The 55,437-nt window shown below is 47.0% G+C and carries 71 protein-coding genes, 1 rRNA gene and 1 other annotated feature (1 of these 73 only partly in view); of the genes, 2 read left to right on the forward strand and 70 right to left on the reverse strand.

Annotated elements, in window-relative coordinates; translation table 11 throughout:
• The 3 genes from MRBLPE1_RS09855 to MRBLPE1_RS09865 all read right to left on the reverse strand — a co-directional run.
• Positions 1 to 80, reverse strand: a 16S ribosomal RNA gene (locus MRBLPE1_RS09855); the annotation flags it as partial.
• A 208-nt stretch (positions 81 to 288) separates the two neighbouring features.
• Entirely contained in the window at positions 289 to 510 is a 222-nt protein-coding gene (locus tag MRBLPE1_RS09860; RefSeq protein ID WP_364144819.1) for a hypothetical protein, read from the reverse strand.
• 127 nt (positions 511 to 637) lie between these two features.
• Positions 638 to 1,264, reverse strand: a complete 627-nt coding sequence (locus tag MRBLPE1_RS09865) for a stage II sporulation protein M (protein WP_364144822.1) — start codon at positions 1,262 to 1,264, stop codon at positions 638 to 640.
• A gap of 205 nt (positions 1,265 to 1,469) precedes the next feature.
• Between MRBLPE1_RS09865 and pdaB the strand changes: the two genes are divergently transcribed.
• On the forward strand, positions 1,470 to 2,279 hold the full coding sequence (pdaB, locus tag MRBLPE1_RS09870; protein ID WP_364144825.1) for a polysaccharide deacetylase family sporulation protein PdaB: 810 nt from the start codon (positions 1,470 to 1,472) through the stop codon (positions 2,277 to 2,279).
• A 1-nt stretch (position 2,280) separates the two neighbouring features.
• Here pdaB and MRBLPE1_RS09875 read toward each other — a convergent pair whose 3' ends face one another.
• Entirely contained in the window at positions 2,281 to 2,904 is a 624-nt protein-coding gene (locus MRBLPE1_RS09875) for a KinB-signaling pathway activation protein (protein WP_364144827.1), read from the reverse strand.
• A gap of 281 nt (positions 2,905 to 3,185) precedes the next feature.
• On the opposite strand from MRBLPE1_RS09875, the gene gerD reads away from it, so the two are divergent.
• Positions 3,186 to 3,890, forward strand: coding sequence for a spore germination lipoprotein GerD (gene gerD, locus MRBLPE1_RS09880; protein ID WP_364144830.1), 705 nt, complete (start codon positions 3,186 to 3,188; stop codon positions 3,888 to 3,890).
• A gap of 115 nt (positions 3,891 to 4,005) precedes the next feature.
• Here the strand turns inward: gerD and MRBLPE1_RS09885 are convergent, their stop codons facing one another.
• The 66 genes from MRBLPE1_RS09885 to MRBLPE1_RS10210 all read right to left on the reverse strand — a co-directional run.
• Complete coding sequence (locus MRBLPE1_RS09885) at positions 4,006 to 5,133, reverse strand: Mrp/NBP35 family ATP-binding protein (protein ID WP_364144833.1); 1,128 nt, start codon at positions 5,131 to 5,133, stop codon at positions 4,006 to 4,008.
• A gap of 116 nt (positions 5,134 to 5,249) precedes the next feature.
• Entirely contained in the window at positions 5,250 to 6,038 is a 789-nt protein-coding gene (gene cwlD, locus MRBLPE1_RS09890; protein ID WP_364144835.1) for an N-acetylmuramoyl-L-alanine amidase CwlD, read from the reverse strand.
• A gap of 136 nt (positions 6,039 to 6,174) precedes the next feature.
• Positions 6,175 to 7,341: a sulfate adenylyltransferase gene (gene sat, locus MRBLPE1_RS09895; protein ID WP_364144838.1), complete on the reverse strand. Its 1,167-nt coding sequence runs from the start codon at positions 7,339 to 7,341 to the stop codon at positions 6,175 to 6,177.
• Between the two features lie 25 nt (positions 7,342 to 7,366).
• Complete coding sequence (locus MRBLPE1_RS09900; protein WP_364144841.1) at positions 7,367 to 8,062, reverse strand: phosphoadenylyl-sulfate reductase; 696 nt, start codon at positions 8,060 to 8,062, stop codon at positions 7,367 to 7,369.
• 178 nt (positions 8,063 to 8,240) lie between these two features.
• On the reverse strand, positions 8,241 to 8,633 hold the full coding sequence (rpsI, locus tag MRBLPE1_RS09905) for a 30S ribosomal protein S9 (RefSeq protein WP_056635921.1): 393 nt from the start codon (positions 8,631 to 8,633) through the stop codon (positions 8,241 to 8,243).
• A gap of 20 nt (positions 8,634 to 8,653) precedes the next feature.
• Positions 8,654 to 9,091, reverse strand: coding sequence for a 50S ribosomal protein L13 (rplM, locus tag MRBLPE1_RS09910; RefSeq protein ID WP_053373925.1), 438 nt, complete (start codon positions 9,089 to 9,091; stop codon positions 8,654 to 8,656).
• 182 nt (positions 9,092 to 9,273) lie between these two features.
• Positions 9,274 to 10,026, reverse strand: coding sequence for a tRNA pseudouridine(38-40) synthase TruA (truA, locus tag MRBLPE1_RS09915; protein ID WP_364144845.1), 753 nt, complete (start codon positions 10,024 to 10,026; stop codon positions 9,274 to 9,276).
• Positions 10,027 to 10,384: 358 nt separating this feature from the next.
• Positions 10,385 to 10,750 (reverse strand): 50S ribosomal protein L17, encoded by a 366-nt coding sequence (gene rplQ / locus MRBLPE1_RS09920; protein WP_169090744.1) that lies wholly within the window; start codon positions 10,748 to 10,750, stop codon positions 10,385 to 10,387.
• Positions 10,751 to 10,794: 44 nt separating this feature from the next.
• On the reverse strand, positions 10,795 to 11,739 hold the full coding sequence (locus MRBLPE1_RS09925; RefSeq protein ID WP_053373922.1) for a DNA-directed RNA polymerase subunit alpha: 945 nt from the start codon (positions 11,737 to 11,739) through the stop codon (positions 10,795 to 10,797).
• Positions 11,740 to 11,866: 127 nt separating this feature from the next.
• Complete coding sequence (gene rpsK / locus MRBLPE1_RS09930; protein WP_053373921.1) at positions 11,867 to 12,262, reverse strand: 30S ribosomal protein S11; 396 nt, start codon at positions 12,260 to 12,262, stop codon at positions 11,867 to 11,869.
• Between the two features lie 19 nt (positions 12,263 to 12,281).
• Positions 12,282 to 12,650, reverse strand: coding sequence for a 30S ribosomal protein S13 (gene rpsM / locus MRBLPE1_RS09935; protein ID WP_054025308.1), 369 nt, complete (start codon positions 12,648 to 12,650; stop codon positions 12,282 to 12,284).
• Positions 12,651 to 12,669: 19 nt separating this feature from the next.
• Positions 12,670 to 12,783, reverse strand: coding sequence for a 50S ribosomal protein L36 (gene rpmJ, locus MRBLPE1_RS09940; RefSeq protein WP_003333770.1), 114 nt, complete (start codon positions 12,781 to 12,783; stop codon positions 12,670 to 12,672).
• 45 nt (positions 12,784 to 12,828) lie between these two features.
• Entirely contained in the window at positions 12,829 to 13,044 is a 216-nt protein-coding gene (gene infA / locus MRBLPE1_RS09945) for a translation initiation factor IF-1 (protein WP_053373919.1), read from the reverse strand.
• 3 nt (positions 13,045 to 13,047) lie between these two features.
• Positions 13,048 to 13,329 carry a KOW domain-containing RNA-binding protein gene (locus MRBLPE1_RS09950; RefSeq protein WP_364144947.1) on the reverse strand — a complete coding sequence of 94 codons (282 nt, stop codon included), beginning with the start codon at positions 13,327 to 13,329 and terminating at the stop codon, positions 13,048 to 13,050.
• A gap of 8 nt (positions 13,330 to 13,337) precedes the next feature.
• Positions 13,338 to 14,096, reverse strand: a complete 759-nt coding sequence (map, locus tag MRBLPE1_RS09955) for a type I methionyl aminopeptidase (RefSeq protein WP_364144849.1) — start codon at positions 14,094 to 14,096, stop codon at positions 13,338 to 13,340.
• Positions 14,096 to 14,746 (reverse strand): adenylate kinase, encoded by a 651-nt coding sequence (locus MRBLPE1_RS09960; protein ID WP_364144851.1) that lies wholly within the window; start codon positions 14,744 to 14,746, stop codon positions 14,096 to 14,098. The genes map and MRBLPE1_RS09960 overlap by 1 nt, the downstream gene beginning before the upstream one ends.
• Positions 14,747 to 14,836: 90 nt before the next feature.
• Positions 14,837 to 16,138, reverse strand: coding sequence for a preprotein translocase subunit SecY (gene secY / locus MRBLPE1_RS09965; RefSeq protein ID WP_364144854.1), 1,302 nt, complete (start codon positions 16,136 to 16,138; stop codon positions 14,837 to 14,839).
• Entirely contained in the window at positions 16,139 to 16,579 is a 441-nt protein-coding gene (gene rplO / locus MRBLPE1_RS09970) for a 50S ribosomal protein L15 (RefSeq protein ID WP_053373914.1), read from the reverse strand. It lies immediately after the preceding gene.
• A gap of 39 nt (positions 16,580 to 16,618) precedes the next feature.
• On the reverse strand, positions 16,619 to 16,804 hold the full coding sequence (gene rpmD / locus MRBLPE1_RS09975) for a 50S ribosomal protein L30 (protein ID WP_076271422.1): 186 nt from the start codon (positions 16,802 to 16,804) through the stop codon (positions 16,619 to 16,621).
• Positions 16,805 to 16,817: 13 nt separating this feature from the next.
• Complete coding sequence (rpsE, locus tag MRBLPE1_RS09980) at positions 16,818 to 17,315, reverse strand: 30S ribosomal protein S5 (RefSeq protein WP_054025314.1); 498 nt, start codon at positions 17,313 to 17,315, stop codon at positions 16,818 to 16,820.
• A gap of 30 nt (positions 17,316 to 17,345) precedes the next feature.
• Positions 17,346 to 17,714: a 50S ribosomal protein L18 gene (gene rplR / locus MRBLPE1_RS09985; RefSeq protein WP_364144857.1), complete on the reverse strand. Its 369-nt coding sequence runs from the start codon at positions 17,712 to 17,714 to the stop codon at positions 17,346 to 17,348.
• A gap of 60 nt (positions 17,715 to 17,774) precedes the next feature.
• Entirely contained in the window at positions 17,775 to 18,317 is a 543-nt protein-coding gene (rplF, locus tag MRBLPE1_RS09990; protein ID WP_364144860.1) for a 50S ribosomal protein L6, read from the reverse strand.
• A gap of 31 nt (positions 18,318 to 18,348) precedes the next feature.
• Positions 18,349 to 18,747, reverse strand: a complete 399-nt coding sequence (gene rpsH / locus MRBLPE1_RS09995) for a 30S ribosomal protein S8 (protein WP_053373909.1) — start codon at positions 18,745 to 18,747, stop codon at positions 18,349 to 18,351.
• A 30-nt stretch (positions 18,748 to 18,777) separates the two neighbouring features.
• Positions 18,778 to 18,963: a type Z 30S ribosomal protein S14 gene (locus MRBLPE1_RS10000; protein ID WP_056635963.1), complete on the reverse strand. Its 186-nt coding sequence runs from the start codon at positions 18,961 to 18,963 to the stop codon at positions 18,778 to 18,780.
• Positions 18,964 to 18,989: 26 nt separating this feature from the next.
• Positions 18,990 to 19,532, reverse strand: coding sequence for a 50S ribosomal protein L5 (rplE, locus tag MRBLPE1_RS10005; RefSeq protein WP_053373908.1), 543 nt, complete (start codon positions 19,530 to 19,532; stop codon positions 18,990 to 18,992).
• Positions 19,533 to 19,563: 31 nt separating this feature from the next.
• Positions 19,564 to 19,917 (reverse strand): 50S ribosomal protein L24, encoded by a 354-nt coding sequence (gene rplX, locus MRBLPE1_RS10010; protein ID WP_076271424.1) that lies wholly within the window; start codon positions 19,915 to 19,917, stop codon positions 19,564 to 19,566.
• A gap of 45 nt (positions 19,918 to 19,962) precedes the next feature.
• Positions 19,963 to 20,331 carry a 50S ribosomal protein L14 gene (rplN, locus tag MRBLPE1_RS10015; RefSeq protein WP_054025318.1) on the reverse strand — a complete coding sequence of 123 codons (369 nt, stop codon included), beginning with the start codon at positions 20,329 to 20,331 and terminating at the stop codon, positions 19,963 to 19,965.
• Positions 20,332 to 20,378: 47 nt separating this feature from the next.
• Entirely contained in the window at positions 20,379 to 20,642 is a 264-nt protein-coding gene (gene rpsQ, locus MRBLPE1_RS10020; RefSeq protein WP_110773989.1) for a 30S ribosomal protein S17, read from the reverse strand.
• Positions 20,643 to 20,692: 50 nt separating this feature from the next.
• Complete coding sequence (rpmC, locus tag MRBLPE1_RS10025; RefSeq protein WP_053373905.1) at positions 20,693 to 20,893, reverse strand: 50S ribosomal protein L29; 201 nt, start codon at positions 20,891 to 20,893, stop codon at positions 20,693 to 20,695.
• Positions 20,883 to 21,317 carry a 50S ribosomal protein L16 gene (gene rplP, locus MRBLPE1_RS10030; protein WP_028609647.1) on the reverse strand — a complete coding sequence of 145 codons (435 nt, stop codon included), beginning with the start codon at positions 21,315 to 21,317 and terminating at the stop codon, positions 20,883 to 20,885. Before rplP ends, rpmC begins: the two co-directional genes overlap by 11 nt.
• A 2-nt stretch (positions 21,318 to 21,319) precedes the next feature.
• The gene (gene rpsC / locus MRBLPE1_RS10035) at positions 21,320 to 21,982 is read right to left on the reverse strand and encodes a 30S ribosomal protein S3 (protein ID WP_056635969.1); all 663 of its coding nucleotides are present in this window, start codon (positions 21,980 to 21,982) and stop codon (positions 21,320 to 21,322) included.
• A gap of 13 nt (positions 21,983 to 21,995) precedes the next feature.
• Positions 21,996 to 22,331 (reverse strand): 50S ribosomal protein L22, encoded by a 336-nt coding sequence (gene rplV / locus MRBLPE1_RS10040; protein WP_028609649.1) that lies wholly within the window; start codon positions 22,329 to 22,331, stop codon positions 21,996 to 21,998.
• Between the two features lie 43 nt (positions 22,332 to 22,374).
• Complete coding sequence (gene rpsS / locus MRBLPE1_RS10045) at positions 22,375 to 22,656, reverse strand: 30S ribosomal protein S19 (RefSeq protein ID WP_183571400.1); 282 nt, start codon at positions 22,654 to 22,656, stop codon at positions 22,375 to 22,377.
• 67 nt (positions 22,657 to 22,723) lie between these two features.
• Entirely contained in the window at positions 22,724 to 23,554 is an 831-nt protein-coding gene (gene rplB, locus MRBLPE1_RS10050; protein WP_364144869.1) for a 50S ribosomal protein L2, read from the reverse strand.
• Positions 23,555 to 23,571: 17 nt separating this feature from the next.
• Positions 23,572 to 23,865, reverse strand: a complete 294-nt coding sequence (gene rplW / locus MRBLPE1_RS10055) for a 50S ribosomal protein L23 (RefSeq protein WP_053373900.1) — start codon at positions 23,863 to 23,865, stop codon at positions 23,572 to 23,574.
• Positions 23,865 to 24,488 carry a 50S ribosomal protein L4 gene (gene rplD, locus MRBLPE1_RS10060; RefSeq protein WP_053373899.1) on the reverse strand — a complete coding sequence of 208 codons (624 nt, stop codon included), beginning with the start codon at positions 24,486 to 24,488 and terminating at the stop codon, positions 23,865 to 23,867. Before rplD ends, rplW begins: the two co-directional genes overlap by 1 nt.
• Positions 24,489 to 24,516: 28 nt before the next feature.
• On the reverse strand, positions 24,517 to 25,140 hold the full coding sequence (rplC, locus tag MRBLPE1_RS10065; protein ID WP_364144872.1) for a 50S ribosomal protein L3: 624 nt from the start codon (positions 25,138 to 25,140) through the stop codon (positions 24,517 to 24,519).
• Positions 25,141 to 25,181: 41 nt separating this feature from the next.
• A complete protein-coding gene (rpsJ, locus tag MRBLPE1_RS10070) occupies positions 25,182 to 25,490 on the reverse strand; it encodes a 30S ribosomal protein S10 (RefSeq protein WP_017692074.1) in 309 nt (102 codons plus the stop codon).
• A gap of 561 nt (positions 25,491 to 26,051) precedes the next feature.
• A complete protein-coding gene (locus MRBLPE1_RS10075) occupies positions 26,052 to 26,846 on the reverse strand; it encodes an ABC transporter ATP-binding protein (protein ID WP_364144874.1) in 795 nt (264 codons plus the stop codon).
• A complete protein-coding gene (locus tag MRBLPE1_RS10080; protein ID WP_414698862.1) occupies positions 26,846 to 27,748 on the reverse strand; it encodes an ABC transporter permease in 903 nt (300 codons plus the stop codon). The genes MRBLPE1_RS10075 and MRBLPE1_RS10080 overlap by 1 nt, the downstream gene beginning before the upstream one ends.
• 106 nt (positions 27,749 to 27,854) lie before the next feature.
• Complete coding sequence (locus MRBLPE1_RS10085; RefSeq protein WP_364144879.1) at positions 27,855 to 28,901, reverse strand: ABC transporter substrate-binding protein; 1,047 nt, start codon at positions 28,899 to 28,901, stop codon at positions 27,855 to 27,857.
• A gap of 318 nt (positions 28,902 to 29,219) precedes the next feature.
• A complete protein-coding gene (gene tuf / locus MRBLPE1_RS10090; protein WP_053373895.1) occupies positions 29,220 to 30,410 on the reverse strand; it encodes an elongation factor Tu in 1,191 nt (396 codons plus the stop codon).
• Positions 30,411 to 30,523: 113 nt separating this feature from the next.
• Entirely contained in the window at positions 30,524 to 32,599 is a 2,076-nt protein-coding gene (fusA, locus tag MRBLPE1_RS10095; RefSeq protein WP_364144882.1) for an elongation factor G, read from the reverse strand.
• Positions 32,600 to 32,628: 29 nt separating this feature from the next.
• The gene (rpsG, locus tag MRBLPE1_RS10100; protein WP_028609662.1) at positions 32,629 to 33,099 is read right to left on the reverse strand and encodes a 30S ribosomal protein S7; all 471 of its coding nucleotides are present in this window, start codon (positions 33,097 to 33,099) and stop codon (positions 32,629 to 32,631) included.
• A gap of 66 nt (positions 33,100 to 33,165) precedes the next feature.
• Positions 33,166 to 33,588: a 30S ribosomal protein S12 gene (gene rpsL / locus MRBLPE1_RS10105; RefSeq protein WP_053373892.1), complete on the reverse strand. Its 423-nt coding sequence runs from the start codon at positions 33,586 to 33,588 to the stop codon at positions 33,166 to 33,168.
• Between the two features lie 257 nt (positions 33,589 to 33,845).
• Entirely contained in the window at positions 33,846 to 34,076 is a 231-nt protein-coding gene (locus MRBLPE1_RS10110) for a ribosomal L7Ae/L30e/S12e/Gadd45 family protein (RefSeq protein WP_364144884.1), read from the reverse strand.
• 245 nt (positions 34,077 to 34,321) lie between these two features.
• Complete coding sequence (gene rpoC, locus MRBLPE1_RS10115) at positions 34,322 to 37,948, reverse strand: DNA-directed RNA polymerase subunit beta' (RefSeq protein ID WP_364144887.1); 3,627 nt, start codon at positions 37,946 to 37,948, stop codon at positions 34,322 to 34,324.
• Between the two features lie 95 nt (positions 37,949 to 38,043).
• Complete coding sequence (gene rpoB, locus MRBLPE1_RS10120) at positions 38,044 to 41,592, reverse strand: DNA-directed RNA polymerase subunit beta (protein WP_364144890.1); 3,549 nt, start codon at positions 41,590 to 41,592, stop codon at positions 38,044 to 38,046.
• Positions 41,593 to 41,976: 384 nt separating this feature from the next.
• Positions 41,977 to 42,576, reverse strand: a complete 600-nt coding sequence (locus MRBLPE1_RS10125) for a class I SAM-dependent methyltransferase (protein WP_364144892.1) — start codon at positions 42,574 to 42,576, stop codon at positions 41,977 to 41,979.
• A 224-nt stretch (positions 42,577 to 42,800) separates the two neighbouring features.
• Positions 42,801 to 43,160, reverse strand: a complete 360-nt coding sequence (gene rplL, locus MRBLPE1_RS10130) for a 50S ribosomal protein L7/L12 (protein WP_110773977.1) — start codon at positions 43,158 to 43,160, stop codon at positions 42,801 to 42,803.
• Between the two features lie 92 nt (positions 43,161 to 43,252).
• Complete coding sequence (rplJ, locus tag MRBLPE1_RS10135) at positions 43,253 to 43,756, reverse strand: 50S ribosomal protein L10 (RefSeq protein ID WP_364144895.1); 504 nt, start codon at positions 43,754 to 43,756, stop codon at positions 43,253 to 43,255.
• Positions 43,757 to 43,813: 57 nt separating this feature from the next.
• Positions 43,814 to 43,980, reverse strand: a sequence feature (ribosomal protein L10 leader region).
• A gap of 12 nt (positions 43,981 to 43,992) precedes the next feature.
• The gene (gene rplA / locus MRBLPE1_RS10140) at positions 43,993 to 44,685 is read right to left on the reverse strand and encodes a 50S ribosomal protein L1 (RefSeq protein WP_308998880.1); all 693 of its coding nucleotides are present in this window, start codon (positions 44,683 to 44,685) and stop codon (positions 43,993 to 43,995) included.
• Positions 44,686 to 44,786: 101 nt separating this feature from the next.
• Entirely contained in the window at positions 44,787 to 45,212 is a 426-nt protein-coding gene (rplK, locus tag MRBLPE1_RS10145; RefSeq protein WP_028609671.1) for a 50S ribosomal protein L11, read from the reverse strand.
• Positions 45,213 to 45,334: 122 nt separating this feature from the next.
• The gene (gene nusG / locus MRBLPE1_RS10150) at positions 45,335 to 45,868 is read right to left on the reverse strand and encodes a transcription termination/antitermination protein NusG (protein ID WP_053373884.1); all 534 of its coding nucleotides are present in this window, start codon (positions 45,866 to 45,868) and stop codon (positions 45,335 to 45,337) included.
• A gap of 24 nt (positions 45,869 to 45,892) precedes the next feature.
• Positions 45,893 to 46,102: a preprotein translocase subunit SecE gene (secE, locus tag MRBLPE1_RS10155; RefSeq protein ID WP_028609673.1), complete on the reverse strand. Its 210-nt coding sequence runs from the start codon at positions 46,100 to 46,102 to the stop codon at positions 45,893 to 45,895.
• Between the two features lie 18 nt (positions 46,103 to 46,120).
• A complete protein-coding gene (gene rpmG / locus MRBLPE1_RS10160; protein ID WP_015847242.1) occupies positions 46,121 to 46,270 on the reverse strand; it encodes a 50S ribosomal protein L33 in 150 nt (49 codons plus the stop codon).
• Positions 46,271 to 46,583: 313 nt separating this feature from the next.
• Positions 46,584 to 47,234, reverse strand: a complete 651-nt coding sequence (sigH, locus tag MRBLPE1_RS10165) for an RNA polymerase sporulation sigma factor SigH (RefSeq protein ID WP_053373882.1) — start codon at positions 47,232 to 47,234, stop codon at positions 46,584 to 46,586.
• Between the two features lie 298 nt (positions 47,235 to 47,532).
• The gene (locus MRBLPE1_RS10170; protein ID WP_364144902.1) at positions 47,533 to 48,057 is read right to left on the reverse strand and encodes an NYN domain-containing protein; all 525 of its coding nucleotides are present in this window, start codon (positions 48,055 to 48,057) and stop codon (positions 47,533 to 47,535) included.
• 3 nt (positions 48,058 to 48,060) lie between these two features.
• Complete coding sequence (rlmB, locus tag MRBLPE1_RS10175; protein ID WP_364144904.1) at positions 48,061 to 48,816, reverse strand: 23S rRNA (guanosine(2251)-2'-O)-methyltransferase RlmB; 756 nt, start codon at positions 48,814 to 48,816, stop codon at positions 48,061 to 48,063.
• Between the two features lie 49 nt (positions 48,817 to 48,865).
• Positions 48,866 to 49,297, reverse strand: coding sequence for a Mini-ribonuclease 3 (locus tag MRBLPE1_RS10180; RefSeq protein WP_364144907.1), 432 nt, complete (start codon positions 49,295 to 49,297; stop codon positions 48,866 to 48,868).
• Entirely contained in the window at positions 49,294 to 50,733 is a 1,440-nt protein-coding gene (gene cysS, locus MRBLPE1_RS10185; protein ID WP_364144910.1) for a cysteine--tRNA ligase, read from the reverse strand. The genes MRBLPE1_RS10180 and cysS overlap by 4 nt, the downstream gene beginning before the upstream one ends.
• The gene (gene cysE / locus MRBLPE1_RS10190) at positions 50,730 to 51,392 is read right to left on the reverse strand and encodes a serine O-acetyltransferase (RefSeq protein ID WP_364144912.1); all 663 of its coding nucleotides are present in this window, start codon (positions 51,390 to 51,392) and stop codon (positions 50,730 to 50,732) included. Before cysE ends, cysS begins: the two co-directional genes overlap by 4 nt.
• 613 nt (positions 51,393 to 52,005) lie before the next feature.
• Entirely contained in the window at positions 52,006 to 53,478 is a 1,473-nt protein-coding gene (gene gltX, locus MRBLPE1_RS10195) for a glutamate--tRNA ligase (protein WP_364144915.1), read from the reverse strand.
• Between the two features lie 61 nt (positions 53,479 to 53,539).
• Positions 53,540 to 54,022 (reverse strand): 2-C-methyl-D-erythritol 2,4-cyclodiphosphate synthase, encoded by a 483-nt coding sequence (gene ispF / locus MRBLPE1_RS10200; RefSeq protein WP_364144917.1) that lies wholly within the window; start codon positions 54,020 to 54,022, stop codon positions 53,540 to 53,542.
• Positions 54,019 to 54,738, reverse strand: a complete 720-nt coding sequence (gene ispD, locus MRBLPE1_RS10205) for a 2-C-methyl-D-erythritol 4-phosphate cytidylyltransferase (protein ID WP_364144919.1) — start codon at positions 54,736 to 54,738, stop codon at positions 54,019 to 54,021. The genes ispF and ispD overlap by 4 nt, the downstream gene beginning before the upstream one ends.
• Positions 54,739 to 54,887: 149 nt before the next feature.
• On the reverse strand, positions 54,888 to 55,437 hold the 3' portion of the coding sequence (locus tag MRBLPE1_RS10210; RefSeq protein ID WP_364144922.1) for a PIN/TRAM domain-containing protein. Its footprint extends 548 nt past the window's final position; the window shows 550 of its 1,098 coding nt (coding positions 549-1,098); its start codon lies off the right edge, out of view; the stop codon is at positions 54,888 to 54,890.

A 55,437-nucleotide genomic window follows, 5' to 3' on the forward strand; every position in this document is an offset into this window, starting at 1 on the left:
AAGGACAAGATCCGCTCGACTTGCATGTATTAGGCACGCCGCCAGCGTTCGTCCTGAGCCAGGATCAAACTCTCCAAATTGGTGTTTGAAATGCTCATTACTTTTTATCGCTTTTTTCGCTTATCCCGAAGGATTTGCGAGGCAGTTATTACTCGTTGTTCAGTTTTCAAAGAACAATTTGCTCTTTCGTGTCAACCGCGTGTGTCTCAGCGGCGACAAGAAATAATATATCACAGGGGCCCAATTAAATGCAACCCCTTTTTTAAAAGTTTTTTTCAAAACCTGATTTTATCGGTAAGATCGCACATTTAACGCATAACGCGACAGTTCTTTTGGGGAGGCAATTCGTGCATACATACGAAAGATGATTTTATATCTTCTTGTAATAGCTTGCTTTATATCGCCGTCTAGTCTTGAATCATTCAGGTCAAGCAGCATTTCATCCAGTTCTTTGCGAAGGACATAGTCGAGTTCTTTGCATTCTTTATCGTTGAATAGTATTCCGAGCATAGCGGTGAGTGACCTCCTTTAGTTGTAAAGCGCAACTAGACCGTCCGTTAACGAACAAAAAAGCAACGTCTTACGCAAATGCGTTTCGACACTGCTTTACTGTTATGCTCAAATATTGGAAAAATTATTACATGGTTAACAACCATGTTGTAATTGTACTTTCAATTACTGCTGCAATAAGCAGTGTTATTGTCAAATAAACTACCATCGGGACCGTTCTAATCGCGAAGGACTCCAGTTCTCGTCCCAAGCCGCTTGATTTAGACCTGGCAAATACCAAGGAGCGTCCCGCTTTTAAAACGAGTACTCCAAAACGCATGCCAAAAGCACATGCAATGATAATAGCCGGAATTTCCAATATGCCGTGGGGCAGCAAGCCTTTAACAATTATCTCCATAACGTACCCGCTGCCATGCAGATCCGCGGTGGTCTTAAGCAGGTAACCGATCATCATCCCGTTCACGACTAAGAAGAAAAATGGCAGGATCCCAAACATCGCTCCTAAATACATGACTACGACGGATTTAATCGCATTGTTTAAGAAAATGAAAATAATCATCGTCAATGTCGGATTACTCGAATTGTCGATCATATCGGCAAGCTTCCCAAGTCCCTCGAGCTGGCCGTCCAGGAAAGCTTTAAAGGCCGGATTTGTTCCCCCGATGACCATGCCTGCAAAAAACAAGATCGTACTAAACGCGATATAAGGATTCATCCGCTTAAAATGCTCCCAATTTATACGCCAATTAAACAATTTATTCCCCTCCGCAGCATGTTGCTTCTAAATATAGATGAATATCTCGGTAGTACGAGCATAGATTGTACTACAAGCGTAAACGACAACGGCCTTCTATGGAGGCAATGCTCGTTCCGCGTAAAAAGATAAGCGAAGGATAAAGGTCGGATTTATACTTTCTTATCTTTGTACAAGCTTCCATTAGAGAGGAGTGCCCTTCCCCATGAACGTTTTTTATGTTCTGAACGGCCGTAAAATGAAAAGGTATTTCTTAATCGCCATCGCTGTTGTCTTCTCAATCGGCATTATTTATGCCGAACGCGACAACATCACTGTGTTTGCCCCGCAGCAGCCAGCGGCAATCTACAGTGTTCCCACTGATAAAAAGGTAGTCGCCCTTACCTTCGATATTAGCTGGGGAGACAAACGCACGGAACCCATTCTTAATGTGCTGAAAGAGAAAAACATCAAACAGGCTACATTCTTCTTGTCCTCTCCTTGGAGTCAATCCCATCCGGAAATCGTCAAAAAAATTCAAGACGCCGGCTATGAAATTGGCAGCCACGGCCACAAGCACGATAACTACAGCAAGCTTAGCGATGAAGAAATCCGCAAGCAAATTACGACTGCGCATACTATTTTATCCGACGTAACTGGAAAACAGCCTAAATTAATCCGGCTTCCTAACGGCGATTTTGACAAACGTGTACTACGTATCGCCGAAGAACTGCAATACAAGGTTATTCAATGGGATACGGATTCATTGGACTGGATGAATATCGGCACAGAAAAAATCATTAACCGGGTCGTAACGCGCGCCCATCCCGGGGATATCATTTTGTTCCACGCAAGCGATTCCGTAAAGCAAACGCATGAAGCGCTACCGGCCGTTATTGACCAGCTCCGTGAAAAGGGCTACGATTTTGTCACTGTTACCGATCTGATCACACAAACAGAAATCGACGGCAAAGCCGTGCAGGATAAGACATCGTCTACATTCCCGCAGCTCGATGCCGCCGAATTGGAATACTAAGCTATACGACCGGCTTTGCAGTGATCGCTGCGGAGCCGGTTGTTTCTTTTTTGACCAAGCGATGCATCATCATAATTTGGTATGCATTGCAAACGAATAAAGGAACCATCATAAAGATAATGGCGGAAACGTTTGTTTCACCCTGCAGCGCAGGCCATGCTTCAATAAAGGTAATGACGAACATAAGAAACATGGTCGGAACAAAAGCCGTTTGGTTCGTCTGCTTCACCTTGAACCATGATACCACCCCGGAGAGGATAAGCAGGATAAGCGGCAGCGTCCAGAAAAACCAGTTATTCATGCGCTGCTCGTAAAGAAGGTATCCAAGTCCTACAGCTGCAAATACGGTCGTGTAGCCTTGCAGCGTGTTCCATAAGTATTTTTTGCCAAACACGCTAAGGGCAATATAGTTCAAGGTTAGATAAGCGAAAAAGCCCATTTGGCTAAATGCTCCGATCATTAAACCGACCAAAGCCATCATCAATGCGTTAAAACCAACCGCCTTAAAGCCCAAAAAGCCGAACTCCGGATCAACCCAAGCCATGATTGCCCCGGTGACCACGCAAGCCAGCCCCCCGACTACCATGCCGCTCCAAAACAAAAAGAACCACTTTTTTAAATTCACGTTCCTTATCCTCCTGAATGTTATGACGGTTGGCTGTCCAGCCTAAAATTAATAATCCTTTTAGCCCGTAAATGCCCGATAAGAACTCGGTTACCGCCAGCTGTAATTAAATGCTTCCGTATTACCCTTTATTTTACCACGTTCACAACAAAAAGCTAACGATTGTCCATGATAATACGGTGAACAATGCGCATAATAAGACCACGATCCATCACTTTTAGAACGATTTGATTATCCTTATGGAATACAGCAGTACTGACATAGAAAGGAGCATGTGAAGAATGCGTAAACGGTGGGCTTTATTGTCGGTTATCTCAGCAATGGTGTTTGTCCTTGCAGGTTGTGGTGCCGAGCCGTCAGGAGGTAACGAGCAGGTCAGCTATAAGGATTTGAAGTCGATGGTAATTGATATCCTCAAAACGGAGGACGCGCAAAAAGCGCTGCAGGAATCTTCACAGCAAATGTCCGGCTATTCGGGCCAAACGTCTAAGCTGCTTTCGGTCCAAGACCAAGAAGAGGTTCGCTTAGCCGTTAAAGATGTCCTGATCTCTCCCCAATACGACAAGGTCATCAAAAAATTGATGGTTGACCCGCGTTTCGCTGGGGAATTCGCAAAATCCGTCAATAAGCAAAACAAAGAAATTCATAAAGAGTTGATCAAAGACCCTTCTTACCAAGCCGATTTGATTAAAGTGCTGAAAAATCCGGAGATGGACAAGATGATCCTGGAGGTGCTGCAAAGCACGCAGTATCGCAAAGAGGTTATGTCTTTGATGCAGGACGCGATGCAAAATCCTTTATTCCGTCTTGAAGTACTCGATTTAATGAAAAAAGCGGTGCAAGAAGAGCTTAAACCGAACCCTAACGAGAAGGTCGATAAGAAAAAGGAAGAAGGTTCCGGGGAAGAGGAACAGAAATCCGAGGAAGAAGACCAGCAAAGCGAAGAATCCGGCTCCGAAGAAGAACAAAGCGACTCCGGTATGTAATTCATACGGAGAACGGACGACTGCAATGCAATGCCAATAAAAGAGCCCGAACAGTTTGTCCCGTATTGAAGCGCGTTATGGCTTCAGGGCATCCGTTCGGGCTTTTGCCATTAGATTAGCTTTCGCATTTGGATAACACGCTGTCAGCAAGTTCTAGGTAGAGCTGGCCTGTCTCGGTATCCGCTTTGTAAACCGACGGCGCAAAATCCGGCTCCGACACATGGTTATCCGGCGCTCCAAGCGGGATTTGCGCAAGCAGGTCGGCATGCAGCGTCTCAGCCAGCCTTGCACCGCCGCCGCGGCCAAATACGTATTCCTTCTCGCCGGAGCTTTTGGAAACGTAATAAGACATATTCTCGACGATACCAATGATCTCATGCTCCGTCTTGATCGCCATGGCCCCTGCTCTTGCTGCTACGAACGCAGCCGTTGCATGCGGCGTGGTAACGATAATTTCTTTGCTTTGCGGAATGATCTGGTGAACATCCAGCGCGATGTCCCCTGTACCTGGCGGGAGATCAAGCAGCAGGTAGTCCAGCTCGCCCCACTCGATTTCTTGAAAGAAGTTGCGCAGCATTTTGCCAAGCATAGGCCCGCGCCATACAATGGGGCTGTTGTCTTCGACAAAGAAGCCCATGGACATAACCTTCACGCCAAATTTCTCGATCGGGATTACCCGTTCGTTCACGACTTCAGGACGTTCCTCGATGCCCATCATATCGGGGACGCTGAAGCCATAGATGTCGGCATCGATGATGCCGACGCGTTTGCCCCTGCGGGCTAAGGCGACCGCCAGGTTAACGGTCACCGTTGATTTGCCGACGCCGCCTTTGCCACTGGCGACGGCGATGAACTGCACGCCGCTGCTAGGATCCAGCAGCGCACTCCCAAGACCGGCCCCGTGGCCCTCAATGGGCGCGGGGCCGCCAGCTTTGCCGGCACCGCCGGCGCTAGCCGCGGCCGGTGCTTTAGCAGCCGCAGGCGGCGGCGTAGACGCGCCTGCGCCCGCGGCAGGCGCTGCCTCTGCCCGAAACCGGCAGTGCACGGTTTCGGCGCCTAGGCGCGCCAGCGCCTCGCGGAGCGAGGCTTCAAGCGCGGGCTGCGATGCCGCGCCGACCCCAAGGACCGTCATGGAAACCTGACGGTCCCGAACCATTACGTCGCGGATGGTGATCTCATCCGCTTTATGCTGTGCCGTCACGGATTCGACGGCATCGATGACTTGCTCGCGTGTCAATGTCATATATGTCCCACCTTTATGTAATCAAAACTAGATAATAATCATTATAGCACAGTAAGCCAAGCAACCAAGCCCTCTGCTGAAGTGCTGGCCCTGTCCGCGAATAGCGGACATTCCTATTATTTTGGAGCCACTTCGTTCTGCAGCACGCTTCCGCTGAGCTTCTCTCCGGAGACATAACGAAGAACGCCCTCATAGATGGAGGCGGCTACCTGCCTTTGGTACTCCGTATCCGCAAGCCGCTGCGATTCGCCCGGGTTGGACAAAAAGCCGACTTCAACCAAAGCCGTCGGTATGTTGTCTATCGCCTTCAGGACATATACATCCTTCACCGTAGCAGCGACCCTCGTCGTATTTTCTAAATTGCGTTTAATCTCATCTTGAATGAAGGTGGCGAGAATGCGGTTATCCGGATGATTCGCAGGGTGAAAGAAGGTTTGCGCCCCGGACCACTTCGTTGACGGAATACTGTTCATATGGATGCTTATGACTGCTGCCGGCTGGCTTGCTTTAATGACAGATACCCGTTTCAATAAATCTTCCGTTTTGCGTTTGCTGTACGCTCTTGCGTCCCCTGTTGCCAGGTCGTAATCGCCTTCCCTGGTCATCACGACAATGGCACCGGCCTGCTGCAAATAATCCCGTAAATAAAGTGCGATCGCGAGATTCAAATCCTTCTCGATTACCCCTTGCTTGCTCACTGCGCCCCCATCCACTCCGCCATGCCCCGCATCAATCGCGATTGTTTTCCCGGAAAGAGGAAGGCTCCAATAAGACCATGTTTTAGCAGAGGGCATGGACTGCGTAAGCAAAATCCCTGTTAATGCGATGACAAGCAGCCCGATAACAATGCGTAATGCCCCTTTATACGTCATCCAAATGACAACATGCCGACCTATTCGGCGCATAAAAAAACCACCCCGTCCCCCATCTAATGAATACGCGGCAACCATCGGCTCACCAGGAGCCGAATGCACACTTTCATTTATATGGGACGAGATGGTCGTTTATGAGACAAACCTTTTGGTTAAATAGGAATTGGAATTAGCCTACCGGCTGCTCCGACATGCCTTCGATCAGAATCTTCGCTACCTCAGGACGGGAGAACTCTGGCGGCGGGCAAACGCCGTCACGCAGCAATGCGCGAACCTTCGTACCCGAGAGCGTCAAATGCTGCTCTTTGTCATGCGGGCAAGTTTTCGATGTTGCCATGTTGCCGCATTGCTTACAGAAGAAGCTGTGTTCGAAGAACAACGGCGTAATGCCAAGATCTTCGGTCGGGATCGTTTTGAGCAGATCCTGTGCTTCGTATGTGCCATAGTAGTCGCCTACGCCAGCATGGTCGCGTCCAACGATAAAATGCGAACAGCCGTAGTTTTTACGGACAAGCGCATGGAAGATCGCCTCGCGAGGACCCGCATAACGCATTGCTGCCGGGAATACGCCAAGGAAAACACGATCCTGCGGGTAATAGTTCTCAAGCAAAGCAAGATAACTCTTCATCCGTACGTTCGCAGGAACATCATCTGATTTTGTTTCGCCCACAAGCGGGTTAAGGAACAAAGCATCCACGATTTCCATTGCCGTTTTCTGAATGTATTCATGCGCACGGTGAACCGGATTACGCGTTTGGAAGCCAACGACTGTTTTCCAGCCCTTTTCCGCAAAGATACGGCGAGTTTCCGCTGGGTCAAAATAAAAGTCTTCGAACTTCTCTGGCTTCGGACGGTTCAATACCGTAATGTCTCCGCCTACGTTTGTTGAAGAACGTTCGAACAGCTTTTGTACGCCCGGATGCTCAAGGTCATCTGTTTTGAATACATTGACTGCTTCAACCTTGTGATCAACCGTATAGATGCTGTTGATATCGATAGTGGCATAAATGATGCCGTCTTCGCCGACAAGCGCCGCGCGCTCGCCAACCTTAAATTCAGCAGCTTTCGTTTCTTCTACGGCAAGCGTAATCGGAATGCTCCATACCGTACCATTCGCTAGACGCATGGATTTAACAACCGATTGATAATCCGCTTCATTCATGAAGCCTGTCAAAGGTGAAAAAGCGCCAACACCGATCAAATCGAGGTCAGAAATGGCCCATGTGTTGATCGTAATCGTTTTTAGTCCTTTTGCTTCTGCCAGCAATGCTTCACGTTGTTCGCCGGAAGCGATACGGTTAACCAATACGCCACCGTGCGGTTGAATTTGATTCATTTGCGATGTATCCTCCTAAAGTTGCTTATTTATGCAATCCGCATTCTGTTTTCTCTTGTCCTGCCCAGCGTCCAGCACGAGGATCTTCACCTGGCATTACTTTACGCGTGCATTGCTCACAGCCGATGCTCGGGTAGTTTTGATCATGCAGCGGGTTGTAAATAACATCATTCTCGCGGATATAGTTCCAAACGTCCTCAGTAGTCCAGTGAGCGATCGGATTAAATTTAACGAGTCCGAACTTTGTATCGTATTCGATTTTTTTGGAGTTTGCGCGAGTAGGTGCTTGATCGCGGCGAATGCCGGTAATCCAAGCATCGTATTTCGACAAAATGTTAGTCAAAGGTTTAACCTTACGAATGTTGCAGCATGCGTTCGCATCGGATTTCCAAAGCTCTTCGCCAAACTGCGCCGCTTGCTCATCCGGCGTCATTTCCGGTTTCACTTCTACGAATGGAATGCCTGGGTAGCGAGCGGCCATTTTATCGCGTGTCTCATAGGTTTCCTTGAAGTGATAATCCGTATCCAGATAGAAAATATCTGTCTTTGGGCTGATTTTTTGCAGCATATCCACTAACACGACATCTTCTGCTCCAAAGCTGCATGCGAAAGTAATATTAGGAAAAGTTTCAACCGCAAACGCGATGATTTCTTCCGGTGTCGCGTTTTCGAGTTCTACTTCCTTTTGCTTGATAAGCGCTTCTTTTTCAAAAAGGTTCATTTGTATGCCCTCCGTTTTTAAATCCTAGTAAATTAGTCTGTATAAAAATTATACGTCCAAAATGCTTAATGTTCAATAATAAGTTTACACCAAAATGAAATAAAGTTTTGGAACTTTTGCAGAGAAAACAAAAAATGCCCTCCCTGGCTGGCAGAGAGAGCATTTTGTCGTATAAGAATTAACGTTTCGAGAATTGTGGAGCGCGACGAGCCGCTTTAAGACCGTATTTTTTACGTTCTTTCATACGCGGATCACGAGTTAGGAAGCCAGCACGTTTTAGAGCCGGACGGAATTCTGGATCTGCTTTAAGCAGAGCACGGGAAATACCGTGACGGATAGCGCCTGCTTGACCGGACATACCGCCGCCGTTAGCGATTACAAGCACATCGTATTTCGACAATGTGTCAGTAAGGTTAAGAGGTTGTTTTACGATCAGCTTCAATGTTTCTAGACCAAAATATTCATTAAGGTCGCGTTTGTTAATAATGATTCGTCCTTCACCCGGCACAAGACGTACACGTGCAACAGAGTGTTTACGACGACCGGTTCCATAGTATTGCACTTGAGCCATGAAACTTGTCCTCCTCTTTATTACCCGCGAAGTTCGTAAACTTCAGGGTTTTGTGCTTGATGTGGATGTTCCGCACCTGCGTATACTTTAAGTTTAAGCTTCATTTTGTCGCCAAGACGGTTCTTAGGCAACATGCCGTGTACAGCCAATTCGATAACGCGCTCTGGCTTGTTTTTGATCATCTCTTGTGCCGGAGTAGCTTTCAAGCCACCGGAGTACATGGAGTGACGGTAGTAAATTTTATCCGACATTTTTTTGCCTGTCAGATGGATTTTTTCAGCGTTGATAACTACAACGAAATCGCCTGTATCAACATGTGGCGTAAATGTCGGTTTGTGTTTGCCGCGGATCAGGGCAGCAACTTCACTCGCCAAGCGGCCTAGCGTTTTGCCTTCCGCATCGACGACGAACCATTTACGATCAACTTCAGTTGATTTAGCCATATAAGTGGTACGCATGGATGATCCTCCTTAATTTCATACATTAATCGTTTTTATAACAACGTAAACGTTGGTTTGTTTATTCATTGTTGATAGCCAAGTTTGTGACAATCTCAGTCGGGGCTGTGGGTTAGCCACTTCGAAAGCACAAGTTATATTCTACTATAAAGTATAGTTAAGTGCAAGCAATTTATAGTGGTTTATCCCTGTTTTTCGCTGGAATATTCAACATCTATCAGCATCAAACCATGCGGCATGGCCGTAGGACCCGCGAGCGACCGATTTCGGCCCTCCAGTATGCGTTTTATCTCAGATGAAGCCATCTTCCCTTCGCCAACCCATAATAAAGTTCCCATAATGACTCGAACCATATTGTACAAAAAACCATTCCCTGTTACGTACATATGTACGATAGGGCCTTCTTGCACAAAATCTGCTTCATAGATCGTACGTATATGATGAGGCTTGGTAGAATGGATCGATGTAAATGAAGTAAAGTCATGCTCCCCGATTAGGTAGCGCAGTCCCTCACGCATTGCATCCACATCAAGCGGCGTCGGATGATGAAAGCGGTACTGGCGGCCAAATACGTCAGGAAACTTTCCGGTATCAATCGTATAGCGATACGTTTTGCGCTTGGCGGATCTTCGCGCGTGAAAATGCTCGGGCACATCGAATGCTTCAATAATGACAATATCCTTGGGCAGCCTCGTATTCAGCGCGATCGCCCATCTTTCAGTAGGAATCGTAGACTCCGTATAGAAATTGAATATTTGCCCTTGTGCATGTACTCCCGCATCCGTGCGACCCGAACCTATAATAATAGTCGTTTCGCCCGTAAGCTTCTTAATGGCCTTCTCAATTTCACCCTGAACCGTTCTGCCGTATGGCTGCGTTTGAAAACCGTTAAAGCCGGCCCCGTCATAGCTGACCTTTACGCAAATATTCCTCAACCTTTTCCCCCCTTTAGCTAAAGGGATTCCTACAAGTTCTAAATTCCTTAACGAGAAGGAATTTAAGTTCTGCGCCCTCTGGACACCTAGGAGATGTCGCAAAAGCTCATCTGTCGCCCCTGGTTTGCATTCCGTCAACAAGACGAACAAGCCCGATTTGCAAATAAAAAAAGGTGGCCTCAAGGGTCCACCCTTTTCACTAAAATACAAGAGGTGTACGGAAACCATACACTCACTTATATCTCATAGCGTTAGCGTGCTTACACCGCCCGGAGGCAGGCATAAGACGTTTACGCTCGCGTATAAAGCTTGGACAAGGTTTAACGCTGTGGACAAGCTTATACATTTATTAGGTGTACTACGCGCGGTCAACCAATTCTAGGTAAACCATTGGCGCAGCGTCGCCGCGACGGGGTCCTAGTTTTAGAATACGCGTGTAGCCGCCTGCACGCTCCGAGTAACGGCTAGCCAGTTCGGAGAATAGCTTTTGAATAGCGTCTTGTTGACCGTCAATTGATTCGCGACGAACATAAGCAGCTACTTGACGACGAGCATGAAGATCACCTTGCTTAGCTTTAGTGATCAGCTTCTCAGCGATAGAACGAACTTCTTTCGCTTTTGCTTCAGTCGTTTGAATACGCTCATAAAGGAACAAGTCAGTAACGAGGTCACGGAACAAAGCTTTCCGTGCACTAGCGTCACGTCCTAATTTTTGATATGCCATCTTGTTTTCCCCTCCCTTGCTCTTTTGTCTTCACTAGTTGGTTACTACTCTTCCATGCGAAGGCCCAAACCGAGCTCTTCAAGCTTCTCTTGAACTTCCTCGAGTGATTTACGTCCGAGATTACGAACCTTCATCATGTCCTCTTCGGATTTCGTGATTAGCTCTTGAACTGTGTTGATACCTGCGCGTTTCAAGCAGTTGTAAGAACGGACGGAAAGATCAAGTTCCTCGATCGTCATCTCTAGAACTTTCTCTTTCTTATCTTCTTCTTTCTCAACCATAATTTCCGCATCTTTGGCTTCATCGGTCAATCCAACGAACAGGTCCAAATGCTCGGTCAAAATTTTAGCGCCGAGGCTTACAGCCTCTTCCGGTCTAATACTGCCGTCAGTCCATACTTCAAGCGTGAGCTTGTCGTAGTTAGTAACTTGACCAACACGCGTATTTTCAACGCTGTAATTTACACGAGTAATTGGCGTGTATATCGAATCAACGGGAATTACCCCAATCGGTTGCTCGTCTTTCTTGTTGCGGTCCGCTTGCACGTAACCGCGTCCCCGATTAGCAAAAACCCGCATATGGAGCCGCGCGCCGGAAGCCAAGGTTGCGATGTGAAGATCAGGGCTTAAAATCTCGACATCGCTGTCTGCACGAATGTCGCCCGCTGTAATATTCCCTTCGCCATCCGCGTCGATTTCCAACACCTTTTCTTCATCGGAGTGGATTTTCAACGAGAGGCCCTTCAGGTTCAGAATGATTTCGGTAACATCCTCAATCACTCCGGGAACCGTAGAGAACTCGTGAAGCACTCCATCGATTTGAACCGAGGTTACTGCTGCACCCGGCAACGAAGACAACAAAATTCGGCGAAGCGAATTTCCAAGCGTCGTGCCATACCCGCGTTCAAGCGGCTCGACGACAAAACGTCCGTAAGTTCCCTCATCATTCAGTTCTACGGTTTCGATTTTCGGCTTTTCGATCTCAATCACTAATAGTACCCTCCTTCAAACGTCGCTCCGTTAGCTTACCGTTATTTTAAGTCAAATCTTGTAGTATGCCAAACCTTCACAACCATTATTCACAAGTTGTTGTTATTTGATACCACATCGGATCCAACTATACGCGACGACGTTTCGGAGGACGGCATCCGTTGTGAGGAACTGGTGTTACGTCTTTAATGAGGTTAACTTCCAATCCAGCTGCTTGAAGCGAACGAATTGCTGCTTCACGGCCAGCGCCTGGTCCTTTTACCATCACTTCGACGGTTCTCATGCCATGCTCCATTGCTGCTTTGGCAGCCGTCTCAGCAGCCATTTGAGCTGCGAAAGGCGTGCTTTTACGTGAGCCTTTGAAGCCCATGTTACCAGAGCTTGCCCATGAAATCGCATTTCCGTGCGGATCCGTGATCGTAACGATCGTATTGTTGAATGTCGAGCGAATGTGCGCAACGCCAGTCTCAATATTTTTCCGGTCGCGACGTTTCGTACGAACGACTTTTTTTGGTTTAGCCATTGTCCATTATCCTCCCTTCTTATTTCTTCTTGTTAGCTACAGTCCGACGAGGACCTTTACGCGTACGCGCATTTGTTTTCGTACGTTGACCGCGAACAGGCAAGCCGCGACGGTGACGAAGACCACGGTAGCATCCGATTTCAGTCAGACGTTTAATGTTAAGTGAAATTTCACGACGCAAGTCGCCTTCTACTTTAACAGATTTGTCGATTGCTTCGCGAAGGCGAGCAAGTTCGTCTTCTGTCAAGTCACGAACACGAGTGTCGTAGCTAACTTCAGCAGTATTCAAAAGTTTTTGCGACGTTGTTTTGCCGATACCGAAAATGTATGTCAGGGCGATTTCGACGCGTTTGTCACGCGGCAAGTCTACACCAGCTATACGTGCCATAGGCTATATTCCCCTCCTTCTATCCTTGTTTTTGTTTGTGTTTCGGATTTTCACAAATCACCATAACGTTGCCTTTGCGACGAATGACTTTGCATTTTTCGCAGATCGGCTTTACCGAAGGTCTAACCTTCATTGTGATTACCTCCCGAATCTTTCGTAACCAAGCCGCTATTGCAGCTTACTTACGATAGGTGATGCGCCCTTTTGATAAATCATAAGGCGATAACTGTATAACCACCTTGTCTCCTGTCAGGATGCGGATAAAGTGCATTCTGAGCTTACCGGAAACATGTGCGAGAATTTGGTGACCGTTCTCCAGCTCCACCTTGAACGTGGCATTCGGCAACGGCTCAATAACCGTACCTTCGACCTCAATGATGTCTTCCTTAGCCAAGCGTCATTCTCCTTTCGCATTTACATACTTCTGAATAGCATAACGTAACTTTGCGTTGGTCACCCTGCCGGTTTCTTGCATGCTGCCAGAAACCTCCGAACTAATTGCAGGCTGTAACTCGAGATGTAGAACGTTCTTTTTCTTCGGCTGATCGAATCGGCGCTTATGGCCATCGGCAATCATGACGAATCGATCATCGACGATTGCTAGGATAATAGCATAGCTTTCCTCATCTTTACCGCGAAGCACTTTGACGAACTGACCAATTTGGGGACGAGCTTCCATCGTCATACTTATGGCTGCTTCGGCAAAATGGTCAATATTTCAAAGCCGTCCTCTGTAACAGCTACTGTATGCTCAAAATGAGCGCACCATGAGCCGTCTTCCGTTACAACCGTCCAATTGTCTTCGAGCGTACGGACATATCGTTCACCGATATTAACCATTGGTTCGATTGCAAGCACCATTCCGGTCTTCAGACGAGGTCCGCGATCTGGTATGCCGTAGTTCGGTATTTGTGGTTCCTCATGGAGGTCCGCGCCGATTCCGTGCCCTACGTATTCCCTTACTACGGAGAATCCTGCATCTTCAATTACCTTTTGAATAGCATGCGAAATTGTATATAGTCTAATATCTGGTTTGATGAGCGCAAGCCCCGCATAAAGCGATGCTTCCGTTACCTCAAGCAGCTTCTGAACTTCAGGCGTTACTGCTCCAACCGCATAGGTCCAAGCTGAGTCGCCATGAAAGCCTTCGTACTGCGCACCGATATCGATACTAATTATATCGCCTTCGTTCAACTTGCGTGAACCAGGGAAGCCGTGCACCAGCTCGTCATTCACAGAAGCGCAAATGCTGGAAGGAAAACCATTGTAACCTTTGAAGGAAGGAATCGCATTTTGACTCTTAATGTACGCTTCAGCGATTTGGTCAAGCTCACGAGTCGTGATGCCTGGTTTCACAGCCTCCGCCATCAATCGATGCGTTTCCGCAACAATGCGTCCTGCTTCCCTCATATATCGCAGCTCCGATTCGGATTTGCAAATAATCATTACAATGAACCTCTCAAGTTGGAAATAATGTCGGATGTTACAACATCAATATCCTTCTCACCGTCGACTTCGCGAAGGAGACCTTTAGCACTGTAGTAATCGAGTAGAGGCGCTGTTTTGGATGAATACTCATCCAAACGTGTTCCGACCTTTTCCTCTGTATCGTCTGAACGTTGATACAATTCCCCGCCGTCCTTGTCGCAGATCCCTTCGACCTTAGGTGGGTTAAAGATTACATGATAAGTCGTACCAGTCGTTTTCGATATGCGTCTGCCCGTCAAACGAGCAAGCAGCAAACTGCGGTCAACCTTTAAATTTACAACATGGTCAATACTGCGACCGAGCTCCGCAAGCATAGCATCAAGTGCTTCTGCTTGCTGCAGTGTGCGAGGAAACCCGTCGAGCAAGAATCCATTTTTGCAATCGTCTTGTTCGAGTCTTTCCTTTACAATACCGTTCGTGATCTCATCGGGAACGAGCAGGCCTTGATCGACATACTCCTTCGCTTTGATTCCAAGTGCGGTTCCTTCTTTCATAGCGAGGCGGAAAGCATCGCCAGTGGAAATATGGGGAATACCGAACTCTTCAACGATCCGTTCAGCTTGTGTACCTTTACCGGCTCCCGGAGGGCCCATGAATAAAATGTTCATTGCTGAGTTCCTCGCTTTAAGCACAATAGGCTCGGGCGGGCTCCGCACAACGCTAGTTGACGAACGCGGAAGCCCGGTCAGAACCTATTGTTATTTATTGATAAACCCTTTGTAATGGCGTTTGATCAACTGGCTCTCGATTTGCTTCATCGTATCTAGTGCAACACCGATAACGATTAAGAGCGAGGTGCCGCCTAGCTGCACTGAGCGCGGTAATCCTGCCAACGTTCCGAAGAACACTGGAAGTACAGAGATGACAGCCAGGAAGATCGCACCAGTCAACGTGATCCGCGACATAACGCGAGTCAAGTAAGACGATGTTGGCTTGCCTGGACGAATGCCAGGAATGTAGCCGCCGTTCTTCTTCATCTGATCAGCCATTTGAACCGGATTAATTTGCACGAATGTATAGAAGAAGGTAAAACCGATAATTAACAATACGTACAATACCATACCAAGAGGTCTGTCATAGTTCATATTGTCAATAATCCATTTTGCCCAGGCCTGCGTAGACCAGAACTGCGCAATCGTAATCGGGAACATGATAAGCGATACCGCGAAAATGACCGGGATAACGCCTGCGCCGTTCACTTTCATCGGAATGTGCGTCGATTGTCCGCCGTACATTTTCCGTCCAACCACGCGCTTAGCGTATTGAACCGGAATTTTACGAATACCTTGTTGTACGAATATAACACCGACAATGATTGCGATGATCGCAATCAGGATCAGCAGCATTTTGATAATGTTCAAGAACAGTTGATCTTGGGCACCAACGAATTGATCTTCGAAGATCGTACGAATGTGTCCAGGAATACCAGCTGCAATTGCTGCAAAGATAAGAATGGAAATACCATTTCCGATTCCTTTTTCCGTAATTTGCTCACCGAGCCACATCAAGAAAGCAGTACCTGCAGTCAGGATGATTGCAATGAGTAAATAGTCAACGAATGTTGCGCCAACAACCATTTCATAACCGTATTGACGGTTAAAGCCGATTGCTGTTGCGAAACCCTGGACCAAACCAAGAACAACCGTTCCATAACGAGTGATTTGCGCGAGTTTACGTTTACCGTTCTCGCCTTCCTTTGCCCATTCCGCAAACTTAGGAATTACATCCATAGACAACAACTGAACGATAATCGACGCTGTAATGTATGGCGTAATACCGATTGCGAAGATGGAGAATTGGAACAAAGCACCGCCGGAAAACGTGTTAAGCAAGCCGAACAGATCCGCACCGGCTGCATCAACCTGCTTAAACACATCTTTGTTTACACCGGGTACTGGAATAAAGGACCCGATGCGGTAAATCAAAAGGATGAAAAGGGTAAAGAGGATCCTTGTACGAAGATCCGCCACTTTCCAGATGTTGGATACGGTCTTGAACAATTAGATCACCTCGGTTTTACCGCCGGCAGCCTGGATTTTCTCTACCGCAGATTGAGAGAACTTGTTTGCTTTTACAGTAAGTGTAACGCTAACTTCACCATTGCCCAAAATTTTAATTCCTGCGAGCGGGTTCTTTACGATCCCAGTCTCGATAAGAACTTCTGGAGTGACTTCAGTTCCTGCTGCAAACGCGTTAAGCTCTTCAATGTTGACAATTGCGTACTCTTTGCGGAAGGGGTTGTTAAATCCACGCTTCGGCACTCGACGATACAAAGGGTTTTGTCCGCCCTCGAAACCAGGACGAACGCCGCCGCCGGAACGAGCGTTTTGGCCTTTGTGACCTTTACCGGCCGTTTTACCGTTACCGGAACCGATACCGCGACCTTTACGCTTTGGCGCTTGGGTAGAGCCCGGTGCTGGTGCTAGCTCATGCAATTTCATCGTTCGTGCACCTCCTTATTTATTTCTTGGAACTACATGCTATTCTTGTACTTCTTCTACTTTTACCAAGTGACTAACAGTGTTAACCATGCCACGGACAGCTGGGCTATCGTTCAAAACAACTGCCTGACGAATCTTTTTAAGACCGAAAGATTCAACCGTTGCACGTTGTTTCTCGTTGCGACCGATTAAACTGCGAACGAGGGTGATTTGCAATTTTGCCATCTTATTTCCCTCCTTAGCGTAACAGCTCTTCGACTGTTTTTCCACGTAGCTTTGCAACTTCTTCCACGCGTTTAAGACGGGAAAGACCTTCAAGCGTTGCGTTAACCATATTCATGGAGTTCGAAGAACCTAGCGATTTCGTCAAGATGTCGCCGACACCAGCAAGTTCGAGAACTGCACGAACCGGGCCGCCGGCGATAACGCCAGTACCTTCAGAAGCTGGCTTCAGAAGAACTTCACCTGCTCCGAAATGTCCGAGAACAAGGTGGGGAATAGTCGTGCCAACGATTGGAACGTGGATCAGGTTTTTCTTAGCATCTTCGATACCTTTGCGGATTGCATCAGGTACTTCGCCTGCTTTACCGATCCCTGCGCCAACGTAGCCTTTACCGTCGCCGACTACTACAAGTGCACTAAAGCTGAAACGGCGTCCGCCTTTTACAACTTTAGATACGCGATTGATATTAACAACTTTTTCAGTCAGTTCTAACGTATTTGGATCTACACGCAAGTCGTTTAACCTCCTTATAAATAAAGTCGATTAGAATTCTAGGCCAGCTTCGCGAGCTGCTGTAGCAAGCGCCTGAATTCTGCCGTGATACAAGTAACCGCCGCGGTCAAATACTACTTGGGTTACACCCTTAGCTTGAGCGCGTTTCGCAATCAATTCTCCGACTTTGCTCGCTGCATCGATGTTACCACCGTTGCCAACAACTTCAGTCAGTTCTTTATCCTGTGTGGATGCAGAAACGATTGTTACGCCTGAAACATCGTCGATTAATTGAGCATACATATGCTTGGAGGAACGGAATACAGATAGACGCGGACGTGCAGCTGTACCGTTAATTTTTTTACGAACACGAAGGTGTCTTTTTAGACGTGCCTTGTTTTTGTCGCCTTTCGTAATCATACAAAGTTCACTCCTTTCTTTCAGCCTTAAGACGCTATCTTAAGCAAACGGGCTGTTTGCTTATTTTTTCTTACCAGCTTTACCTTCTTTGCGGATGATGCGTTCGCCTTCGTACTTAATACCTTTACCTTTATACGGTTCTGGTTCACGTACGGAACGAATTTTTGCAGCAGTTGCACCAACGAGCTCTTTATCGATACCGCGAACAGTGATTTTCGTGTTAGCAGGTACTTCAAACTCGATTCCATTATCTGGAGCAATCTCGACTGGGTGAGAGTAACCAACGTTAAGAACGATTTTATCCCCAGCTTTATTTGCACGGTAACCAACGCCTACTAGCTCCAAGTTTTTGGAGAAGCCTTCAGTAACGCCGCTCACCATGTTAGCGATGACGCTGCGAGTTGTTCCGTGCAACGAGCGATGCAATTTATTATCGGAAGGACGTTCTACTTGGATTTCCGTTTCCGTTACATTCACTTTCATTTCTTTGTGAATTTCACGGGAAAGCGATCCTTTCGGTCCTTTTACAGTAATTACTGTGTTGTCCAAGCTGATTGTTACGCCGTTAGGCACTTGGATTGGTTTGCGACCAATACGGGACATTGTTACACCTCCTATCTTTGTGACTTGTTACTTACCAAACGTAGCAAACTACTTCGCCGCCGGATTTAACCTGACGAGCTTCTTTATCAGTCATAATCCCTTTGGAAGTGGAAATGATAGCAATTCCAAGTCCACCGAGTACACGAGGGATTTCAGTTGATTGTGTATAAACGCGAAGGCCTGGTTTCGAAATACGTTTCAAGCCAGTAATTACGCGCTCTTGGTTAGGGCCGTATTTCAAGAAAATACGGATAATCCCTTGTTTGTTGTCTTCGATATATTCAGCGTCGCGGATAAAACCCTCGCGCTTCAAAATCTCAGCGATTTGCTTCTTCATTTTCGAAGCGGGCATTTCCACGGTTTCGTGACGAACTACATTCGCATTACGAATGCGCGTCAACATATCTGCAACCGGATCAGACATAACCATTGTGTTAACCTCCTTCCCAAACTAGGCTGATTACCAGCTTGCTTTTTTAACGCCAGGAATCTGGCCCTTATGTGCTAACTCACGGAAACAAATCCGGCAAATTTTAAACTTTTGCAAAACAGAATGCGGACGGCCGCAACGCTCACAGCGCGTATATGCACGCACTTTAAATTTCGGGGCGCGTTGTTGCTTCACTTTCATCGAAGTTTTTGCCACTGGGTATTACACCTCCTAAAAGTGGATTACTTCGTGAACGGCATGCCCATTTGGGTCAGCAATTCACGAGATTCTTCGTCCGTTTTTGCCGTCGTGACGATGACGATGTCCATACCGCGCACTTTATCGACTTTATCGTACTCGATCTCTGGGAATATCAATTGCTCTTTCAAGCCAAGCGTATAGTTACCACGGCCGTCGAAAGCTTTGTTCGATACACCGCGGAAGTCACGTACACGCGGAAGAGAAATGTTGAACAGTTTATCAAGGAAGTGGTACATACGCTCACCGCGCAATGTAACTTTAACCCCGATTGGCATGTTCTCACGAAGCTTGAAGCCTGCAATAGACTTCTTCGCACGAGTAACGACTGGTTTTTGACCGGAAATGATACGTAGTTCTTCAACTGCTACATCAAGGATTTTTGAATTGGAAACCGCTTCGCCTACCCCCATGTTGATAACTACCTTCTCAATTTTCGGCACTTGCATAACAGACGTATAGTTGAACTTCTGCATAAGAGCAGGAGTTATTTCGTTTAAGAAACGACCTTTCAATCTTGCTGCCATTGATCATGGACCTCCTTTCCTACCGTAACGATTAGTCGATTACTTCTCCGGAACGTTTCGCGATCCGAACTTTCTTGCCGTTGTCGAGCACTTTGTATCCGATACGTGTTACTTTACCGCTTTTCGGATCGATATGCATAACGTTTGAAACGTGAATTGGCGCTTCTTGTTCGATAATACCGCCCTGTGGATTAGCTTGCGATGGACGAGTATGTTTCTTAACAGTGTTAACACCTTCTACGAGTACGCGGTTTTCACGCGGATACGCAGCGATAACGCGGCCCTTCTTACCTTTGTCTTTACCGGTAATGACGATAACCGTGTCGTCTTTTTTCACGTGCAATTTATTGTTATGGGATTCGAGTACTTTTTTCAGCCTTGGCATGAGTTACACCTCCTGCACGCTTGTGCTTTCAAGCTTATATTGTTCTTAGATAACTTCTGGAGCTAGCGATACGATTTTCATGAAATCTTTATCGCGAAGTTCACGGGCAACAGGTCCAAAGATACGAGTACCGCGTGGGCTTTTGTCTTCTTTAACAATTACAGCTGCGTTTTCGTCAAACGCGATGTACGAACCGTCTTTACGACGAACCGAACGTTTTGTACGAACGATAACCGCTTTAACAACGTCACCCTTTTTGACAACGCCGCCAGGTGTTGCTTGTTTTACTGAGCAAACGATCAAATCGCCGATGTGACCAACGCGACGTCCTGTTCCACCGAGTACACGGATACACATCAATTGTTTTGCGCCGGAGTTGTCAGCAACCGCTAAGCGCGAAAATGGTTGAATCATTTCAACGTCCTCCTTTCGGAAAAATGCTCAGGCACTGCATACGCTCATTAGATAATGACAGCAACTTCAACAACTTCTACAAGTCTGAAGCGTTTGTCTTTCGATAGCGGACGAGTCTCCATGATTTTCACGATGTCGCCAATTTTCGCTTGGCCGTTCTCATCATGCGCCTTAAATTTTTTCGTAACTTTAATGCGTTTATGGTACAAATCGTGTTTTTTGTATGTTTCGATAGCAACCACGATTGTTTTGTCCATCTTGTCGCTTACCACTTTGCCAATTAGAACTTTACGGGCATTGCGTTCGCTCATGTTCTTCCTCCTTCCTTCAGCCGTGTTTATGCATTCTTGTAAGGGATAAACTAGCTGCTAATTCCGAGTTCTCTTTCACGCAAAATCGTTTTAGCACGAGCAATTCCTTTACGCACATCACGGATCCGAGTCGGGTTATCCAATTGGCCAGTAGCCAGTTGGAAACGAAGATTGAAAAGCTCTTCTTTAAAACCAGCGACCTGTTGTTCAAGCTCAGCAGAGGTTAGGTTTCTAAATTCACTAGCTTTCATTTGCTTCACCACCCACTTCTTCACGCTTCACGAATTTAGTCTTGATAGGCAATTTATGAGCCGCAAGACGCATCGCTTCACGAGCGGTTTCTTCGGATACACCAGCAAGTTCAAACAGGATTTTACCTGGTTTAACTACGGCTACCCATTTCTCAACGTTACCTTTACCACTACCCATACGCACTTCAAGAGGCTTTTGAGTAATTGGTTTGGCAGGGAAAATTTTGATCCATACTTTACCGCCACGTTTGATGTAGCGAGTCATAGCAATACGAGCCGCTTCGATCTGACGGTTAGTGATCCATGATGGTTCTAGAGCTTGAAGACCAAATTCGCCGAATGCTACTGTAGTGCCGCCTTTAGCGCGACCCTTCATATGACCGCGTTGTTGTTTGCGGTGTTTGACACGTTTAGGTACCAACATGATTAGTTGCCTCCTTCCTGGGGAGCTTTCTTCTTAGTCGGAAGGACTTCGCCGCGATAGATCCATACTTTTACGCCGATACGGCCGTATGTTGTAGCCGCTTCAGCCGTGCCGTAGTCAATATCAGCACGTAGTGTATGAAGTGGAACTGTTCCTTCGCTGTAGCCTTCCGAACGTGCGATTTCCGCGCCACCGAGACGACCGCTAACTGCGGTTTTGATCCCTTTAGCACCTGAACGCATGGAGCGTTGAATTGCTTGCTTCAATGCGCGACGGAAAGATACACGACGCTCAAGTTGTTGTGCGATGCTTTCAGCTACAAGAATAGCGTCAAGATCTGCATGTTTGATTTCAGAGATATTGATGTGTACTTTTTTGCCTTTAGTGATTTTACCAAGCTCAGTACGAAGGTTTTCTACTTCGGAACCGCCTTTACCAATAACCATACCTGGTTTTGCGGTTTGGATCGTTACGTTCACGCGGTTAGCTGCACGTTCGATCTCGATGTGAGAAACTGCTGCGTCTTTCAGCTTGTTTTTCAAGTATTCACGGATTTTAACGTCTTCCATAAGAAGATCGCCGAAATCTTTGCCCGCGAACCATTTGGACTCCCAATCACGGATAACTCCGACCCGGAAGCCTACTGGATTTACCTTTTGACCCACACGTAATCCCTCCTTATTTTTCAGATACCACCAAGGTAATGTGGCTGGTTCTTTTATTGATCCGGCTTGCGCGACCCATCGCACGAGGACGGAAACGTTTCATCGTTGGCCCTTGGTTAACGAAGGCTTGCGAGATAAACAATTTGTTTACGTCAAGCTGATAGTTATGCTCAGCGTTAGCAATTGCAGAGTTCAGCAGCTTCTCCAAAATTGGGGATGCAGACTTAGGCGTGTGACGCAAAATCGCGATTGCTTCGCCAACTTGTTTACCGCGAATCAAATCCGCAACAAGCTGTGCTTTACGGGGAGCAATACGGATAAATTTAGCGTGCGCTTTAGCTTCTGGCATGTAGGAACCTCCTCTCGTTCAGTTAGAGATGTTTAAGGGCAAATTAACGTCTGCCCGTTTTTTTGTCTTCACCAGCATGGCCTTTATACGTACGAGTTGGTGCAAATTCACCAAGTTTGTGTCCAACCATATCTTCCGTTACATATACCGGCACGTGCTTGCGTCCGTCATACACTGCAAACGTGTGACCAATGAATTGCGGGAAAATGGTCGAGCGGCGGGACCAGGTTTTGATAACGACTTTTTTCTCGCTTTCGTTCAATACCTCGACTTTTTTAAGCAGGTAACCGTCAATAAACGGCCCTTTCTTTAAACTGCGACCCATTTGTGTTCCTCCCTTCACCTAAGCGGTAGCGATACATTCGTATCACGCGGTTTTTATCAAGCAACTATTATTTCGTGCGACGACGAATAATGTATTGGCTCGATGCTTTTTTCTTCTTACGCGTTTTGTAACCAAGAGTTGGTTTACCCCAAGGCGACATTGGCGATTTGCGTCCGATCGGAGCACGGCCTTCACCACCACCGTGTGGGTGATCGTTAGGGTTCATGACAACACCACGTACTTGAGGACGATTTCCGAGCCAACGGTTACGGCCGGCTTTACCGATTTTCACGAGTTCGTGATCTTCGTTACCAACAGAACCAATTGTAGCACGGCAAGTGTTCAAGATACGGCGAACTTCACCTGAAGACAAACGAACGGAAACGTAGTTATCTTCTTTACCAAGAAGTTGAGCACTAGTTCCAGCTGCACGAACAAGTTGTCCGCCTTTGCCTGGTTTCAATTCGATGTTGTGGATAACTGTACCGACTGGGATATTAACAAGCGGCAAAGCATTACCCGGTTTAATATCAGAGCCAACACCAGAAGTGATTTGATCTCCGACTTTCAAGCCTTTAGGCGCGATGATATATGCTTTTTCACCATCTACGTAATGGATCAAAGCGATGTTGGATGAACGGTTCGGATCGTATTCGATCGATGCTACATTACCAACGATACCATCTTTTGTACGTTTGAAGTCGATAATACGGTATTTACGTTTGTGTCCGCCGCCATGGTGACGAACCGTAATTTTACCTTGGTTGTTACGTCCAGCTTTTTTGAAAAGCGGAGCAAGCAACGATTTCTCCGGTGTACTTGTCGTGATCTCTTCGAAAGTCGAGACGGACATGTTACGACGAGCTGGAGATGTCGGTTTGTACTTTTTAATAGGCACTTCGATTCCCTCCTTTTCTAAACAGACGTTTCAAAGAATTCAAGTTCTTTGCTGTCAGCGCTCAGTTGAACGATCGCTTTTTTCCAATCCGGTCTGTATCCGCTATGTTTACCATAACGTTTTGGTTTACCCGCAACACGCATTGTGTTAACGCCGGTTACTTTTACTTTAAAAATTTGCTCAATCGCAAGTTTGATTTCTGTTTTGTTTGAACGAAGATCTACTTCAAACACATACTTTTTATCAACCATGTAATCGCTCGTACGTTCCGTGATAACCGGGCGCTTGATAATATCGCGTGGATTTTTCATTACGCAAGCACCTCCTGTACTTTCTCTACTGCTTCTTTAGTGATGATAAGGTTGTCATGCACCAATACATCCAGAACATTAATGCCGTCAGCTGCAACGAATTTAACACCTGGGATGTTACGAGCAGACAATGCTACGTTATCTTCATAGTTAGCCGTTACTACAAGAGCTTTGCGGCCAACTTTAAGGTTGCTTAGGATTGCTGCGAATTCTTTCGTCTTAGGAGCTGCAAATGTCAGTTGATCCAATACGATAATTTCGTTTGCAATCACTTTCGATGACAATGCCGATTTAATCGCTAGACGACGAACTTTCTTAGGAAGCTTGAAACCGTATGAGCGTGGAGTCGGTCCGAATACTACACCGCCGCCAACCCATTGCGGGGAGCGAATGCTACCTTGACGAGCACGGCCAGTACCTTTTTGTTTCCAAGGTTTACGACCGCCGCCGCGTACTTCGGAGCGTCCTTTAGTTTTGTGATTGCCGAAGCGTTCAGATGCTTGTTGGTTAACAACAGCACTGTGCAAAACATGAACATTTGGTTGAATACCGAAAACCGTTTCAGCCAGTTCAAGCTCGCCCACTTGCGCGCCGCTCACGTTATATACTGTTACTTTAGGCATTTCCTGTTCCTCCTTTCTTTAAGAGCAATTAGTTCTTAACTGTTTGTTTAACTTTTACGAATCCGTTTTTCGGGCCCGGAATCGAACCTTTTATTAGAAGAACGTTACGTTCTGCATCTACACGGATAACTTCAAGCTTTTGGATCGTGATTGTTTCGTGACCCATATGTCCTGGAAGGCGTTTGCCCTTCGGTACACGGTTCGCTTGGATAGAACCCATCGAACCTGGTCCACGGTGGTAACGGGAACCGTGAGACATAGGACCCGTGCTTTGTCCCCAACGTTTGATAACGCCGGCAAAGCCTTTACCTTTAGAAATACCTGTTACGTCAACGAATTCGCCCTCTGTGAAAAGGTCAGCTTTAACTTCTTGGCCAACTTCATAATCGCCCAAGTTAATGCCGCGAATTTCACGAACGTAGCGCTTAGGTGTTGCATTTGCCTTTTTGGCGTGACCAGCTTCAGGTTTGTTCGATCTGCTTTCCTTTTTATCGGAGAAACCAAATTGAACAGCTTCATAGCCGTCGTTCTCTTGATCTTTCTTCTGTAGTACTACGCAAGGTCCAGCTTCGATAACCGTTACAGGAACGACGTTACCTTCTGCAGTAAACACTTGAGTCATACCAAGTTTTTTTCCTAAGATACCTTTCATGTTGACACCTCATTTCCTTCCTATGATCGCATATGCTGATATTACAGTTTGATTTCGATATCTACACCGGATGGTAAATCCAGGCGCATCAACGCATCAACCGTTTGCGGCGTTGGGTTTACAATGTCGATCAAACGCTTATGAGTGCGTTGTTCGAATTGCTCCCTGGAATCCTTGTACTTGTGTACCGCACGGAGAATGGTGATGATTTGCTTTTCCGTTGGCAACGGAATCGGCCCGGATACGCCTGCACCGGAACGTTTTGCAGTTTCAACGATTTTCTCTGCGGATTGATCAAGAATTCTGTGATCGTATGCTTTCAAGCGGATACGAATCTTTTGCTTTGCCATATAAGTCCCTCCTTCTTTCGCCCAATTTATTATCGGACATACTCCGTAAGAAAACCCTGCACATGCCCCATGGCAAAGGGGCCGGGTGTGTCGGCAACCTCTCACATCATCGCAACGTCAGACCAACAGTCAATATTATACCGAATCCAATAGGCAATTGCAACATAAAGTTTAAGATTATTCTAAACTCATTTTCAAAGACGATATCATTCCATAAATCGAGAGTGTGAGCATCCATGTTTAACATGAACAGCTGCTGTAATGGGATAACTCAATGCAAACCACGAAATAGCTTTTACAGCTATATTATAGAAGAAACAAATATCGCTGCTGCCAACTGACAAAAATGGCTTGCACTTCATACGGCCCATTATGTCCCTTATTACAAGGTTTTAGAACATGCCATTTATAATGACGGACTTAATGGGCGCAATCTGATTATATACACCTTACGGCCGAAAAGACACCGCCAAATAACGCCAACATACTAAACGCAGCGGCTATAGCCGCTGCGTTTATGATTGCATCGTATTTTCAAACAATCGATTTATTCAATTGAACTTAGCCTAAAACAATCCGGTCATCTGCAAGCTTCTTTCCGCTGATAAGTTCGAATTCGCCAAGCAGCTGTTCTACCGTAAGATCCTTTTTGCGATCCTCCGGCACATCAAGAATAATTCGGCCTTTATCCATCATAATGAGACGATTGCCAAGACGAATGGCTTGTTCCATATTATGCGTAACCATCAAGGTCGTTAATTTCATTTCCCTCACGAGAGTTTCCGTCAACCTCGTAATAAGTTCTGCTCTTGACGGGTCAAGCGCTGCCGTATGTTCGTCAAGCAGAAGAATCTGCGGTCGCGTAAAGGTAGCCATGAGAAGGCTAAGCGCTTGCCGCTCCCCGCCTGACAGCAATCCGACTTTAGCTCCCAGCCTGTTTTCAAGGCCAATACCGAGGCGCTGAAGCTCTTGCTTGAAAATTGCGCGCTTTGCTCGCGTTACGCCGAAGGAAAATCCGCGCGATTTCCCTCGTGCGTAAGCAGTAGCCAAATTTTCTTCTATCGACATACGCGGCGCAGTGCCCGCCATCGGATCTTGGAATACGCGTCCAATCCAGCGGCTGCGTTGATATTCGGTAAGCTGGCTTATATTTTGCCCATCAATCCGAACTTCGCCGGCATCCGGTTTCATCACGCCTGAAATAATATTCATTAGCGTAGACTTGCCTGCGCCATTGCTTCCGATTACCGTAATAAAATCTCCCGGCTTCATATTCAGGTTAGCGCCGACCAGCGCCGTTTTCTCATCTACCGTACCAGGGTTAAACAGCTTGGATACTCTTGCGATCTCTAACATTAGCGCCCACCTCCCGGTTGTGCCTTATCAAGAGCAGCAAGCATTTCTGCAGTTCGTTTCTTTGCGGTATTTTTTTGTTTCCACACTCTGCGGGCAGAAGGGACAACCAAAGCAAAGATGATAATAATAGCTGTAATCAGCTTCATATCCGATGCTTCCAACCACTCCACGCGAAGTGCGAACGCATAAATGATTCGGTAAATTATTGATCCAAGCACGACAGCCAAAGTCGCTCTGAAAATTGTTTTCGCTCCAAAAATCGCTTCACCGATAATAACCGATGCAAGTCCAATGACAATCATACCGATGCCCATGCTGTTATCGGCATACTTTTGGTACTGTGCCACCAATGCGCCAGAAGTCGCAACAAGCGCATTAGACAAAGCAATGCCAAAAATCGTCGTAATATCGGTATTGGCACCAAAACTCCGAATCATACGCGAATTGTCTCCGGTAGCCCGGAGGCTTAAACCGATATCAGTACGGAAAAAGAGATCGAGCACAACCTTAACAATCACGACAAACACAATCATTACGGTAAACGTAGGGACATTTTCGAAAAGATTTTCATGGCCCCTTAATGATAAATTGGGTTTGCCCATTATTCTAAGATTAATGGAATAAAGCGCAATCATCATGATGATCCCTGATAAGAGTCCATTTACTTTACCTTTAGTGTGCAGTAGGCCAGTGCATATGCCCGCTATAGCTCCGCCAATAAATGCGCATAATACGGCGAGCCATGGAGCCGTTCCGTTAACGGTAAGCACCGTACCGATAGCTGCTCCTGTCGTAAAACTTCCATCCACCGTTAAATCCGGAAAATCAAGAATCCGGAAAGTTATATATACTCCAAGAGCCATTAGCGCATACAATAATCCGCTTTCCACAGCTCCTTGCATTGATGCGAACAAATGACATCACTCCTTTTCATAACAAGGGGGTGAACGAGTAACCCGATCACCCCAAGTACATGATTCGTTTTATTTTGAGCCAAAGTTTCGGAACTTACTCAATGATGTTGTTTTCTTGGTCTTTTACGAGAGCCTTCATTTCTTCAGTGACTGTAATGCCCTGCTCAGCTGCTGCTTTCATGTTGAAAATAAAATCAAGCTTCTGCGGAACGGTAACATTCATCTCGCCCGGGTTCTTACCGTTTTTCAAAATCTCTACAGCCATTTGTCCAACTTCATAGCCATGATCATAATACTTGAAGCCAACAGCCGCAAATGCACCTTTTTCAACGGTGTCGCGATCTGCAGAGAAGAAAGGTATATCGTTTTCGTTAGCGACTTCGATGATCGCATCCGCACCGGTAACAACCATATTATCAAGTGTGATATAGATCGCATCTACGCGGCCGACCAGCGAATCCGCCGCTTGCTTTACGTCCGAAGAATTGGCAACGGAAGCTTTGATCAGCTTAATGCCATGCTTCTCAAGTGCTTTTTCCGCGATATCTCCCATAATAACTGCGTTTTGCTCACCTTCATTTATAATAAGACCAACATTTTTGACATCCGGAATTTGAGTAGCGATAAAATCCATTGTTTCAGTAATCGCGGCCGGATTTGTATCCGACGCTCCTGTAATATTGCCGCCTGGCGCTTCCAATTGCGTTACGATACCCGCATCAATCGGATCGGTTACAGCCGCAAACAAAACGGGAATGTCCTTCACGTCATCTGCAAGAGCCTGAGCGGTTGGAGTAGCAATCCCTAATGCAAGATCGCTTTTGCTACTGGCGATTTTTTGAGAAATGGTTTTAATATTAGCAGAGTCGCCTTGTGCATTATTGAAATCAATTTCAAGGTTTTTACCTTCTTCAATTCCAGCATCCTTAAGGGCAGCTACAAAACCGTCGTATGTTGCGTCAAGCGATGGATGTTCTACGATTTGTGATACAGCAATCTTGTACGTTTTCTCGGTAGTATTGCCCGAACCTGCAGTATTGCCTTCACTCTCGTTACTCGTTTTCCCCGTGTTCGCACCGCACGCCGCCGTTACGACCATAAACGATGCCAAAGCTAATGTAAGCCAAAATTTTCTGTTCATTCATTAAACCCCTCTCATCATATAAGTCGCCTTGCAATGAAGCCCTTCAGGGATTAATCATATACAGCAAAGCATCATCGCTTTCTCTCATTAAAGCTAATGCCTGTACGTGAGTGACTGATTCTTAACGAGCTTGGACGACCTTTACTTACTATTCATTAATATTAAATGTGCAAGAGAATGCCGTCAATCATTAGTTCGCTGTAAAAATAAGTAAAACGAACTATAGTTCGTCATATTCCGCATGAAAAATAAAAAATCAAAAGCCCTCACCGAAGTGAGGGCTTTTGTTATTCACAGCGGCTAAGCCGCCATCAATTATTTTTGGATAGAAGCTACAGCGCCAGCGCCTACTGTACGGCCGCCTTCACGAATAGAGAAACGAGTTCCCTCTTCAACAGCGATTGGAGCGATAAGCTCAACCGTTACAGTGATGTTGTCGCCAGGCATAACCATCTCAGTGCCTTCTGGCAGGTTGATGATACCCGTTACGTCAGTTGTACGGAAGTAGAACTGTGGACGGTAGCCAGTGAAGAAAGGCTTGTGACGGCCACCCTCTTCTTTTGTAAGAACGTAGATTTGTGCAGTGAAGTTAGTGTGTGGTTTAACCGAACCCGGTTTAGCCAAAACTTGTCCACGCTCGATGTTGCTGCGGTCTACACCACGAAGCAATGCACCTACGTTGTCCCCAGCTTGAGCGGAGTCAAGCAATTTACGGAACATTTCAACGCCTGTTACTACGGACTTACGGGATTCTTCAGCAAGACCGATAATTTCTACCTCGTCGCCGACTTTGATAACGCCACGCTCTACGCGACCTGTAGCAACTGTACCACGGCCAGTGATTGTGAATACGTCCTCGACAGGCATAAGGAAAGGCTTAGCTGTGTCGCGCTCAGGAGTTGGGATGTAAGTATCAACTTGCTCGAAGAGCTCGATGATTTTTTCAGCCCAAGGGCCTTCTGGGTTAGCAAGAGCTTCACGAGCTGCACCACGAATGATCGGAGTGTCGTCGCCTGGGAACTCATACTCGGAAAGAAGGTCACGAACTTCCATTTCTACCAACTCAAGAAGCTCTTCGTCTTCAACCATGTCGCATTTGTTCAAGAATACAACGATGTAAGGTACGCCTACTTGTTTCGAAAGCAAGATGTGCTCACGAGTTTGTGGCATAGGACCGTCAGTAGCGGATACTACAAGAATAGCTCCGTCCATTTGAGCAGCACCAGTGATCATGTTTTTTACATAGTCGGCGTGACCTGGGCAGTCAACGTGAGCGTAGTGACGAGCTGGCGTCTCATACTCAACGTGAGCTGTCGAGATCGTGATACCGCGCTCGCGCTCTTCTGGAGCTTTATCGATTTGGTCGAATGCGATTGCTGCACCGCCGTATTTTTTGGAAAGTACAGTTGTGATAGCTGCAGTCAAAGTCGTTTTACCGTGATCGACGTGACCGATAGTACCGATATTAACGTGCGGTTTGTTACGTTCAAATTTAGCCTTAGCCATTGAACTTGAGCCTCCTCAATATATCATGAATTTTTTATGTGTGGGCCGGCATCTGGTTTGCAAGCAAACTTAGCTGACGGCCAAAAGCAATTGGTTTAGAAGGACAAAAACGATTACTCGCCTTTGTTCTTAGCAATGATCTCTTCAGAGATCGATTTTGGAACTTCTTCATAGTGAGAAAGTTCCATGGAGAATACGCCGCGTCCTTGTGTACCGGAACGTAGTGTTGTGGAATAACCAAACATCTCGGAGAGAGGCACCTTGGAACGGATAATTTGTGCACCTGCACGAGTATCCATACCTTCGATACGACCACGACGGGAGTTAAGCATACCCATAACATCGCCCATGTACTCTTCAGGAACAGTAACTTCTACTTTCATGATTGGCTCAAGAAGAACTGGCTTACATTTGTCTTTGGCAGCTTTAAGCGCCATCGATCCTGCAATTTTAAACGCCATCTCCGAGGAGTCAACATCATGGTAAGATCCGTCAACAACAACAGCTTTGACATCAACGAGCGGGAAGCCGGCTACTACACCGTTCTTCATTGACTCTTCGATACCAGCTTGGATAGGAGCGATAAATTCACGAGGAATTGATCCACCGACTGTTTTGTTTTCGAAAATAAAGCCTGAACCTGGCTCAAGTGGTGAGAATTCAACCCAACAATGACCGAATTGACCTTTACCACCGGACTGACGAACGAACTTACCTTCAACCTTCGCAGCTTCACGGAACGTTTCGCGGTAAGCAACTTGCGGTTTACCAACGTTAGTTTCAACTTTGAATTCGCGGAACATACGGTCAACGAGAATCTCAAGGTGAAGCTCACCCATACCAGAAATGATTGTCTGGTTAGTTTCTTCGTCCGTATGTGCACGGAAAGTAGGATCTTCTTCTGCCAGCTTGGAAATAGCGATACCTAGTTTATCTTGGTCAGCTTTCGTTTTTGGTTCGATAGCAACCGAGATAACCGGCTCAGGGAAGTTCATTGATTCAAGAATGATAATGTTCTTCTCGTCGCAAAGAGTGTCCCCAGTCGTCGTATCTTTAAGTCCAACTGCTGCAGCGATATCGCCTGCATACACTTCAGAAATCTCTTGACGAGCGTTCGCGTGCATTTGAAGAATACGTCCAATCCGTTCGCGTTTGCCCTTAGTTGAGTTAAGAACATAAGAACCGGATTTCAGAATTCCTGAGTACACACGGAAGAACGTCAATCTACCAACGTAAGGATCCGTCATGATTTTGAATGCCAAAGCCGAGAACGGCTCTGAATCGGATGATGGACGTTCGCCTTCTTCGCCGTCTTCAGTTGTACCTTTAATAGCTGGTACATCAAGAGGAGATGGAAGGTAGTCTACAACCGCATCCAACATCAGTTGAACACCTTTGTTACGGTAGGAAGATCCAACGATAACAGGGAAGATTTTAACTTCGCAAACGCCTTTACGCAGTGCTGCTTTGATTTCTGGAATTGAAATTTCTTCGCCTTCCAGATATTTCATTGTCAGCTCTTCGTCAAGCTCTGCTACCTTTTCAATCAATTCCGTACGAAGCTCTTCCACTTGGTCAGCATACTCCGAAGGGATTTCAACTTGAATAGGATCTTTACCTGTGTCGTCTTTATACTTGTAAGCTACACGTTCAACGATATCGATAACGCCGACAAAGTCAGACTCAGCGCCAATCGGAATTTGAATGGCAACAGCGTTTGCTTGAAGACGCTCACGCATATCTTTGATAACGTTTAGGAAGTCAGCACCAATGATGTCCATTTTGTTGACGTATGCGATCCGCGGAACGTTGTAACGGTCAGCTTGACGCCATACAGTCTCGGACTGTGGCTCGACTCCTTCTTTCGCACTGAAAACTCCAACGGCCCCGTCCAAAACGCGCAGGGAACGCTCAACTTCTACTGTGAAGTCAACGTGTCCCGGGGTGTCGATAATATTGATGCGGTGTCCATTCCATTGAGCGGTTGTCGCGGCAGACGTAATCGTAATACCGCGCTCTTGTTCTTGTTCCATCCAGTCCATCGTAGCTGCACCTTCATGCACTTCTCCGATTTTGTGGGTACGGCCCGTGAAGAACAAGATCCGTTCAGTTGTAGTTGTTTTACCAGCATCAATATGCGCCATGATCCCGATGTTACGCGTATTGTTCAAGGAGAACTCTCTTGACATAAAATGGTCTCCTCTCGAATGTTAGAATCCTACCAGCGGTAGTGAGCAAATGCTTTGTTTGCTTCAGCCATTTTGTGAGTGTCTTCGCGCTTCTTAACAGCTGCGCCAGTGTTATTGGATGCATCTGTGATTTCAGCAGCTAAACGCTCTTCCATCGTTTTCTCACCGCGGTTACGTGAGTAGTTCACGAGCCAACGGAGACCAAGTGCCGTACGGCGCTCTGGTTTAACTTCGATAGGCACTTGATAGTTTGCACCGCCGACACGGCGTGCTTTAACCTCAAGTACTGGCATAATATTTTTCAAAGCAGCTTCGAACACTTCCATCGGATCTTTACCCGTGCGTTCTTGAATCAGTTTGAAAGCATCATACAATAGTGTTTGTGCAACGCCTCTTTTACCGTCAAGCATAATGCGGTTGATTAGGCGTGTTACCAGTTTGCTGTTATACAGCGGATCTGGAAGCACATCGCGTTTCGTTACAGGACCTTTGCGTGGCATGAGAAAGTCCCCCTTTCTTCTAATAGTCGCTATTTCTAGCATTTCAATGACCCGTCAGGGTTATACTTATGATTTTTTAACTTTCGGACGTTTCGTTCCGTATTTCGAACGAGATTGGTTACGGTTATTAACGCCTGCAGTATCAAGTGCGCCACGAACGATATGATAACGAACCCCTGGAAGGTCTTTTACCCGTCCGCCACGAATCAATACAACGCTATGCTCTTGCAGGTTATGTCCGATACCCGGAATGTACGCTGTAACCTCTACGCGGTTAGTTAGACGTACACGCGCATACTTACGAAGCGCGGAGTTCGGTTTCTTAGGAGTCATTGTACCTACACGAGTGCACACACCGCGTTTTTGAGGAGCGCTGATGTTTGTAGCTTCACGTTTCAATGCGTTGAAACCTTTTTGCAATGCCGGCGATTTCGATTTAACGACTTTCGCTTGGCGTCCTTTACGGACTAGCTGGTTAATTGTTGGCATGTTGCCACCCCCTTCCCTATATTCATGTCTTTTGAAAATATAAGCATTTATAAAGCTGTTTGTTTATAAATCTACTTATATTTCTTTTGCGCAACGAACTCTTTCCACCAAAAGACGGCAACAGCCGTATACGCTTGTATGGTAGACATTTTACCTAAAATTAAGCCCACAGATCCAGGCGGTTCATAAAAGAACAAACAAAAGTTCTCGCCAGTCAATCATCGTTAAATAATCAACTAACAAAAACGGTTATTGCGTTATTCTTCTTCGGTTACGAGCGCTGCCATTGCGGCCCCGATATCGATGCCGCAGGTTTCCCCAAGCTCATCCATCGTATCGATCCATTTAATCGGAACTCCCGCCCGCTCACATAGATGAACAATTTTCTCTTTCATCTGCGGATCTGCATCTCGTGCAACATAGACTTCAATGGCTCTTTGCTGCTCGAGCATCTTGGTCGTCTGCTTTGCGCCGACTTTGAATTGCATGAAAATCACCTTCAATTCTTCCATTCAGCGATCACACAATTAGGCACACTTCGATATATTAACACCTAAACTGTGCTTGTGTCAAGAAACTTCAAGGATATTCAATTGCAAACCTTTTGTTAATGAAAATCACACTGTAAACATGCAAAAGAGCGATTATCTTCCGCTTCCAATGAAGCGGAAGATATAACGCTCCTTCGATATGATTTAGCTTCCGGTTATAAAACGTGATCAGCTGACGTCAACTAGTCGACGGTAACTGCTTCCGTTTCCAATTCCCCTTCAACTACAGTAGTAGCTTCATCTTCTAGTCCGGCAAAGCGAATGTTGCGGTAACGAGCCATTCCAGTACCAGCTGGAATCAACTTACCGATAATAACATTTTCCTTGAGTCCAAGCAACTGGTCAACTTTGCCTTTGATAGCGGCATCGGTCAATACACGAGTTGTTTCTTGGAAGGAAGCTGCCGACAAGAATGAATCTGTTTCAAGCGATGCCTTCGTAATACCGAGCAAAACTGGTTTTGCGACAGCTGGTTCGAGATCTGCGAAAATCGCAGCGCGGTTTTGAGATTCATATTCATGAATGTCGACAAATGCGCCAGGAAGCAGAGTCGTTCCACCTGCGTCTACGATACGGATTTTACGGAGCATTTGTTTAATCATGACTTCAACGTGCTTGTCATTGATTTCTACCCCTTGGTTCCGGTAAACGCGCTGTACTTCTTGCAAAATGTAGTTTTGAACGCCACGGATACCTTTGATGCGCAGCATATCTTTAGGGTCAATTGAACCGTCAGTCAGCTCATCGCCGGCTTCGATTTGTTGACCTTGCGTTACGCGGATACGCGAACCATAAGTAACGGCATACACTTTGGATTCCGCTTCGCCTTGAACCTCGATTTCGCGACGGTCCTTAGCTTCACGGATTTCTTTGATTACACCGTCAAGCTCGGAGATAATCGCTTGACCTTTCGGATTACGCGCCTCAAACAACTCTTGGATACGCGGCAAACCTTGTGTAATATCATCGCCGGCTACGCCGCCCGTATGGAACGTACGCATTGTCAGCTGTGTTCCTGGCTCCCCGATGGATTGAGCTGCGATAATACCAACCGCTTCCCCGATCTCAACGTGTTTACCAGTAGCAAGGTTACGTCCGTAACAAATCTTACATACGCCATGGCGGGCACGGCAGCTTAGTACGGAACGAATTTGCAGTTTTTCAACGCCAGCATCGATAATCGCATCCGCTTTATTGGAATCAATAAGCTCGCTGCGGTTAACAATGATTTCGCCTGTTTTTGGATTACGAACCGTTTCAAACGCATAACGTCCTTCAATACGGTCGTAGAGATCTTCAATAACCTCTTTACCATCTTGAATTTTGCTTACGGAGAAGCCTTTGTCCGTACCACAGTCATCTTCGCGCACGATTACGTCTTGTGCTACGTCGACAAGTCGACGCGTCAAGTAACCGGAATCGGCTGTCCGAAGCGCTGTATCCGCCAAACCTTTACGCGCTCCGTGAGTCGAGATAAAGTACTCGAGTACGGTTAGACCTTCGCGGAAGTTTGATTTAATTGGCAACTCGATGATACGACCCGATGGATTCGCCATCAGACCACGCATACCGCCAAGCTGCGTAATTTGAGATTTGTTACCCCGTGCTTTGGAGTCCACCATAAGCATGATGTTGTTATAACGATCCATCGATTTCATAAGAACATCGGTGATTTCGTCTTTACATTTGCTCCAAATGCTGATGATGCGGTCATAACGCTCTTCGTTTGTAATCAAACCGCGGCGGTATTGATTCATAACGGTAGCAACCTTCTCATCGGAGAGCTTCATGATCTCGTTTTTCTCATTCGGGATGATAACGTCAGATACGCCGATCGTAATACCAGCCTTAGTCGAATAAGTGAAGCCGAGCTGCTTAATGCGGTCAAGAAGCATCGCAGTAAGCGTGGTGTGGTATTGACGGAAGCATTCCGCAATAACTAATGCGAGATAATCCTTGCCTACCGCACCTGGCGTGGCGATTGCATCCAAGAATTTAGGAAGATCGGCGCCTTTCTCGTAAACGAAATATTTATCAGGTGTGCCGTGCAACAGATTCGTTTTCGTTGCTTCGTTGATATAAGGGAAATCTTCAGGGAAAATTTCGTTGAAGATTACTTTACCTACCGTAGTAACGAGAAGCGAGTTTTGCTGTTGCTCAGTGAAATTAACTTTTTTGAGCACGCGAACCGGAATGAAAATCCTTGCGTGCAAGGAAACAATACCGCGTTGGTAAGCAGAGATCGCTTCGTTAATGGTACCAAAAACGGAACCACTGCCTTTAGCTTCTTTGTTATCCATCGTTAAGTAGAAGCTTCCCAGAACCATATCCTGTGAAGGAGTAACGACTGGCTTGCCGTCTTTCGGGTTAAGGATGTTGCCTGATGCCAGCATAAGCAAACGAGCTTCTGCTTGTGCTTCTGCAGACAACGGAACGTGAACGGCCATTTGGTCACCGTCGAAGTCAGCGTTGTAAGCTGTACATACGAGCGGGTGAAGCTTAATAGCGCGACCTTCAACCAGGATAGGCTCAAATGCTTGAATACCTAGTCTGTGAAGCGTCGGGGCACGGTTAAGCAGTACCGGGTGCTCTTTGATTACTTCCTCAAGAACATCCCAAACCTCAGGGCTTACGCGTTCTACCTTGCGCTTCGCACTCTTGATATTATGTGCCAAGCCTTTATTAACAAGCTCTTTCATAACGAAAGGCTTGAACAATTCAAGTGCCATTTCCTTCGGAAGTCCGCATTGGAACATTTTGAGGTTAGGACCTACAACGATAACCGAACGACCAGAGTAGTCAACCCGTTTACCAAGCAAGTTCTGACGGAAACGTCCTTGCTTACCTTTCAGCATGTGGCTGAGAGATTTAAGCGGACGGTTACCAGGACCTGTTACAGGGCGACCGCGACGACCGTTATCGATCAAAGCATCAACCGCTTCCTGCAGCATCCGTTTTTCGTTTTGCACGATGATATCAGGAGCGCCAAGATCAAGCAGACGCTTCAGACGGTTGTTACGGTTAATAACACGGCGATACAGATCATTAAGGTCAGAAGTCGCAAAACGACCGCCATCAAGCTGTACCATCGGACGAAGCTCAGGAGGAATAACAGGAAGCACGTCTAGAATCATCCATTCCGGCTCGTTACCAGAGTTACGGAATGCTTCTACGACTTCAAGGCGCTTAATCGCACGGTTGCGTCGTTGCCCTTGAGCCGTACGCAGTTCTTCCTTCAATTGCTCAAGCTCTTTGTCAACGTCGATATCTTGCAAAAGCTTTTTGACAGCCTCGGCGCCCATACCGGCATGGAATCCATACCCGTATTTCTCCCGGTAGCTGCGGTATTCTTTCTCCGAAAGGAGTTGTTTTTTCTCAAGCGGCGTATCACCAGGATCAGTTACCACATAGGATGCAAAATAAATGATCTCCTCAAGCGAACGAGGCGACATATCTAATGCAAGACCCATACGGCTTGGAATTCCTTTGAAATACCAAATATGAGAAACTGGAGCAGCTAGCTCGATGTGACCCATACGCTCACGGCGAACCTTAGCGCGAGTTACTTCAACGCCACAGCGATCACAAACTACGCCTTTATAGCGTACACGTTTGTATTTACCGCAATGACATTCCCAGTCTTTTGTAGGTCCAAAAATTTTCTCGCAGAAGAGACCTTCCTTCTCCGGCTTTAAGGTCCTATAGTTGATCGTCTCCGGTTTTTTAACTTCTCCGCGGGACCACGAGCGAATTTTATCCGGCGATGCCAGACCGATTTTCATATACTCGAAGTTGTTCACGTCCAACAAGGAGCAACCCTCCTCCGTCATGTATGACAATGTCTATCTAATCAGCTAGATTCCGTCATAGGCGCGTGACCATGTGACGGAATCCAGCAACTAGTTTATTCAGCAGCGCCGACTTCGGCACCTTCTATATTGAGGTTGAGCTTATCGCCCGTTGCCTCGTCTTCATCATCCATTTCCTTCATTTCGATCTCTTCTTCGTTCTCAGACAGGATTTTCACGTCCATACCCAAGCTTTGAAGCTCTTTGATCAAAACTTTGAACGATTCAGGAACGCCTGGTTCCGGCACGTTCTCGCCTTTAACAATGGACTCGTACGTTTTCACGCGGCCAACCACGTCATCGGATTTAACTGTCAGTATTTCTTGAAGCGTGTATGCAGCGCCATATGCTTCGAGCGCCCATACCTCCATCTCCCCGAAACGTTGTCCACCGAACTGCGCTTTACCACCGAGCGGTTGTTGCGTAACGAGAGAGTAAGGACCAGTTGAACGGGCATGGATTTTATCGTCGACCATGTGTGCCAGTTTGATCATGTACATGACCCCTACCGTAACTTCACGCTCGAAGTTTTCACCTGTCCGTCCGTCATACAGCACGGTCTTACCGTTACGCTGCATGCCTGCTTCTTCCATCGTGTCGAAAACGTCATTCTCGCGAGCTCCGTCAAATACCGGTGTAGCAGCATGAATGCCGAGATGCTTACAAGCCATACCCAAGTGAACCTCAAGCGCCTGGCCGATGTTCATCCGCGACGGTACGCCGAGCGGGTTAAGAACAACCTCTACAGGTGTGCCATCCGGTAGGAAAGGCATATCTTCTTCCGGCATGATACGGGCGATAACCCCTTTGTTACCATGACGTCCGGCCATTTTGTCGCCTTCGGAAATTTTCCGTTTTTGAGCAATGTAGGCACGTACCAATTGGTTAACGCCTGGCGGCAATTCGTCGCCGTTCTCACGGGTAAATACTTTTACGTCAACAACGATACCGTCCGTACCATGCGGTACGCGCAGCGATGTATCACGAACTTCACGAGCTTTCTCACCGAAGATAGCGTGCAATAATCTTTCTTCCGCAGTCAGCTCCGTAACACCCTTCGGCGTTACTTTACCAACGAGGATATCGCCTGCGCCGATTTCTGCGCCGACACGGATTATGCCGCGCTCATCCAAGTTACGAAGAGCTTCTTCGCCGACATTCGGGATATCGCGAGTGATTTCTTCCGGTCCAAGCTTCGTATCACGGGCTTCGGACTCATATTCCTCAATGTGAATGGATGTATAAACATCCTCTTTCACAAGTTTTTCGCTTAGCAGGATCGCATCCTCATAGTTGTACCCTTCCCATGTCATGAAAGCAACGACTACGTTGCGTCCAAGAGCTAATTCGCCCTTTTCAGTGGATGGACCGTCTGCAAGGATATCACCTTTTTTAATTACATCGCCTTTACGTACAAGTGGACGCTGGTTGATGCACGTTCCTTGGTTAGAGCGCATAAACTTGTGTAGTTTATGTTTTACCAAGTCACCTGTAACCGGCTTGCCATCGATTTGTTCAACGCGACGAAGCCAAATTTCATTAGCGGAAGAACGTTCGATTATACCGTCATGCTTCGCAACGATACAAACGCCGGAATCTTTCGCTGCCTTATGCTCCATACCCGTACCAACAAGCGGCGATCTCGGGATAAGAAGCGGTACCGCTTGACGTTGCATGTTCGATCCCATGAGGGCACGGTTGGAGTCATCGTTTTCCAAGAATGGAATTAACGCTGTCGCAACGGATACAACCTGCTTTGGTGATACGTCCATGTAGTCAACGCGATCGCTAGGCATTGTCAAAATGTTATCGGCTTGTTTATTGTAACGAACGATCGTATTTTCTTCCGCAAACTTATCTTCCGAAGTCAGCTTCGCATTCGCTTGCGCGATTACGTAGTTATCTTCTTCGTCAGCAGTCAAGTACGCAATTTGCTCCGTTACAATTCCCGTCTTCGGATCTACCCAACGATATGGCGCTTCAATGAAGCCATATTCGTTAATGCGGGCAAAAGAGGACAAGGAGTTGATCAAACCGATATTCGGTCCCTCTGGCGTCTCGATCGGACACATCCGCCCATAATGGGAGTGATGGACGTCACGAACTTCAAAGCCCGCGCGTTCCCGAGTCAAACCGCCGGGTCCAAGTGCGGATAAACGACGCTTATGCGTCAATTCAGCAAGCGGATTCGTTTGGTCCATAAACTGGGACAGCTGCGAGGAGCCGAAGAACTCTTTTATAGATGCAATAACCGGTCGAATGTTGATTAGCGCCTGCGGCGTAATTGCATTCGCGTCTTGAATGGACATTCTCTCGCGCACGACGCGCTCCATACGAGACAAACCGATACGGAATTGATTTTGAAGCAATTCGCCTACAGAACGCAGACGGCGGTTCCCGAGATGATCGATATCATCTGTGCTGCCAACGCCGTGCAGCAAGTTAATAAAGTAGTTAATGGAAGAAATGATATCCGCTGGCGTAATATGCTTCACGGATTTATCAATAATGCCATTGGCAATTACTTTGATTACTTTGCTTTCGTCATATGGCGAGAATACGCTGATCGTTTGTAGTGGAATACTATCAGCATCCAAAACGCCATTAGCAACATGATACGTTTTGAAGCCTACATCCTTTTCAAGCTTCTCGAGAATTTCATCAAGCAAGCGACGGTCAATCATTTGTCCAGATTCGGCGATAATCTCGCCGGTTGCAGGATCAACTAGATTTTCCGCAAGCCGCTGATTAAACAAACGGTTCTTGATATGAAGCTTCTTGTTTATTTTGTAACGGCCTACATTGGCCAAGTCATAACGTTTCGGGTCAAAGAAGCGAGCAACAAGCAAGCTCTTCGCATTGTCCAAAGTCGGAGGCTCGCCTGGACGAAGACGCTCATAAATTTCAATCAGCGCTTTCTCCGTGGAATCCGTGTTATCTTTGTCCAGCGTGTTGCGAATGTACTCATCATGTCCCAGCAGCTCAAGAATTTCAGCGTCAGTACCAAAGCCTAACGAACGCAAAAGTACCGTTACCGGTATTTTCCGGGTCCGGTCAATACGAACGTAGATAATGTCTTTCGCATCTGTTTCAAGTTCCAACCAAGCGCCACGGTTAGGAATAACCGTCGCCGTGTAATTTTTCTTCCCGTTTTTATCGACCTTCGTGCTGAAGTACACACTCGGGGATCGAACCAATTGGCTAACTATGACACGCTCGGCCCCGTTAATAATAAACGTGCCTGTCTCTGTCATAAGCGGGAAATCACCCATGAAAACTTCTTGTTCCTTTACTTCGCCGGTCTCCTTGTTAAAAAGTCGTACCTTAACGCGTAAAGGAGCCGCATACGTCACGTCGCGCTCTTTTGATTCATCGACCGAATATTTCGGTTCGCCTAAGCTATAGTCGATAAACTCAAGCGATAGATTGCCCGTAAAGTCCGAAATCGGAGAAATATCTTGGAACAACTCAATCAAGTCGCTATCCAAAAACTTCTCATACGATTTTTGTTGGATTTCAATCAGGTTCGGGACTTCCAGCACCTCGTTGATCCTGGCGTAGCTTCTGCGCGCGCGCCGACCATACTGAACAAGTTGTCCTGCCAACTTAACCTCACCCCTCATGTCTGTATCACAGCATCGATAATCACTGCGTCACTATAGACGGACCAGCCGTCTATATAGTCAAATAAAGAAAAGCCCTTATCGAATAGTTCGAAAAAAGAGCATGTTCCGGCAGCTAACCAATCACAGCGCGGCCGTGATAGTCTCATATCAAATAATTTTGCCCAAAACGTAAACATTATACGTCAAATGTGTAAAACTTATGCATTCCGCGCTTTAAATTCACACTTGACATTTTAGTTAACTAAAGAGATCGAGCCCAATTTAATGCTGACATTTTATAATTTTACCATATCTAAAATGTCAAGTCAATAATTTTTCTTCTGTTTTCAAAGATATTTTCAAAACATCATTTTCCTTTTTTTATTAAGCTTTTACAGCACGAAAAATTCGGTAGCCCTTGTCCTTCGTCACTTCTTCTACCTCTGTGAATAAAGACTCCAGCTTCGCCTTCGCCGAAGGAGCGCCTTGTTTTTTCTGTATAACAACCCACATGCTGCCGCCTTGCTCAAGCAAGTCATAACCTTCTTCAAAAATGCGATGCACAACCGCTTTGCCTGCGCGGATTGGAGGATTGGTGACGATGACATCAAATGTCATTCCCTTAACCGCTTCGAACAAATCGCTCTGCAGCACGGAAATATTCGAAATCCCGTTAAGCTTCGCGTTCTCTTTCGAAAGTTCTACCGCTCGTTCATTTATATCAATCATCGTTACCCGTCCATGCTCAGCGAGCTTGGCTGATGTCAAACCAATCGGGCCGTACCCGCAGCCGACATCAAGCACCCGGGCATTCGACTTTAACTCCAATGCGTCAATCAACACCTGACTCCCATAATCGACGCCAGATTTCGAGAATACGCCGGCATCCGTCATAAAACGGAAGGTAAAGCCTCGAAGAGATACTTCGTGCACTTGACGATTATGCTTCACATCTGGGCTTTGTGAGTAATAGTGATTCGACATGATTCATCACTCCCCGTTCTTCCATTACGCCTTTACGCAACCGTCGGTTTTCAAACCGGTCAGAAGCCAAGCTTTGCGTTGAAAGATAAGAAGGTATAAGAAAATCACTTATACCTTCTTATCTTTTAACATACAACGAACCCCTTGAAACCTTACGGATTCAAGGGGCTCGCCAGCCGAATCATCGTTCAATCGCATGATCAGCTTATTTGGTTAAAACAATACTATTTAACTTCTACGGAAGCGCCAGCTTCAGTAAGTTTAGCTGCAACTGCTTCAGCTTCTTCTTTAGCAACTTTTTCTTTAACAGCTTTAGGAGCGCTGTCAACCAAGTCTTTCGCTTCTTTCAGGCCAAGACCTGTGATTTCGCGAACAACTTTGATTACGTTGATTTTCGATGCGCCAGCACCGTTAAGAATAACGTCGAATTCAGTTTGCTCAGCTTCAACAGCTGCGCCAGCACCTGCTGCTGCTACTGGAGCTGCTGCAGTTACGCCGAATTCTTCTTCAATTGCTTTAACAAGCTCGTTCAGTTCAAGAACGTTCATAACTTTAATCGCTTCTAAGATTTGTTCTTTAGACATGATTATACCTCCGGGAATATGGTTTATTTTTTTTGGTTTATCATACAGCCGGCTTGCACCGGTTCAATGCTGTTAGTGACTTGAGACTGAAATTAAACGCCAGCTTCTTGCTTTTCACCGACTGCTTTAACTGCAAGCGCGAAGTTGCGCACTGGAGCTTGCAATACGCTGAGGAGCATAGAAAGCAAACCTTCGCGGGACGGAAGTTCCGCAAGAGCTTTAATTTCTTCTTGAGATACGACTTTACCTTCAACAACGCCGCCTTTAAGTTTCAAAGCATCGTTTTTCTTAGCGAAATCGTTCAAAATTTTAGCTGGAGCAACAGCGTCTTCTTTACCGAATGCAATTGCAGTAGGACCTGTAAGAATGCTGTTCAATTCTACGAAATCCGTACCTTCAGTTGCGCGGCGAACGAGCGAGTTTTTAAGAACTTGGAATTCAATCCCTGCTTCACGAAGCTGTTTCCGAAGTTCAGTAACTTGCGCAACGTTCAGTCCACGATAGTCAGCTACAACTGTACTGGAGCTAGCAGCAATTTTCGCCGCGATTACGGCAACTGCCTCTTGTTTCTCTTGGATGATATTTGCGTTAGCCAAACTGTACACCTCCCGTAATAGTATACATTCCGTTAATTACGACGGGCTTTCCACGCCTCGATGCATGAGAAAGGCCTTCGCAGACACTGCGAAGGCCATGATGTCGTTATCGCGCATCAACCCAGAATGGATCGAATGTTGCTTACAAACGTTTTATCATAACACCTCGGTAGGAAATTAAGCCTTAAGGCACCTACTGTCTACGGTATGCGTATTCGAATTTAGTTCCGTTCTTCTTAGCGATATACCGCTGTGGAAACACGAGCGCCAGGGCCCATTGTTGAAGAAACGGCGATGTTTTTCAGGTAAATACCTTTTGCAGCAGCCGGTTTAGCACGGTTAAGTGCATCGATCAATGATTTGAGGTTCTCGTTGAGTTTCTCAGCATCAAATGATACTTTACCGATTGGAGCATGGATTTGACCTGCTTTATCAAGACGGTATTCAATCTTACCGGCTTTAATTTCTTGAACGGCTTTAGCAACGTCAAACGTTACTGTTCCTGCTTTAGGGTTAGGCATCAAGCCTTTACCGCCGAGGATACGTCCAAGTTTACCAACTTCAGCCATCATGTCCGGCGTTGCTACGCAAACGTCGAATTCGAACCAGCCTTGTTGGATTTTGTTGATCATGTCCGCATCGCCGACAAAGTCAGCACCCGCAGCTTCCGCTTCTTTCACTTTTTCGCCTTTTGCGAAAACGAGAACGCGTTTTGTTTTACCAGTTCCGTGTGGTAGTACAACTACGCCACGAACGGCTTGGTCTTGTTTACGCGGGTCTACACCCAAACGAACTGCTACTTCAACGGACTCGTCGAATTTAGCTGTCGCTGCCTTTTTTACAAGCTCGATCGCTTCCAAAGGCTCGTATGTTGCTTCGCTGTCGATAAGCTTAACAGCTTCTAGATATTTTTTACCTTGTTTAGCCATTGTAATTTCCTCCTTATGTGGTTGTAGCGGAAAATCCTCCTAAGGATGATCCTCCCACTCGCGAAACCCGAAGCTTCGCAAAGCAAGTTACCTCGCGGTAATTAGTCAACAATAGTTACGCCCATGCTGCGAGCAGTACCTTCAACCATACGCATTGCCGCTTCTACAGAAGCTGCGTTAAGATCCGGCATTTTTTGCTCAGCGATTTCGCGAACTTTGTCACGTTTTACAGTAGCGACCTTTTTCTTGTTCGGTTCGCCTGAACCTTTTTCGATACCAGCTGCGACACGTAGCAATACTGCTGCCGGTGGCGTTTTTGTTTCGAAAGTAAAAGAACGGTCTTCGAATACTGTAATAACGACTGGAATAATCAAGCCTGCTTGATCTGCTGTACGAGCATTAAACTCTTTACAAAACGCCATAATGTTAACGCCTGCTTGACCAAGTGCTGGACCGATCGGCGGCGCTGGGTTTGCTTTACCTGCAGGAACTTGCAGTTTGACCATTTTGATGACTTTCTTTGCCATGCCTGACACCTCCTAACCCTTTATTCCATGCGTAAATAGCATATGCCGCTTTAGAAGAGGCATTGCCACTTCGCGTCCAAACCTCCACCGGTTTAACCCAGGTGGGCTTTAGAAACCAGATATTATATCTTCTCCACTTGAGTGTAATCCAGCTCCAGCGGGGTCTCCCTGCCAAACATGTTTACATGAACCTTCAACTTCGCTTTGTCCAGCAAAATTTCTTCTACTGTACCAACAAAATCTGCGAAAGGACCTACTTTGACGCGAACCGTTTCCTTCAGATCGAACTCGATTTTCGGTTTTGGTTCTTCCATGCCCATGTGTTTGAGTATTTGCTCAACCTCATCCGGCAATAGAGGAATCGGCTTTGAACCGGAACCTGTTGATCCTACGAATCCAGTTACGCCAGGCGTATTACGAACAACGTACCATGAATCGTCGGTTTGAACCATTTCCACAAGAACATAGCCGGGATAGACTTTACGTTGGACAGTCTTCTTCTTACCGTCCTTCTCTACCACTTCATCTTCCATAGGGACAAGCACGCGAAAGATTTTGTCTTCCATGCCCATCGATTCAACTCGGCGTTCCAAATTGGCTTTCACCTTGTTCTCATAACCTGAGTAGGTATGCACGACGTACCATCTTTTTTCCATCACAAATCCACCTTTGGACCCTTCTTAAACAATGAGTTCAACCAGAGACGAGATCCCGATGTCAAGAAGCCAGAAGTAAATCGTTACAAACGTGATCGTGAGCAAAACTACGATCGAATAGCTTGTCAACTCTTTACGGCTTGGCCAGCGAACCTTCTTAAGTTCCGCCCAGCTGTCGGCAAAAAAACTAAACGTTGTACCAAAGCTTTGCTTTAGTTTAGCCAAAAATGCCACGTTCACACCTCCAATTGACTATCTCGTCTCGCGATGAGGAGTCTGCTCGTTACAGAACTTGCAAAACTTCTTCAACTCGATGCGGTCGGGGTGATTGCGTTTGTTCTTGCTGCTCGCATAGTTTCTCTGTTTGCAGTTTGTGCATGCCAACGTGATAATTACCCGCATTGAATTACACCTCCCGAACTGCTACAAAATACGAATCATGAAGCTCTATTTGGAAGTTCATTGATTCCAACGCCAAAACGAAAAAAAACCTCGATTTTAGGCCTACCTAAACACTTTATCACACGGCAATTTTGATGTCAATGTAAAAGATAAGTGTCAGGGCTGCGAAAAACTGGTAATTACAAGAGCATCGGGCTCGTATCTACCATTATAGTCTACTTAAGCCCATTTAAAACAGAAAGGACCAACATTCCACCTGGACACCGCCAGATGGAAGACAGCCCTCATTAATGACGATTACGTATGAATGCATTTAACCGCTAATGTCTCTGACTTCCAAGTAACGTTCGAGCTTGCGCTTCACCCTTTGGAGAGCGTTGTCAATGGATTTCACATGCCTATCCAAATCGACGGCAATTTCCTGATAAGATCTTCCGTCCAAATAAAGCATAAGAACCTTACGTTCAAGATCACTTAAAATTTCGGACATTTTATCTTCCAGGCCAATGAATTCTTCTTGATTGATGATCAACTCTTCCGGATCAGAAACCCGCGTACCGCAAATCACATCCAGCAGCGTGCGATCCGAATCTTCATCATAAATGGGCTTATCGAGCGAAACGTAGGAATTAAGCGGGATGTGCTTCTGACGCGTGGCTGTTTTGATGGCGGTAATAATTTGCCTAGTTATACACAATTCCGCAAAGGCCTTGAAGCTTGCTAGCTTGTCCCCTTTAAAATCCCGAATTGCTTTGTATAGACCAATCATACCCTCCTGCACGATATCTTCACGATCCGCGCCGATAAGAAAATAGGAGCGCGCTTTGGCTCTCACAAAATTCTTATACTTGTTAATCAAATATTCCAACGCTATGCTGTCGCCATTGCGGACCGCTTCGACGATATCCTCGTCCGTGCTGCTGTCATACTCGAGCGTACTCCATTCTTTGAGGTCGATACTCACGAACTATCCCTCCGGCCTGCAAGGCGTACACCGCTAGATTCGTATTCATGCAAACCTATCCTGCTACTCCCAATCACATGGGCTCAACAGCGATTCGCGTCGAAAGATAAGAAAACATACTGTTTAATACCAACACGTTCTTATCGCTAATGATAGAGTCAGTATACATTATGTAACCTTACAACGTCAACCAATCCGGGGGCCGAAAGCTATCGATATACTAGCAATTTTGTAACTTTGTGGAACTTTATCAGACATTCCGCCTGCACTGCTCACGAACAATGAACGCCCGCTTCCTTTATTTCTCACCGCGGCGAAGTTTCTCTAGCTGGCTGCGGACTTCAAGACTCACGATTCCGTCTACCGAATTGCGTTTTCCCGGCTTATCCTCACGAAGCGTTTGTTCAATATTTTTACGGTTCTGGCCAATGTCGATAAGGAGCTCGCGTGCAGATACGCGCAGTGCTCCTTTGCCAAAGGCAACATGCTGCTCTACCATATCGGAGGTTGCAACATATATATTCCTTCGCCGGACATAAAGCTCCGAGCATAGGCGTTCGATGCATTCATCCGCGGTTTCCTTTTCCTTGGTATATACGATCATCAGCTTATGATGCCGATATGTAGCGCCTAAGCCCGGAACCTGATGTGCATCGAAAACGACGTAAACCTGCATTCCCGTGAAGCCCTGATAATCTGCCATCATGTCCAGCAGCTTGTCCCGGGCTTCCTCCAAATCATATTCCTTCAGTTTCTCTAGCACCGGCCAAGCGCCAATCATGTTATAACCGTCGACTAATAAAATATCGTCGCGCCGGTTCATAACCTAAATGCTCCGGCGCTGACGCACGACCTCATACATAAGAACGCCGGCCGCAACGGAAGCGTTCAGTGAGTTCAATTGGCCAAGCATCGGCAATTTCACGAGAAAATCGCATTTTTCCTTAATGAGTCTTCCCATTCCTTTGCTTTCATTACCGATCACAACGACTAGCGGCATATCGAATTTCATTTTATAAACATCCTGCTTGGCATCTAGGTCAGTACCGGCTACCCATACGCCCGCTTCCTTCAGCTTATCAATGGTTTGCGCAAGGTTTGTTACGCGCGCAACGGGTACATGCTCCGCTGCCCCTGCCGATGTTTTAAGAACGGTCGCCGTCAGTCCTGCAGAGCGTCTTTTCGGAATAATAACGCCGTGAACTCCCGTGCATTCCGCCGTACGCAATATGGAACCGAGATTATGCGGGTCTTCGATTTCATCCAGCAGCAAAATAAAAGGGATCTCATCCTTCTGCTTCGCGCGCTCAAGAATCTCCTCTACCTCTACGTAAGCAAAGGCAGCCGCCTGAGCGACAACGCCTTGATGCGTAACCCCGGGGGTTAGGCTGTCAAGCTTCCTCTTATCCACAAACTGTACGACGATACCGAATTTTTTCGCTTCAGCGACAATCGGCTGCGTCAAAGTCTTCTGTGCGCCGTCGGCAATCCAAATTTTATTAATCTCACGGCCGGACCGCAGTGCTTCCAGCACCGGGTGTTTACCGGCAATCATCTCGTCTTGAACAATTTCTTCAGTCATCGGTTACCCTCCTCTTATCTTTTTCCTATATAAAATGGCTGTTCTAGCCTTAAAGATCATCTTCACTCTTCCCGATCGCGATCGTAAACAGTTCATGTATGCGATTGATACGGCCCTCATAATAGAGATATCCGACTAAACTCTCCAAGGCGGTTGCCATGCGGTAATCCGCAAGATCCGCATTTTTGGGCGGAGCGCCTGATTTTGAATTGCGTCCGCGGCGGACAATGTCCGCCTCCTCCTCGGTCAAATGCGGCTGCCAAAGATCCAGCGCCCGCTTTTGACCCTTAGCCGATACGATCTTCGTCGCTTCGCGGTGGATATGATGGGACTTCTGATTCGGCAGCGATATTAAATATTGCCTTACAAGGAGCTCGAACACAGCATCACCCATATAAGCGAGTATAACGGGATTCATTAGCTGCGGCAATTTGGAGGGCGGATGGAATAACAGCATGTTCGTATCGTTGCCCTCGCTCATTTGCGCCGCCAGCGGATACCTTGCGGCGTATCCTCAAGCACGATGTCCATCTCCGTGAGCAGGTCACGTATTTCATCGGCTCTCGCCCAGTTTTTGGACGCCCGCGCTTCTGTCCGTTCCACGATAAGCTGTTCAATATCCGCGTCCAGCAGCTCGCTTCCCGCTTGTTGCGGAAGCAATCCAAGCACGGCATCCATACGCTCTAGCAGCGTCAGCAAAGCTAGAATGCCGCTAGCGGCCGCATCGGCGCGATTGAGATACTGATTGGCTTCGCCCACTAAATCAAATACAGAGGTGATCGCATCCGGCGTATTGAAATCATCGCTCATTTTCGCATGGAATTGCTCATGTATCGCTTTAAGCTTCGCATCCAAGGATTCCTCACCGGATGGAACAAGGCCGTTCACGCTTTCGGCAGCCTGAGCGGAATCGCTTTGGGCCGCGTTAAGCCTATGCTTGAGATTGGCTGCGCAATTAGCGATCCGCTCCACGCTATTCTCCGCTTGGGCAACCGTGTCATCGCTGAAATTAAGCGGACTGCGGTAATGGGTGGATAACATAAAGTAACGGATAGCATGCGGCTTAACCCGCTTCACCAGTTCATGAACCGTAATGCCGTTGCCTAGCGACTTCGACATTTTCTCGTTATTGATATGGATATAGCCGTTATGCATCCAGTAGTTCGCAAGCGGTTTGCCCGTTAACGCTTCCGATTGCGCTACTTCGCATTCATGATGCGGAAATTGCAAATCATGTCCGCCTCCATGAATATCCAGCGTATCGCCGAGATACGAGCGGGCCATGGCGGAGCACTCGATATGCCAACCCGGACGTCCATCGCCAAAAGGGCTTTCCCATTTGATTTCTCCCGGTTTCGCACCTTTCCATAAGACAAAATCCTGTTGATTCTCTTTGCGGTCGCCGACTTCAACGCGGATACCGAATTGGAGCTCCTCTATATTCTGATGGGAGAGCTTGCCGTAATCCGCGAATGCAGCCGTACGATAATAAACATCGCCATCGCTCATATAGGCATAGCCTTTGTCTATTAGTCCTTGAATAAACGCAATGATCTGCGGAATATGCTCCGTCACCCGCGGATTCAGCGTTGCCTTATGAACGCCCAGCGCTTCGATATCCGCATAAAATGCCTCAATAAACGTTTCCGCTACCTCCGGTACGGTTGTGCCAAGCTGCTCGGCTTTGCGGATAAGCTTATCGTCTACGTCGGTAAAGTTAACGACATATTGAACTTCGTTCCCGATATCCTCTAGATAGCGGCGAACGACATCAAAGAAAATAACCGGACGCGCATTGCCGATATGAATGTAATCATAAACCGTCGGACCGCATACATACATTTTCACTTTGCCCGGCTCTTGCGCAGTAAAAGGCTCTTTCAGCCGTGACACCGTATTATAAATAGATACCGTCATTTTCTTATTTCTCCTCCAGCTACAGGTTTCCGAAGCTGCTTCAGTTCGGTTTTCAAATCATCAATTTCCTTTTGCATCGTGCGAAACATTTCGATGACCGGGTCAGGAAGCTGCGTATGGTCAAGCCGGTCGCCGACCCGTTCGCCGTTTCGTTTTACGACGCGGCCCGGATTTCCGACAACCGTGCAATTCGTTGGCACTTCCCGAAGCACAACGGCATTCGATCCAATATTGGAAAACTCGCCTACTTGAAACGAACCCAGCACCTTCGCTCCTGAGCCAATAACAACATTATTACCAATTGTCGGGTGACGCTTACCTTTTTCTTTTCCGGTACCGCCTAGAGTGACGCCTTGATAAATAACGACGTCATCGCCGATCTCGCAGGTTTCTCCAATGACTACGCCCATGCCGTGGTCGATAAACAACCTCTCGCCGATCCGGGCGCCCGGATGTATCTCAATACCCGTCATGAACCGGCTCACCTGGGAGATCATGCGTGCTGCCGTAAACCAGCCTCTGCGGTATAAAGGATGGGCTATGCGGTGCGCCCATATGGCATGCAAGCCTGAATAGGTGAACACAACCTCAAAGCGGCTGCGTGCGGCCGGATCATTCTCAAATACCGCTTGTATGTCCGATCGAAAATGACGAAACATAAGCAATGCTCCTTATCGTACGCTCATAATTTCCCAACTAAGCGCAAACGGCTGCAGCCACCTTTGGCGGCATAAGCTATTTTCGCTGAGATATATAAGCACATTTAGATTTGAATACAAAGATGTCCTTATATATCAAAAAAGCCTCCGCAGCATATTATGCTGCAGAGGCGTGTAATCTCGCGGTTCCACTCTGCTTGAACAAGCAAGCTAGCCGGCTATCGGCTGTTGTTTGTTCATCTCATCGTCTTTAACGCAGACGATACGTTGCTGCCTACCTTGCCCAGCACGGTGGACGTCCTTATGGTAATACGCGTCTCCGCCTAATCCAAAGGGTCGTGATAACCTGCTGCGGCAGCTCGGAACAAAGCTCCCAGGTGCATATTTCCGTTCGGCGGACCAGACAACTTTCAGCCCCATTCTGTTTCCTTAGCCACACCATAATGCGACGCCGATTCGAATGACGGTTGTCCTCTCTGCGAATCCACAAGCAAACGTACTTCTCCTGTTCATGGCCGTTCAATTCATTCACTTATTAGTCATAGTATACCGAATACCCAAAAATGTGACAAGGGTATTATGTTTCTCAAATAAGTCGAGTGCCGTAAAGCGGCTAAACCGTTTTGCCCGCTAAGCGATCACGGAGACGCTTAATCACTTTTTCTTTGCCAAGCAAAGCGAGTGACTGGTTAAGGTCCGGACCATGCGTTTGTCCAGTAAGCGCCGCACGAATCGGCATAAAGAGCTGCTTCCCTTTGAAGCCCGTTTCTTTCTGCACCGCCTTGATCATCTCTTTGATCCCATCAACTTGAAAAGGCGTTTCGCCCGCTTCAACGAGAGTCAAAAAGGCTTGAAGCACCGTTGGAACCTGCTCTTCGGCGAGCACGGCGACGGCCTCTTCCTCATCCTCTACGGTATCCCGGAAGAAAAGCTCCGTCATGGGAACGATATCCGAAGCTGAACGCAGCTTGTCCTGATGCAGCGCCACGAGATCCGTCACCCAAGCTCTGCCCTCCGCGTCAAGGTCTCCGGCTGTACGTCCGGCACGTTGCAAATGCGGCAAGCAAAGATCGACAACCCGCTCCAGGTCTGCCTTTTTCAAATATTCATTATTCATCCAGCTTAGCTTCTGCGTGTCAAATACGGCAGGGCTTTTGCTTAGGCGCTCCGGATTAAATACAGAAACCAGCTCTTCGCGCGTAAAGATCTCCTGCTCCCCTTCCGGCGACCAGCCGAGCAGCGTAATAAAGTTGAACATGGCTTCCGGCAAATAGCCGAGATCGTCGTACTGCGAGATGAACTGGATGATCGATTCATCGCGTTTGCTTAGCTTTTTGCGCTGCTCATTCACGATCAGCGTCATATGGCCAAACTGCGGCGGCTCCCATCCGAGTGCTTCATAAATCATCAGCTGGCGGGGCGTATTCGAGATATGATCTTCTCCGCGCAATACATGGCTGATTTTCATCAAATAATCATCCAGCACGACCGCAAAGTTATACGTCGGGATACCGTCCTTCTTCACGATTACGAAATCGCCCATCTCGGCGGTATCGAAGCTGATCGAGCCTTTAACGATATCGTCAAAAGCATAAGTACGGCCTTCCGGTACACGAAAACGAATACTCGGCACACGTCCTTCGGCTTCGAAAGCTTGACGCTGCTCCTCTGTCAGATCGCGGTGCCGTCCGGAGTAACGCGGGGTTTCTCCGCGCTCTGTTTGCTCTTCCCGCTCCTGCTCCAGCTCTTCCTCTGAGCAATAGCAGCGATAAGCAAGACCGCGGTCGAGAAGCTCTTGCCAATATTTTTTGTAAATATCAAGACGCTCGGTCTGGCGGTAAGGTCCGTATCCGCCTCCGATATCGATGCTTTCATCCCAATCGATGCCAAGCCATTTCAAGTATTTGAGTTGGCTCTCTTCTCCGCCCGCAACATTGCGCTTCACGTCCGTATCTTCGATTCGAATGATGAATTTACCGCCTTGATTTCTTGCATACAAATAATTGAATAAGGCCGTTCTTGCATTCCCTATATGTAAATGGCCCGTCGGAGATGGGGCATAACGAACTCGAACTTCTGCTGTCATTTCAATATACCTCCTAAAAGTTTTGCGAAGCAAAAGCTAGCTTCGTAAGCAATAAATCCGATCATATCACATCCATGATTAGACAAACAACGGATTGCGCCGCAATTCCTTCGCTGCGTCCCGTGAATCCAAGCTGCTCGGTGGTCGTCGCTTTTACGTTCACCTGCGCGATGTCAGCCTCGAGTGCCTTGGCAATGATTTCGGCCATTTGCGGAATATAAGGCAGCATTTTCGGTTTCTGTGCAATGATAGTGGAATCAATGTTACCAAGCTTATAACCGCGCTCGCGTACAAGCTTCCATACCTCTTCAAGCAGCTTTAAGCTGTCTGCGTCCTTATATGCGGCATCCGTATCGGGAAAATGTTTGCCAATATCACCAAGACCCAGAGCACCCAGTATCGCATCTGTTATCGCATGCAGCAGCACGTCAGCGTCTGAATGGCCCAGCAGGCCCTTCTCATAAGGAATCGTCACCCCTCCGATAATACAGGGACGTCCTTCTACCAATTGATGCACATCAAACCCTTGTCCAACTCGAATCATCCTTGCTCACCGTTCCCCTCTGCCTTGTCGGCACGACGCTTCGCAAGCAGAAATTCCGCCCACGGCAAATCTTCAGGCGTCGTAATTTTAATATTGGTGTATTCGCCTTCTGCTACGGTAACGCTAGCGCCCATGCGCTCGACAACCATCGCGTCATCCGTTCCTATGAATTGCTCCGCCATTGCGCGTTCGTGCGCTTCCAGCAGCAGGACACGTCGAAAAGCTTGCGGCGTTTGTATCGCCCACAAGCTTCGGCGGTCCGGTGTCGAAACGATCACACCCGCTTCATTTACTTGTTTAATCGTATCTTTAACCGGAACGGCCAGCACGGCAGCACCGCTATGCTCTGCCTGCATGCAGCAAGCGCGTACAGCATCCGCCGTTACAAGCGGACGCACCCCGTCATGGACCATGACCCAGTCCGTTGACAGCTCCTGCAGCCCGCAGTATACGGAATGCTGGCGCTCTTTGCCTCCGGCAACAACAGCCGTAACCTTCGTCAGGCCGTATTGGGCCACCCAATTACGGCAGCGCTCCACATCATCGCTTCCAACGACGAGGACCGTTTCCTTAACCGATTCCATTGACTGAAACAGCTCAAGCGTATGGACAAGTATGGGCTTGTCCCCGAGCTGCAAATATTGCTTGCTTTCCTTCGTCCCCATTCGCGTGCCTCGTCCGGCCGCTACGATGATGACTCCCCAATCTGCTCCCATGCCTTCGACCCGCCTCACACAGAGTTAAAAAATAAGCGCATATAAGATTATCTCTCACAGCAGGCTTATTTTTCACCGCGAAACGAGCTTTTGCCGCTGCAGAGCGGCGTCAGCCGTTTGCGCTCTAACAATAGTACTATCATACCTTGTTACAGCGCTTTTTCCAACAGCTTCGGCTTTGCGAATATCATTCGGCCCGCAGAGGTTTGCAATACGCTCGTCACGAGCACCTCCATTGTCGTTCCGATATATTCGCGGCCGCCCTCGACGACGATCATCGTACCGTCATCCAAATAGGCGACGCCTTGGCCATGCTCTTTGCCGTCTTTTATCACTTGAACGATGATTTCTTCCCCAGGCAGAACAACCGGCTTGACCGCATTAGCCAAATCATTAATATTAAGCACCGATACGCCTTGAAGCTCGCAAACTTTGTTTAAATTAAAATCATTCGTAACGACCTTGCCGTGAAGCGCCTTAGCGAGCTTGACCAGCTTGCTGTCCACTTCGCCGATTTCTTCGAAATCTCCTTCGTAAATAAGTACCTTCACATCAAGCTCTTTTTGAATTTTGTTCAAAATATCGAGCCCGCGCCGTCCCCTGTTGCGTTTCAGCAAGTCAGACGAGTCCGCAATATGCTGAAGCTCCTCAAGCACGAACTCCGGAATGACAAGCGTCCCTTCAATAAATCCGGTTTTG

The sequence above is a fragment of the Paenibacillus sp. LPE1-1-1.1 genome (genome assembly GCF_040676435.1).
Taxonomy (GTDB): Bacteria; Bacillota; Bacilli; order Paenibacillales; family Paenibacillaceae; genus Pristimantibacillus.

Bases quoted from the DNA above. Each gene is read 5' to 3' on its own strand.
- rplR (WP_364144857.1), bottom strand. From the start codon at position 17,714: ATGATTACGAAAGGCGACAAAAACAAGGCACGTCTAAAAAGACACCTT.
- rpsG (WP_028609662.1), bottom strand. From the start codon at position 33,099: ATGCCACGCAAAGGTCCTGTAACGAAACGCGATGTGCTTCCAGATCCG.
- MRBLPE1_RS10180 (WP_364144907.1), bottom strand. From the start codon at position 49,297: ATGAGCGAGGGCAACGATACGAACATGCTGTTATTCCATCCGCCCTCC.
- rpsJ (WP_017692074.1), bottom strand. From the start codon at position 25,490: ATGGCAAAGCAAAAGATTCGTATCCGCTTGAAAGCATACGATCACAGA.
- rplQ (WP_169090744.1), bottom strand. From the start codon at position 10,750: ATGGCATATCAAAAATTAGGACGTGACGCTAGTGCACGGAAAGCTTTG.
- cysS (WP_364144910.1), bottom strand. From the start codon at position 50,733: ATGACGGTATCTATTTATAATACGGTGTCACGGCTGAAAGAGCCTTTT.
- rplW (WP_053373900.1), bottom strand. From the start codon at position 23,865: ATGAAAAATCCACGCGATATTATCAAGCGCCCGGTTATCACGGAACGT.
- rplM (WP_053373925.1), bottom strand. From the start codon at position 9,091: ATGCGTACCACTTATATGGCTAAATCAACTGAAGTTGATCGTAAATGG.
- gerD (WP_364144830.1), top strand. From the start codon at position 3,186: ATGCGTAAACGGTGGGCTTTATTGTCGGTTATCTCAGCAATGGTGTTT.
- rpsM (WP_054025308.1), bottom strand. From the start codon at position 12,650: ATGGCACGTATAGCTGGTGTAGACTTGCCGCGTGACAAACGCGTCGAA.
- MRBLPE1_RS10075 (WP_364144874.1), bottom strand. From the start codon at position 26,846: ATGTTAGAGATCGCAAGAGTATCCAAGCTGTTTAACCCTGGTACGGTA.
- sat (WP_364144838.1), bottom strand. From the start codon at position 7,341: ATGAATCAAATTCAACCGCACGGTGGCGTATTGGTTAACCGTATCGCT.
- rpsQ (WP_110773989.1), bottom strand. From the start codon at position 20,642: ATGAGCGAACGCAATGCCCGTAAAGTTCTAATTGGCAAAGTGGTAAGC.
- rplD (WP_053373899.1), bottom strand. From the start codon at position 24,488: ATGCCTAAAGTAACAGTATATAACGTGAGCGGCGCGCAAGTGGGCGAG.
- rpmJ (WP_003333770.1), bottom strand. From the start codon at position 12,783: ATGAAGGTTAGACCTTCGGTAAAGCCGATCTGCGAAAAATGCAAAGTC.
- rpmD (WP_076271422.1), bottom strand. From the start codon at position 16,804: ATGGCAAAATTGCAAATCACCCTCGTTCGCAGTTTAATCGGTCGCAAC.
- rplO (WP_053373914.1), bottom strand. From the start codon at position 16,579: ATGAAATTGCATGAGCTAGCACCAGCACCGGGCTCTACCCAAGCGCCA.
- rplP (WP_028609647.1), bottom strand. From the start codon at position 21,317: ATGTTGGTACCTAAACGTGTCAAACACCGCAAACAACAACGCGGTCAT.
- rpsL (WP_053373892.1), bottom strand. From the start codon at position 33,588: ATGCCAACAATTAACCAGCTAGTCCGTAAAGGACGCCAAGCGAAAGTC.
- rpsS (WP_183571400.1), bottom strand. From the start codon at position 22,656: ATGGGTCGCAGTTTAAAGAAAGGGCCGTTTATTGACGGTTACCTGCTT.
- cysE (WP_364144912.1), bottom strand. From the start codon at position 51,392: ATGTTTCGTCATTTTCGATCGGACATACAAGCGGTATTTGAGAATGAT.
- MRBLPE1_RS10080 (WP_414698862.1), bottom strand. From the start codon at position 27,748: ATGCAAGGAGCTGTGGAAAGCGGATTATTGTATGCGCTAATGGCTCTT.
- MRBLPE1_RS09885 (WP_364144833.1), bottom strand. From the start codon at position 5,133: ATGACATTGACACGCGAGCAAGTCATCGATGCCGTCGAATCCGTGACG.
- rplE (WP_053373908.1), bottom strand. From the start codon at position 19,532: ATGGCAGCAAGATTGAAAGGTCGTTTCTTAAACGAAATAACTCCTGCT.
- cwlD (WP_364144835.1), bottom strand. From the start codon at position 6,038: ATGCGCCGAATAGGTCGGCATGTTGTCATTTGGATGACGTATAAAGGG.
- rplX (WP_076271424.1), bottom strand. From the start codon at position 19,917: ATGCCAAGGCTGAAAAAAGTACTCGAATCCCATAACAATAAATTGCAC.
- ispD (WP_364144919.1), bottom strand. From the start codon at position 54,738: ATGGGAGCAGATTGGGGAGTCATCATCGTAGCGGCCGGACGAGGCACG.
- rpmC (WP_053373905.1), bottom strand. From the start codon at position 20,893: ATGAAAGCTAGTGAATTTAGAAACCTAACCTCTGCTGAGCTTGAACAA.
- MRBLPE1_RS09960 (WP_364144851.1), bottom strand. From the start codon at position 14,746: ATGAACATTTTATTCATGGGCCCTCCGGGAGCCGGTAAAGGTACACAA.
- rpsK (WP_053373921.1), bottom strand. From the start codon at position 12,262: ATGGCTAAACCAAAAAAAGTCGTTCGTACGAAACGTCGCGACCGGAAA.
- gltX (WP_364144915.1), bottom strand. From the start codon at position 53,478: ATGACAGCAGAAGTTCGAGTTCGTTATGCCCCATCTCCGACGGGCCAT.
- rplV (WP_028609649.1), bottom strand. From the start codon at position 22,331: ATGCCAGAAGCTAAAGCGCACGCTAAATTTATCCGTATTGCTCCCCGT.
- pdaB (WP_364144825.1), top strand. From the start codon at position 1,470: ATGAACGTTTTTTATGTTCTGAACGGCCGTAAAATGAAAAGGTATTTC.
- rpmG (WP_015847242.1), bottom strand. From the start codon at position 46,270: ATGCGGGTAATTATCACGTTGGCATGCACAAACTGCAAACAGAGAAAC.
- MRBLPE1_RS10085 (WP_364144879.1), bottom strand. From the start codon at position 28,901: ATGAACAGAAAATTTTGGCTTACATTAGCTTTGGCATCGTTTATGGTC.
- MRBLPE1_RS10110 (WP_364144884.1), bottom strand. From the start codon at position 34,076: ATGCAATTCAAAGTCGGCGCAAAGCAGACGACCAAGATGCTCGAGCAG.
- MRBLPE1_RS10125 (WP_364144892.1), bottom strand. From the start codon at position 42,576: ATGTCGAATCACTATTACTCACAAAGCCCAGATGTGAAGCATAATCGT.
- map (WP_364144849.1), bottom strand. From the start codon at position 14,096: ATGATTATTTGCAAATCCGAATCGGAGCTGCGATATATGAGGGAAGCA.
- MRBLPE1_RS10170 (WP_364144902.1), bottom strand. From the start codon at position 48,057: ATGAACCGGCGCGACGATATTTTATTAGTCGACGGTTATAACATGATT.
- rplA (WP_308998880.1), bottom strand. From the start codon at position 44,685: ATGGCTAAACAAGGTAAAAAATATCTAGAAGCTGTTAAGCTTATCGAC.
- MRBLPE1_RS09900 (WP_364144841.1), bottom strand. From the start codon at position 8,062: ATGAACCTTTTTGAAAAAGAAGCGCTTATCAAGCAAAAGGAAGTAGAA.
- rplF (WP_364144860.1), bottom strand. From the start codon at position 18,317: ATGTCCCGTATTGGTCGCAAACCAATCCAAGTGCCTAACGGCGTAACA.
- rplK (WP_028609671.1), bottom strand. From the start codon at position 45,212: ATGGCAAAGAAAGTCATCAAAATGGTCAAACTGCAAGTTCCTGCAGGT.
- rpsH (WP_053373909.1), bottom strand. From the start codon at position 18,747: ATGGTTATGTCTGATCCGGTTGCAGATATGTTGACGCGCATTCGTAAT.
- MRBLPE1_RS09860 (WP_364144819.1), bottom strand. From the start codon at position 510: ATGCTCGGAATACTATTCAACGATAAAGAATGCAAAGAACTCGACTAT.
- nusG (WP_053373884.1), bottom strand. From the start codon at position 45,868: ATGGAAAAAAGATGGTACGTCGTGCATACCTACTCAGGTTATGAGAAC.
- rpsI (WP_056635921.1), bottom strand. From the start codon at position 8,633: ATGGCTCAAGTGCAATACTATGGAACCGGTCGTCGTAAACACTCTGTT.
- rlmB (WP_364144904.1), bottom strand. From the start codon at position 48,816: ATGACTGAAGAAATTGTTCAAGACGAGATGATTGCCGGTAAACACCCG.
- MRBLPE1_RS09950 (WP_364144947.1), bottom strand. From the start codon at position 13,329: ATGGAAGCTCGTCCCCAAATTGGTCAGTTCGTCAAAGTGCTTCGCGGT.
- rplL (WP_110773977.1), bottom strand. From the start codon at position 43,160: ATGTCTAAAGAACAAATCTTAGAAGCGATTAAAGTTATGAACGTTCTT.
- ispF (WP_364144917.1), bottom strand. From the start codon at position 54,022: ATGATTCGAGTTGGACAAGGGTTTGATGTGCATCAATTGGTAGAAGGA.
- fusA (WP_364144882.1), bottom strand. From the start codon at position 32,599: ATGTCAAGAGAGTTCTCCTTGAACAATACGCGTAACATCGGGATCATG.
- rplC (WP_364144872.1), bottom strand. From the start codon at position 25,140: ATGAAAGGTATCTTAGGAAAAAAACTTGGTATGACTCAAGTGTTTACT.
- rplN (WP_054025318.1), bottom strand. From the start codon at position 20,331: ATGATTCAACCATTTTCGCGCTTAGCGGTTGCTGACAACTCCGGCGCA.
- tuf (WP_053373895.1), bottom strand. From the start codon at position 30,410: ATGGCTAAGGCTAAATTTGAACGTAACAAACCGCACGTTAATATCGGT.